The 45,364-nt window shown below is 70.5% G+C and carries 42 protein-coding genes and 4 tRNA genes (1 of these 46 running past the window's edge); 15 read left to right on the top strand and 31 right to left on the bottom strand.

Annotation, left to right across the window (positions count from 1 at the left end; genetic code table 11):
* Positions 1-139: 139 nt before the first annotated feature.
* The 11 genes from AC07FK_RS29255 to AC07FK_RS29205 all read right to left on the bottom strand — a co-directional run bounded on the left by AC07FK_RS29255 (position 140) and on the right by AC07FK_RS29205 (position 13,669).
* Positions 140-730 (bottom strand): phage tail tube protein, encoded by a 591-nt coding sequence (locus AC07FK_RS29255; protein WP_479107953.1) that lies wholly within the window; start codon positions 728-730, stop codon positions 140-142.
* A gap of 124 nt (positions 731-854) precedes the next feature.
* The gene (locus AC07FK_RS29250; RefSeq protein WP_479107961.1) at positions 855-1,190 is read right to left on the bottom strand and encodes a hypothetical protein; all 336 of its coding nucleotides are present in this window, start codon (positions 1,188-1,190) and stop codon (positions 855-857) included.
* Between the two features lie 278 nt (positions 1,191-1,468).
* Positions 1,469-5,368, bottom strand: a complete 3,900-nt coding sequence (locus AC07FK_RS29245; RefSeq protein ID WP_479020104.1) for a DNA-directed RNA polymerase subunit beta' — start codon at positions 5,366-5,368, stop codon at positions 1,469-1,471.
* A gap of 98 nt (positions 5,369-5,466) precedes the next feature.
* Positions 5,467-8,949: a DNA-directed RNA polymerase subunit beta gene (gene rpoB, locus AC07FK_RS29240; protein ID WP_479020101.1), complete on the bottom strand. Its 3,483-nt coding sequence runs from the start codon at positions 8,947-8,949 to the stop codon at positions 5,467-5,469.
* 510 nt (positions 8,950-9,459) lie between these two features.
* Positions 9,460-9,846 carry a 50S ribosomal protein L7/L12 gene (rplL, locus tag AC07FK_RS29235; protein ID WP_479107952.1) on the bottom strand — a complete coding sequence of 129 codons (387 nt, stop codon included), beginning with the start codon at positions 9,844-9,846 and terminating at the stop codon, positions 9,460-9,462.
* A 110-nt stretch (positions 9,847-9,956) separates the two neighbouring features.
* On the bottom strand, positions 9,957-10,487 hold the full coding sequence (rplJ, locus tag AC07FK_RS29230; protein WP_028812389.1) for a 50S ribosomal protein L10: 531 nt from the start codon (positions 10,485-10,487) through the stop codon (positions 9,957-9,959).
* A gap of 322 nt (positions 10,488-10,809) precedes the next feature.
* Complete coding sequence (rplA, locus tag AC07FK_RS29225) at positions 10,810-11,532, bottom strand: 50S ribosomal protein L1 (protein ID WP_453403402.1); 723 nt, start codon at positions 11,530-11,532, stop codon at positions 10,810-10,812.
* A 101-nt stretch (positions 11,533-11,633) separates the two neighbouring features.
* A complete protein-coding gene (rplK, locus tag AC07FK_RS29220) occupies positions 11,634-12,068 on the bottom strand; it encodes a 50S ribosomal protein L11 (RefSeq protein WP_028812391.1) in 435 nt (144 codons plus the stop codon).
* 161 nt (positions 12,069-12,229) lie between these two features.
* Complete coding sequence (gene nusG, locus AC07FK_RS29215) at positions 12,230-13,132, bottom strand: transcription termination/antitermination protein NusG (RefSeq protein WP_479107951.1); 903 nt, start codon at positions 13,130-13,132, stop codon at positions 12,230-12,232.
* 73 nt (positions 13,133-13,205) lie between these two features.
* Positions 13,206-13,490, bottom strand: coding sequence for a preprotein translocase subunit SecE (secE, locus tag AC07FK_RS29210; protein ID WP_453403404.1), 285 nt, complete (start codon positions 13,488-13,490; stop codon positions 13,206-13,208).
* A 106-nt stretch (positions 13,491-13,596) separates the two neighbouring features.
* A tRNA-Trp gene (locus AC07FK_RS29205) sits at positions 13,597-13,669 on the bottom strand.
* A 216-nt stretch (positions 13,670-13,885) separates the two neighbouring features.
* Between AC07FK_RS29205 and AC07FK_RS29200 the strand changes: the two genes are divergently transcribed.
* Positions 13,886-15,112 (top strand): pyridoxal phosphate-dependent aminotransferase, encoded by a 1,227-nt coding sequence (locus AC07FK_RS29200; protein WP_479107950.1) that lies wholly within the window; start codon positions 13,886-13,888, stop codon positions 15,110-15,112.
* Positions 15,113-15,230: 118 nt separating this feature from the next.
* Positions 15,231-16,250, top strand: coding sequence for an adenosine deaminase (locus tag AC07FK_RS29195; protein WP_479107949.1), 1,020 nt, complete (start codon positions 15,231-15,233; stop codon positions 16,248-16,250).
* Between the two features lie 335 nt (positions 16,251-16,585).
* Here the strand turns inward: AC07FK_RS29195 and AC07FK_RS29190 are convergent, their stop codons facing one another.
* The 6 genes from AC07FK_RS29190 to AC07FK_RS29165 all read right to left on the bottom strand — a co-directional run bounded on the left by AC07FK_RS29190 (position 16,586) and on the right by AC07FK_RS29165 (position 19,206).
* Complete coding sequence (locus AC07FK_RS29190) at positions 16,586-17,641, bottom strand: UDP-N-acetylmuramate dehydrogenase (protein ID WP_479107948.1); 1,056 nt, start codon at positions 17,639-17,641, stop codon at positions 16,586-16,588.
* 130 nt (positions 17,642-17,771) lie between these two features.
* Positions 17,772-18,200 (bottom strand): MaoC family dehydratase, encoded by a 429-nt coding sequence (locus AC07FK_RS29185; protein ID WP_479107947.1) that lies wholly within the window; start codon positions 18,198-18,200, stop codon positions 17,772-17,774.
* Positions 18,200-18,652 (bottom strand): FAS1-like dehydratase domain-containing protein, encoded by a 453-nt coding sequence (locus AC07FK_RS29180; protein WP_479107946.1) that lies wholly within the window; start codon positions 18,650-18,652, stop codon positions 18,200-18,202. Before AC07FK_RS29180 ends, AC07FK_RS29185 begins: the two co-directional genes overlap by 1 nt.
* A 107-nt stretch (positions 18,653-18,759) precedes the next feature.
* Complete coding sequence (gene rpmG, locus AC07FK_RS29175; RefSeq protein ID WP_003956487.1) at positions 18,760-18,924, bottom strand: 50S ribosomal protein L33; 165 nt, start codon at positions 18,922-18,924, stop codon at positions 18,760-18,762.
* 88 nt (positions 18,925-19,012) lie between these two features.
* Positions 19,013-19,085: transfer RNA gene (locus AC07FK_RS29170), tRNA-Met, on the bottom strand.
* Between the two features lie 48 nt (positions 19,086-19,133).
* Positions 19,134-19,206: transfer RNA gene (locus tag AC07FK_RS29165), tRNA-Thr, on the bottom strand.
* 211 nt (positions 19,207-19,417) lie between these two features.
* Here AC07FK_RS29165 and AC07FK_RS29160 point away from each other — a divergent pair.
* On the top strand, positions 19,418-20,677 hold the full coding sequence (locus AC07FK_RS29160) for an amidohydrolase family protein (protein WP_479107945.1): 1,260 nt from the start codon (positions 19,418-19,420) through the stop codon (positions 20,675-20,677).
* 111 nt (positions 20,678-20,788) lie between these two features.
* Positions 20,789-21,445 carry an SDR family oxidoreductase gene (locus tag AC07FK_RS29155; protein WP_479107944.1) on the top strand — a complete coding sequence of 219 codons (657 nt, stop codon included), beginning with the start codon at positions 20,789-20,791 and terminating at the stop codon, positions 21,443-21,445.
* 83 nt (positions 21,446-21,528) lie between these two features.
* On the opposite strand, the gene AC07FK_RS29150 is transcribed toward AC07FK_RS29155, so the two are convergent.
* Positions 21,529-21,610 (bottom strand) — tRNA-Tyr (locus tag AC07FK_RS29150).
* 223 nt (positions 21,611-21,833) lie between these two features.
* On the opposite strand from AC07FK_RS29150, the gene AC07FK_RS29145 reads away from it, so the two are divergent.
* The 4 genes from AC07FK_RS29145 to AC07FK_RS29130 all read left to right on the top strand — a co-directional run bounded on the left by AC07FK_RS29145 (position 21,834) and on the right by AC07FK_RS29130 (position 25,001).
* Complete coding sequence (locus AC07FK_RS29145) at positions 21,834-22,322, top strand: YajQ family cyclic di-GMP-binding protein (RefSeq protein ID WP_093799580.1); 489 nt, start codon at positions 21,834-21,836, stop codon at positions 22,320-22,322.
* A 190-nt stretch (positions 22,323-22,512) separates the two neighbouring features.
* A complete protein-coding gene (locus tag AC07FK_RS29140) occupies positions 22,513-23,070 on the top strand; it encodes a methylated-DNA--[protein]-cysteine S-methyltransferase (RefSeq protein ID WP_479107943.1) in 558 nt (185 codons plus the stop codon).
* Positions 23,067-23,729, top strand: coding sequence for an alpha-ketoglutarate-dependent dioxygenase AlkB family protein (locus AC07FK_RS29135; RefSeq protein WP_479107942.1), 663 nt, complete (start codon positions 23,067-23,069; stop codon positions 23,727-23,729). Before AC07FK_RS29140 ends, AC07FK_RS29135 begins: the two co-directional genes overlap by 4 nt.
* Before the next feature lie 30 nt (positions 23,730-23,759).
* The gene (locus AC07FK_RS29130) at positions 23,760-25,001 is read left to right on the top strand and encodes an APC family permease (protein ID WP_479107941.1); all 1,242 of its coding nucleotides are present in this window, start codon (positions 23,760-23,762) and stop codon (positions 24,999-25,001) included.
* Between the two features lie 332 nt (positions 25,002-25,333).
* Here AC07FK_RS29130 and AC07FK_RS29125 read toward each other — a convergent pair whose 3' ends face one another.
* From AC07FK_RS29125 to AC07FK_RS29070, 12 genes are all read right to left on the bottom strand, one after another.
* Positions 25,334-25,726: a YccF domain-containing protein gene (locus AC07FK_RS29125; RefSeq protein ID WP_479107940.1), complete on the bottom strand. Its 393-nt coding sequence runs from the start codon at positions 25,724-25,726 to the stop codon at positions 25,334-25,336.
* Complete coding sequence (gene htpX / locus AC07FK_RS29120) at positions 25,723-26,586, bottom strand: zinc metalloprotease HtpX (RefSeq protein WP_479107939.1); 864 nt, start codon at positions 26,584-26,586, stop codon at positions 25,723-25,725. Before htpX ends, AC07FK_RS29125 begins: the two co-directional genes overlap by 4 nt.
* Positions 26,587-26,731: 145 nt before the next feature.
* The gene (locus tag AC07FK_RS29115; protein WP_479107938.1) at positions 26,732-28,240 is read right to left on the bottom strand and encodes an NADH-quinone oxidoreductase subunit N; all 1,509 of its coding nucleotides are present in this window, start codon (positions 28,238-28,240) and stop codon (positions 26,732-26,734) included.
* On the bottom strand, positions 28,237-29,796 hold the full coding sequence (locus tag AC07FK_RS29110; protein WP_479107960.1) for an NADH-quinone oxidoreductase subunit M: 1,560 nt from the start codon (positions 29,794-29,796) through the stop codon (positions 28,237-28,239). The genes AC07FK_RS29115 and AC07FK_RS29110 overlap by 4 nt, the downstream gene beginning before the upstream one ends.
* A 27-nt stretch (positions 29,797-29,823) precedes the next feature.
* Entirely contained in the window at positions 29,824-31,818 is a 1,995-nt protein-coding gene (locus AC07FK_RS29105; protein WP_479107937.1) for an NADH-quinone oxidoreductase subunit 5 family protein, read from the bottom strand.
* Entirely contained in the window at positions 31,815-32,201 is a 387-nt protein-coding gene (nuoK, locus tag AC07FK_RS29100; RefSeq protein ID WP_479107936.1) for an NADH-quinone oxidoreductase subunit NuoK, read from the bottom strand. The genes AC07FK_RS29105 and nuoK overlap by 4 nt, the downstream gene beginning before the upstream one ends.
* Positions 32,201-32,761: an NADH-quinone oxidoreductase subunit J family protein gene (locus AC07FK_RS29095; RefSeq protein ID WP_479107935.1), complete on the bottom strand. Its 561-nt coding sequence runs from the start codon at positions 32,759-32,761 to the stop codon at positions 32,201-32,203. The genes nuoK and AC07FK_RS29095 overlap by 1 nt, the downstream gene beginning before the upstream one ends.
* Positions 32,758-33,426, bottom strand: coding sequence for a NuoI/complex I 23 kDa subunit family protein (locus AC07FK_RS29090; protein WP_479107934.1), 669 nt, complete (start codon positions 33,424-33,426; stop codon positions 32,758-32,760). The genes AC07FK_RS29095 and AC07FK_RS29090 overlap by 4 nt, the downstream gene beginning before the upstream one ends.
* A complete protein-coding gene (locus AC07FK_RS29085) occupies positions 33,426-34,394 on the bottom strand; it encodes a complex I subunit 1/NuoH family protein (protein WP_479107933.1) in 969 nt (322 codons plus the stop codon). The genes AC07FK_RS29090 and AC07FK_RS29085 overlap by 1 nt, the downstream gene beginning before the upstream one ends.
* Positions 34,391-35,674 carry an NADH-quinone oxidoreductase subunit C gene (locus AC07FK_RS29080; protein ID WP_479107932.1) on the bottom strand — a complete coding sequence of 428 codons (1,284 nt, stop codon included), beginning with the start codon at positions 35,672-35,674 and terminating at the stop codon, positions 34,391-34,393. Before AC07FK_RS29080 ends, AC07FK_RS29085 begins: the two co-directional genes overlap by 4 nt.
* Positions 35,671-36,258, bottom strand: coding sequence for an NADH-quinone oxidoreductase subunit B (locus AC07FK_RS29075; protein WP_479107931.1), 588 nt, complete (start codon positions 36,256-36,258; stop codon positions 35,671-35,673). Before AC07FK_RS29075 ends, AC07FK_RS29080 begins: the two co-directional genes overlap by 4 nt.
* Positions 36,249-36,641: an NADH-quinone oxidoreductase subunit A gene (locus AC07FK_RS29070; RefSeq protein WP_093799593.1), complete on the bottom strand. Its 393-nt coding sequence runs from the start codon at positions 36,639-36,641 to the stop codon at positions 36,249-36,251. Before AC07FK_RS29070 ends, AC07FK_RS29075 begins: the two co-directional genes overlap by 10 nt.
* Before the next feature lie 198 nt (positions 36,642-36,839).
* Between AC07FK_RS29070 and AC07FK_RS29065 the strand changes: the two genes are divergently transcribed.
* The 5 genes from AC07FK_RS29065 to AC07FK_RS29045 all read left to right on the top strand — a co-directional run bounded on the left by AC07FK_RS29065 (position 36,840) and on the right by AC07FK_RS29045 (position 43,663).
* Complete coding sequence (locus AC07FK_RS29065; RefSeq protein ID WP_479107930.1) at positions 36,840-38,105, top strand: sensor histidine kinase; 1,266 nt, start codon at positions 36,840-36,842, stop codon at positions 38,103-38,105.
* 93 nt (positions 38,106-38,198) lie between these two features.
* Positions 38,199-39,533, top strand: a complete 1,335-nt coding sequence (locus tag AC07FK_RS29060) for a sensor histidine kinase (RefSeq protein ID WP_479107929.1) — start codon at positions 38,199-38,201, stop codon at positions 39,531-39,533.
* 223 nt (positions 39,534-39,756) lie between these two features.
* A complete protein-coding gene (locus AC07FK_RS29055; RefSeq protein ID WP_479107959.1) occupies positions 39,757-40,416 on the top strand; it encodes a LuxR C-terminal-related transcriptional regulator in 660 nt (219 codons plus the stop codon).
* Between the two features lie 219 nt (positions 40,417-40,635).
* Positions 40,636-42,612 carry a 2-oxoacid:acceptor oxidoreductase subunit alpha gene (locus AC07FK_RS29050; protein ID WP_479107928.1) on the top strand — a complete coding sequence of 659 codons (1,977 nt, stop codon included), beginning with the start codon at positions 40,636-40,638 and terminating at the stop codon, positions 42,610-42,612.
* Positions 42,605-43,663: a 2-oxoacid:ferredoxin oxidoreductase subunit beta gene (locus AC07FK_RS29045; protein ID WP_479107927.1), complete on the top strand. Its 1,059-nt coding sequence runs from the start codon at positions 42,605-42,607 to the stop codon at positions 43,661-43,663. Before AC07FK_RS29050 ends, AC07FK_RS29045 begins: the two co-directional genes overlap by 8 nt.
* A 48-nt stretch (positions 43,664-43,711) precedes the next feature.
* Here AC07FK_RS29045 and AC07FK_RS29040 read toward each other — a convergent pair whose 3' ends face one another.
* Positions 43,712-44,140, bottom strand: coding sequence for a winged helix-turn-helix transcriptional regulator (locus AC07FK_RS29040; RefSeq protein WP_479107926.1), 429 nt, complete (start codon positions 44,138-44,140; stop codon positions 43,712-43,714).
* Positions 44,141-44,228: 88 nt separating this feature from the next.
* Here AC07FK_RS29040 and AC07FK_RS29035 point away from each other — a divergent pair, with 88 nt between their 5' ends.
* Both AC07FK_RS29035 and rarD read left to right on the top strand, forming a co-directional pair.
* Positions 44,229-45,092, top strand: a complete 864-nt coding sequence (locus AC07FK_RS29035) for an SDR family oxidoreductase (RefSeq protein WP_479107925.1) — start codon at positions 44,229-44,231, stop codon at positions 45,090-45,092.
* Between the two features lie 141 nt (positions 45,093-45,233).
* On the top strand, positions 45,234-45,364 hold the start of the coding sequence (gene rarD, locus AC07FK_RS29030) for an EamA family transporter RarD (RefSeq protein ID WP_479107924.1). It continues 982 nt past the right edge of the window; the window shows 131 of its 1,113 coding nt (coding positions 1-131); it begins with the start codon at positions 45,234-45,236; its stop codon lies off the right edge, out of view.

The following is a 45,364-nucleotide window of genomic DNA, read 5'->3' as shown; positions in this document are numbered from 1 at the left end:
TGTGGGTTGTGTGTTGGTGGCGTGGGATTTCCTCTTTGGTCTCTTTCTGGGGGGGGGGGGGGAAGGGGGGGGGGGGGGGGGGGGGGTGGGTGGTCCCCCCCCCCCCCCCCCCCCCCCCCCCCCCCCCGCGGTCAGGTTCTTAAACCGCGGCGAACGACTTGTCCTTCATGATCCACGTGGCCAGCGTCGAGCTGCCCTCCGAGGCCAGCGCCGTGAAGGTGACGCCCAGCTTCAGCGCCCCGGTGCGGGTCAGCGAGATCTCCTCGGTCTCGGTGACCTGACCGCGCGGGACGATGAAGCGGTACGTGACGTCCGCGCCGTCCTTGAACTCGATGCCGAGCTGGCGCTCGTCCTGCTTCGGCTCGGCGGCCAGCTTGTACTGGTACGTGTCGGTGACGCCGGTGGCGGTCACCGGGGTCACCGCGTCGCCGCCCATGAAGAACGACAGGGTGTCCTTGTTCAGCTGGAGCAGCTGGAACTTCACCGTCAGATCGCGGTCCGAGTAGATGAACCGGGCCGGGCTTACCGACTGCCAGGTGTCGACCGGGTCGATCTTGTCCTTCTTGTTGAACTTGATGCCGTCGGTGGTGGTGTAGCCCAGCTCCGTCCAGCCGCTCGCCCACTCGTCGCCGGTGTGGGCCGGCGCGGCCGGGCCGGTCGTCCCGGCCTTCGCGACCAGGATCCGGCCGGTGCCGGCGACGCGGATCTGGCTGCCGTTGTTGCCTGCCATGTCTGCTCCTCCATGAAGGGGTGGCGCGGCGGCGGATGCCGGCGCGCCGGTGTTCGGAAATGACGAAGGCCCCGCCGGTGGCGGGGCCTGGGGGACGTACGGGTCAAGCGCGGGGACGTACGGGTCAAGCGGGCCGGACGGAGATCCGGACGGTGGAGAGGTAACGGTTGCCGGCGGGCCGGTTGTAGTCGGGCAGCCAGCGCGGCCCGTCCGCCTCGGCGACGTCGGTGACCGCGGCCCCGCCGTAGGCGGTGCCGGACAGGGTGAGTACGGCGGCGCGCGCGGCCAGCGCCACGGTGTGCGCCGCCGTCTTGTCCGGCCCGTACACCTCCAGGTCGATCAGCGGCTGGTCGAGGTGGAGATCGTCCACCCACGCGCCGCCGACGCGGGAGACGAGGACGGCCTTCTGCGTGCCGTCGAAGCCGGCCGGGGGACGGTTGTCGACCACCGTCCCGGCCATTTCCGGCCGGTTCTTCAGGTGATCGACGACGAGCCGTTCCGCGTCCGGGAAGGCGAGGGGACTCACATGGACACTCCCTTCGGGGGCCTGTGCTGCGGAAAACACAAAGCGGCAGATCCGCCGCCCGGGTACCGGACGCAGCTCTGCCGCTGCCCCAACTGTGATCCATGGGCGCCGACTTCGCAACTCAGTACGGAAACCGCTTGTACGAGACCGCCCCCGGGAACGCCGAAGGGCGGCCACCCACGGGGTGACCGCCCTTCGTTCGAACCTACGCCTTACTGGTTGTACGGACCGTAGTCGTAGTCCTCCAGCGGGACGGCCTGGCCGGAGCCTGTGCCGAACGGCGAGTAGTCGATGTCGTCGTAGCCGACGGCCGAGTACATCGCGGCCTTGGCCTCCTCGGTGGGCTCCACCCGGATGTTGCGGTAACGGGACAGACCCGTACCGGCCGGGATGAGCTTACCGATGATGACGTTCTCCTTGAGGCCGATCAGGGAGTCGGACTTGGCGTTGATCGCCGCGTCCGTCAGAACCCGGGTCGTCTCCTGGAAGGACGCCGCCGACAGCCACGACTCGGTCGCCAGCGAGGCCTTGGTGATACCCATCAGCTGCGGACGGCCGGAGGCCGGGTGGCCGCCTTCCGTGACCACACGACGGTTCTCGCCCTCGAAGCGGCCGCGCTCGACGAGCTCGCCCGGAAGCAGCTCGGCGTCGCCCGACTCGATGATCGTCACGCGGCGGAGCATCTGCCGGATGATGATCTCGATGTGCTTGTCGTGGATCGACACACCCTGGCTGTTGTAGACCTTCTGGACTTCGCCGACCAGGTGGACCTGGACCGCGCGCTGACCGAGGATCCGCAGCACGTCGTGCGGGTTGGTGGCACCCACGGTGAGCTTCTGGCCCACCTCGACGTGGTCGCCCTCGCCCACGAGCAGACGGGCACGCTTCGAGATCGGGAACGCCGTCTCGTCGCTGCCGTCGTCCGGGGTGACGACGATCTTCTTGGTCTTCTCGGTCTCCTCGATACGGATGCGGCCGGCCGCCTCCGAGATCGGGGCGACACCCTTGGGCGTACGAGCCTCGAAGAGCTCGACGACACGGGGCAGACCCTGGGTGATGTCGTCACCGGCCACACCACCGGTGTGGAAGGTACGCATCGTCAGCTGCGTGCCCGGCTCACCGATGGACTGGGCGGCGATGATGCCGACCGCCTCACCGATGTCGACCAGCTTGCCGGTGGCCAGCGAGCGGCCGTAGCAGAAGGCACAGGTGCCGACCGCGGACTCGCAGGTCAGGACCGAGCGGGTCTTGACCTCCTCGACGCCGTGCATGACCAGCTGGTCGATGAGCACGTCACCGAGGTCGACGTTGGCCGGCGCGATGACCTTGCCGTCGATGACGACGTCCTCGGCGAGCATGCGTGCGTACACGCTCGTCTCGACGTCGTCCGTCTTGCGGAGGATGCCGTCGGCGCCCTTCTCCGCGATCTTCAGCTTGAGGCCGCGGTCGGTGCCGCAGTCCTCCTCGCGGATGATCACGTCCTGCGAGACGTCCACGAGACGACGGGTCAGGTAACCCGAGTCGGCGGTACGCAGGGCGGTGTCGGCCAGACCCTTACGGGCACCGTGGGTGGAGATGAAGTACTCCAGCACGGACAGACCCTCACGGAACGACGCCTTGATGGGACGCGGAATCGTCTCGTTCTTGGCGTTCGACACCAGACCACGCATACCGGCGATCTGACGCATCTGCATCATGTTTCCTCGGGCGCCCGAGTCAACCATCATGAAGATGGGGTTCGTCTTGGGGAAGTTCGCGTTCATCGCCTCGGCGACCTCGTTGGTCGCCTTGGTCCAGATCGCGATGAGTTCCTGAGTGCGCTCTTCCTTGGTGATGAGACCGCGCTCGTACTGCTTCTGGACCTTCTCGTCCTGCGCCTCGTAGCCCTTGACGATGGCCTTCTTGGCCTCGGGCACGACGACGTCGGAGATGGCCACGGTGACGCCCGAACGGGTCGCCCAGTGGAAGCCGGCCGCCTTCAGGTTGTCGAGCGTCGCCGCCACGATGACCTTGGGGTAGCGCTCCGCCAGGTCGTTGACGATCTCGGAGAGCTGCTTCTTGCCCACCGAGTAGTCGACGAACGGGTAGTCCTCGGGCAGCAGCTCGTTGAAGAGCGCGCGGCCCAGCGTGGTGCGCAGCCGGAAGCTGTCACCCTGCTGGAACTCCTGCTCGCCCTCCTCGGCGACCGGCGGCACCCAGCCACGCGGCGGGATGGTGCCCACCGGGAAGCGGATGTCGACCTTGGCCTGGAGCGACAGCTCACGGTTGTCGAACGCCATGGTCGCCTCGGCGGTCGAGCCGAAGCTGCGGCCCTCACCGATGACCTTGCGCTCTTCCTCGTCGGTCGTGAGGAAGAAGAGACCGAGAACCATGTCCTGGGTCGGCATGGTGACGGGACGACCGTCGGCCGGCTTCAGGATGTTGTTCGAGGACAGCATCAGGATGCGGGCCTCGGCCTGCGCCTCCGCGGAGAGCGGCAGGTGCACGGCCATCTGGTCACCGTCGAAGTCCGCGTTGAACGCGGTGCAGACGAGCGGGTGGATCTGGATGGCCTTGCCCTCGACCAGCTGCGGCTCGAAGGCCTGGATGCCGAGGCGGTGCAGCGTCGGCGCACGGTTCAGCAGAACCGGGTGCTCGGCGATGACCTCTTCGAGCACGTCGTACACGACCGTGCGACCGCGCTCGACCATGCGCTTCGCCGACTTGATGTTCTGCGCGTGGTTCAGGTCGACCAGGCGCTTCATCACGAACGGCTTGAAGAGCTCCAGCGCCATGGCCTTCGGCAGACCGCACTGGTGCAGCTTGAGCTGCGGACCGACGACGATCACGGAACGCGCGGAGTAGTCCACACGCTTGCCGAGAAGGTTCTGACGGAAGCGACCCTGCTTGCCCTTGAGCATGTCGGACAGCGACTTCAGCGGACGGTTGCCGGGGCCCGTGACCGGGCGACCACGACGGCCGTTGTCGAAGAGCGCGTCCACGGCCTCCTGAAGCATGCGCTTCTCGTTGTTCACGATGATCTCGGGGGCACCGAGGTCGAGGAGGCGCTTGAGGCGGTTGTTGCGGTTGATCACGCGGCGGTACAGGTCGTTCAGGTCGGAGGTCGCGAAGCGGCCACCGTCCAGCTGCACCATCGGACGCAGGTCCGGCGGGATGACCGGCACGCAGTCGAGCACCATGCCCTTGGGGCTGTTGCTGGTCTGCAGGAACGCCGAGACGACCTTGAGGCGCTTGAGCGCACGGGTCTTCTTCTGGCCCTTGCCGGTACGGATGATCTCGCGAAGCCTCTCGGCCTCCTCCTCGAGATCGAACGACTCCAGGCGCTTCTGCAGAGCAGCGGCGCCCATCGAGCCGTCGAAGTACGTACCGAAGCGGTCGCGCAGCTCGCGGTAGAGCAGCTCGTCGCCCTCGAGGTCCTGGACCTTGAGGTTCTTGAAGCGGCTCCACACCTCGTCGAGACGGTCGATCTCGCGCTGCGCACGGTCGCGCAGCTGCTTCATCTCGCGCTCGGCGCCTTCGCGCACCTTGCGGCGCACGTCGGCCTTGGCGCCCTCGGCCTCGAGCTCGGCCAGGTCGGTCTCGAGCTTCTTGGCGCGGGCCTCGAGGTCGGCGTCGCGGCGGTTCTCGACCTGCTGGCGCTCCACGGAGACGTGCGCCTCCAGCGACGGCAGGTCGCGCGTGCGGCGCTCCTCGTCCACGAACGTGATCATGTACGCGGCGAAGTAGATGACCTTCTCGAGGTCCTTCGGCGCGAGGTCCAGCAGGTAGCCCAGGCGCGACGGGACGCCCTTGAAGTACCAGATGTGGGTGACGGGTGCGGCCAGCTCAATGTGGCCCATCCGCTCACGACGCACCTTGGCGCGAGTGACCTCGACGCCGCAGCGCTCGCAGATGATGCCCTTGAAGCGGACACGCTTGTACTTACCGCAGTAGCACTCCCAGTCCCGGGTCGGGCCGAAGATCTTCTCGCAGAAGAGTCCGTCCTTCTCGGGCTTGAGCGTGCGGTAGTTGATGGTCTCCGGCTTCTTCACTTCGCCGTGCGACCAGGTCCGGATGTCGTCCGCGGTGGCGAGGCCGATCCGCAGCTCGTCGAAGAAGTTGACGTCGAGCACTTGTCGTCAATCCCTCTTTCGGGGTCGAGAGTCAATCATGGTCTGAACGGGTCCGGGGAGAGCCGGCCGCTGCGGTGAAGCAGCGGCCGGCCAACCCGTCAGACCTCTTCGACGCTGCTCGGCTCGCGCCGGGACAGGTCGATACCGAGCTCTTCCGCAGCGCGGAAGACGTCCTCGTCGGTGTCGCGCATCTCGATGGACATGCCGTCCGAGGACAGCACCTCCACGTTGAGGCACAGGGACTGCATCTCCTTGATGAGCACCTTGAAGGACTCGGGGATGCCGGGCTCAGGAATGTTCTCGCCCTTGACGATGGCCTCGTAGACCTTCACGCGGCCGGTGACGTCGTCGGACTTGATGGTCAGCAGTTCCTGGAGGGCGTATGCGGCGCCGTAAGCCTCGAGCGCCCACACCTCCATCTCACCGAATCGCTGGCCACCGAACTGGGCCTTACCACCCAGCGGCTGCTGGGTGATCATCGAGTACGGACCGGTCGAACGCGCGTGGAGCTTGTCGTCGACCAGGTGGTGGAGCTTGAGGATGTACATGTACCCGACCGAGATCGGGTCCGGGAACGGCTCACCCGAGCGGCCGTCGAACAGGTTGGCCTTGCCGGACGGCTGGACCATCCGGTTGCCGTCGCGGTTCGGGATCGTGGACTCGAAGAGACCGGAGATCTCGTCCTCGCGCGCACCGTCGAAGACCGGGGTGGCGACGTTGGTGCCAGGGGCGACCTCGTCGGCGCCGATGACCTTGAGCCGCTCCATCCACTCCTCGCTGCCCTCGACCTTCCAGCCCTGGCTGGCGAGCCAGCCGAGGTGGATCTCGAGGACCTGTCCCGGGTTCATTCGGGACGGGACACCCAGCGGGTTGAGGATGATGTCGACCGGGGTGCCGTCCTCAAGGAACGGCATGTCCTCGATCGGCAGGATCTTCGAGATGACGCCCTTGTTGCCGTGACGGCCGGCGAGCTTGTCACCATCGGTGATCTTGCGCTTCTGCGCGACGTAGACGCGCACCAACTGGTTCACGCCCGGCGGCAGCTCGTCGCCCTCTTCGCGGTCGAAGACGCGGACGCCGATGATCTTGCCGACCTCGCCGTGCGGCACCTTCAGCGAGGTGTCGCGCACCTCGCGCGCCTTCTCACCGAAGATCGCGCGGAGCAGGCGCTCCTCCGGCGTCAGCTCGGTCTCACCCTTGGGCGTGACCTTGCCGACGAGGATGTCACCGGCGACGACCTCGGCACCGATACGGATGATGCCGCGCTCGTCGAGGTCCGCGAGGACCTCCTCGGAGACGTTCGGGATGTCCCGGGTGATCTCCTCGGGGCCGAGCTTGGTGTCACGGGCGTCGACCTCGTGCTCCTCGATGTGGATCGAGGAGAGGACGTCGTCCTGCACCAGACGCTGGCTGAGGATGATCGCGTCTTCGTAGTTGTGGCCCTCCCACGGCATGAACGCCACGAGCAGGTTCTTGCCGAGCGCCATCTCACCCTGCTGGGTGGCCGGCCCGTCGGCGAGGACCTGGCCCTCGACGACCCGGGCGCCCTCGTCCACGACAACCTTCTGGTTGACCGAGGTGCCCTGGTTGGAGCGGGAGAACTTGGCGATCCGGTACGTGGTGTACGTACCGTCGTCGTTGGCGACGGTGACGTAGTCCGCGGAGACCTCCTGGACCACACCGTCCTTCTCCGCCTTGATGACGTCACCGGCGTCGACCGCGCAGCGGTACTCCATGCCGGTGCCGACGAGCGGCGCCTCGGACGTGATCAGCGGCACGGCCTGACGCATCATGTTCGCGCCCATGAGCGCGCGGTTGGCGTCGTCGTGCTCGAGGAACGGGATCATCGCGGTCGCGACCGACACCATCTGGCGCGGCGAGACGTCCATGTAGTCGACGTCGTCGCCCGGGATGTAGTCGATCTCGCCGCCACGACGGCGGACCAGCACGCGCGACTCGGTGAAGCGCATGTCCTCACCCAGCGTCGCGTTCGCCTGGGCGATCACGAAGCGGTCTTCCTCGTCGGCCGTCAGGTAGTCGACCTCGTCGGTGACCACACCTTCGGTGACGCGGCGGTACGGCGTCTCGACGAAGCCGAACGCGTTGACGCGGCCGTACGACGCGAGCGAACCGATCAGACCGATGTTCGGGCCTTCGGGAGTCTCAATGGGGCACATGCGGCCGTAGTGAGACGGGTGCACGTCACGGACCTCGAAGCCGGCCCGCTCACGGGAGAGACCACCCGGGCCAAGAGCCGACAGGCGGCGCTTGTGGGTGAGACCCGACAGCGGGTTGTTCTGGTCCATGAACTGCGACAGCTGGCTGGTGCCGAAGAACTCCTTGATGGAGGCGACGACCGGCCGGATGTTGATCAGGGTCTGCGGCGTGATCGCCTCGACGTCCTGAGTCGTCATCCGCTCGCGGACGACGCGCTCCATACGAGCCAGACCCGTGCGGACCTGGTTCTGGATGAGCTCGCCGACGTTGCGCAGACGACGGTTGCCGAAGTGGTCGATGTCGTCGGTCTCGACGACGATGCTCCGGCCCGACTCGCCGACCGTCTCGACCTCGCCGGCGTGCAGCCGGACCAGGTACTTGATGGTGGCGATGATGTCCTTGCTGGTGAGGACACCCGCGTTCAGCGGCTCGTCGGCGCCGAGCTTCTTGTTCACCTTGTAGCGGCCGACCTTCGCGAGGTCGTAGCGCTTCGGGTTGAAGTAGAGGTTCTCGAGCAGCGTCTGAGCGGCCTCACGCGTGGGCGGCTCGCCCGGGCGGAGCTTGCGGTAGATGTCGAGCAGCGCGTCGTCCTGGCCCTGGGTGTGGTCCTTCTCCAGGGTGGCGCGCATGGACTCGTACTCGCCGAACTCTTCGAGGATCTGCTCGGTGGTCCAACCGAGAGCCTTGAGGAGAACGGTCACGGACTGCTTGCGCTTGCGGTCGATGCGGACACCGACCATGTCGCGCTTGTCGATCTCCATCTCCAGCCAGGCACCCCGGGACGGGATGATCTTGGCCGAGAAGATGTCCTTGTCGGACGTCTTGTCGATGGAGGAGTCGAAGTAGACACCCGGCGAGCGGACCAGCTGCGACACCACGACACGCTCGGTGCCGTTGATGACGAAGGTGCCCTTGTTGGTCATGAGCGGGAAGTCGCCCATGAAGACCGTCTGGGACTTGATCTCGCCGGTCTCGTTGTTGGTGAACTCTGCGGTGACGAAAAGGGGAGCCGCGAACGTGAAGTCGCGCTCCTTGCACTCGTCGATCGAGTTCTTCGGCGGCTCGAACCGGTGGTCGCGGAACGTCAGCGACATCGACCCGGAGAAGTCCTCGATCGGCGAGATCTCCTCGAAGATCTCTTCCAGACCAGACTTGGTGGGGACGTCCTGTCCGCTCTCGAGAGCGGCCTCGACGCGACCCTTCCAAGCGGCATTGCCGAGCAGCCAGTCAAAGCTCTCGGTCTGCAGCGCAAGGAGGTTAGGAACCTCGAGGGGCTCCTTGATCTTTGCAAAGGAGATGCGCAGCGGGGCGGTGCTGGCGCCGTTGTTCGTATTGGAGGTCGAGGCGTTGCGCGAGGCGGCCAAGAGGGGGTCCTTCCGAGGGCTCGGACTCACTACGCGCGTACCGGTCCCAAGCTGGCACAGCGGCAGAATTCCCTGGTCGGGGAAGTCGGCCATCAGATGCTCGAGCGAGGGTATGCCCCTGGTGACGGGCAGGAGGCAGCTAACAGGCAGCGCAAAGGGTCAGTGTAGCCACTTGGCTCACTGATGTCCAGAGCGGGTTGTTTGACACCCTCGCTGTACTCAACTCCTGCGGAAAGCCATGCGCGCGATGCGCATATCAGTACTGCCCTCTACGTCGTCGATCCATGCCTCGGATCCGGATCGGTATGACGACGCGTCCTGAGAATTGCGCGCCTCGTGCGGTTCGTCAAGGCCCTCGGGCTCCCGGGCTCCCCCGGGCGTACGGCGAAGATCACGATACTCGCCCCGGCGCCAAGAGCAAGGAAGGCGTCCCGGGAACGCCTCAGGGCGACCACCCGAACGGGTGATCGCCCTGAGGACGTGAGCAGCTGAGTCAGAGACTCAACGAGGTCACTTGACCTCGACAGCCGCGCCGGCGGCCTTGAGGGACTCGGCGGCCTTCTCAGCGGCCTCCTTGGCGACCTTCTCGAGGACCGGCTTCGGAGCGCCGTCGACGAGGTCCTTGGCCTCCTTCAGACCCAGCGAGGTCAGCTCGCGCACGACCTTGATGACCTGGATCTTCTTGTCGCCGGCACCGGTGAGGATGACGTCGAACTCGTCCTGCTCCTCGACGGCCTCGGCGGCGCCACCGGCGGCACCGCCGGCGGGGGCGGCGGCAACCGCGGCAGCGGCGGTGACGTCGAACTTCTCCTCGAAGGCCTTCACGAACTCAGAGAGCTCGATGAGGGTCATCTCCTCGAACTGCGCGAGCAGGTCGTCCTGGGTGAGCTTCGCCATGATGGCGTCCTTCCACTAATTCGGCTGGTGCCGATGTACATGTGAGGCGGGCGTACTTCCGGCCCGCTGCGACCGGCGCCTAGGCGGCGTCGATCAGAAAGCGAGCCGAATTACTCGGCACCGCCCTGCTCGGCCTGCTTGGCACGAAGCGCCTCCGCGGTGCGGACGAACTTCGAGGGAAGCGCCTTGAACAGCGAGGCAGTCTGCGACTGCTTGCCCTTCATGGCGCCCGCCAGCTTGGCGAGCAGAACCTCGCGGGACTCGAGGTCCGCAAGCTTCTTGATCTCATCGGCGGACAGCGCCTTGCCATCAAGGACACCGCCCTTGATGATCAGGTTCGGGTTCTCCTTGGCGAAGTCACGAAGACCCTTCGCCGACTCCACCGGGTCACCGGTGATGAAGGCAACCGCCGTCGGGCCTGCGAACAGGTCGTCCAGCGTGTTGATCCCGGCCTCGTTGGCCGCGATCTTGGTCAGCGTGTTCTTCACCACGGCGTACTGGGCGTTCTCACCGAGCGAACGACGCAGCGTCTTGAGCTGCGTCACGGTGAGACCCCGGTACTCGGTCAGCACGGCGGCGTTCGAGCTGCGGAACTGGTCCGCGAGCTCGGCTACCGCGGCAGCCTTGTCGGGCCTTGCCATAGAGCGTCGGCCTCCTTCCGGGTGATGAGGACCGCTCAGAAGGGGCTGGGAAAAACGAAACGCCCCGGCGCAGGCGCACGGGGCTGGGCTCGACCGGAACGAATTCCGGGAGCTTTTCCACGACACCTGCGCAGGTCGTCCGCACCTAGCGGATCCTTCGGCCACCGCACCTTCTTGCGAAGACACAGCAACGACCAGCGGTCTTTGGCTTCCGGGGAAGACTACGCGAAGGGTTCAGCCAGAAGCAAATCGGGCCCCGCGCCTCCCGGAGGAGGCACGGGGCCCGAAAGAGCCGTGCAGTGAGCCGTCAGGCCCGTCCCGGTCAGACAGCTGCCGGGTCCTCCTCGACGAGGAGGTTACGGGTGCGGTTCTGGTCCAGCGGGATGCTGGGGCCCATCGTCGTGGTGAGGGCGGCCTTCTTGATGTAGCGGCCCTTCGCGGCGGACGGCTTGAGACGGAGGATCTCCTCCAGCGCCGCGGCGTAGTTCTCGACCAGCTTCGTGTCGTCGAAGGAGACCTTGCCGATGATGAAGTGCAGGTTCGAGTGCTTGTCGACGCGGAACTCGATCTTGCCGCCCTTGATGTCCGTGACAGCCTTCGCCACGTCCGGGGTGACCGTTCCGGTCTTCGGGTTCGGCATCAGACCACGGGGACCGAGCACGCGGCCGAGGCGGCCGACCTTGCCCATGAGGTCCGGGGTGGCGACGACGGCGTCGAAGTCCAGACGGCCCTTCGCGACCTCGTCGATGAGCTCGTCGGAGCCGACGATGTCGGCGCCGGCGGCCTCCGCGGCCGCAGCACGGTCACCGGTCGCGAAGACCAGGACCCGGGCGGTCTTGCCGGTGCCGTGCGGCAGGTTCACGGTGCCGCGGACCATCTGGTCGGCCTTGCGCGGGTCGACGCCCAGACGCATGGCGACCTCGACGGTGCCGTCGAACTTCGTGGTGGAGGTGTCCTTGGCGAGACGGACGGCCTCGAGCGGGGCGTACAGACGCTCCCGGTCGATCTTCGCGTCCGCGCTGCGGAAGTTCTTGCTGCGCTTCACTTCTGCTCCTGAGCAGTTGCACACGCGGCTCGCGCCGCGTGAGAGGTGGAGTCGTGGTGCGGACCAGCGCTTGGTCCTACCACTGAGGTGCTACGGGGGTTTCAGCCCTCGACGGTGATGCCCATGGAACGGGCGGTACCGGCGATGATCTTGTCCGCGGCCTCGAGGTCGTTGGCGTTCAGGTCGGGGAGCTTGACCGTCGAGATCTCACGCACCTGAGCGGCGGTGAGCTTCGCGACCTTGGTCTTGTGGGGCTCGCCCGATCCCTTGTCGACACCAGCGGCCTTGAGGATCAGCTTGGCGGCCGGCGGGGTCTTCGTCACGAAGGTGAAGGAGCGGTCCTCGTAGACCGTGATCTCCACCGGCACGACCATGCCACGCTGCGACTCGGTCGCGGCGTTGTAGGCCTTGCAGAACTCCATGATGTTGACGCCGTGCTGGCCCAGCGCGGGGCCGACCGGCGGAGCCGGGTTGGCCGCGCCGGCGTTGATCTGGAGCTTGATGAGCCCCGTGACCTTCTTCTTCTTGGGAGGCATTGCTCTCTCCGGGTCCTAGTGAGAGTTTCCTGCCATCCGATCACCGGACGGAGGCATACCGCACAACGATAACGGGTATAGCTGTGCGGCTAAAAACCGAGCAGGTCAGACCGGCTGCGAGAGCCTGTCTGACCTGGTCGGAAGCGGGGGTCCAGAGAAGATCAGTTCTTCTGGATCTGGTCGAAGCTGAGCTCGACCGGGGTCTCGCGACCGAAGATCTCGACGAGGCCCTTGACCTTCTTGGAGTCGGCGTTGATCTCGTTGATCGTCGCCTGGAGGGTCGCGAAGGGGCCGTCGGTGACGGTGACCGAGTCGCCCACCTCGAAGTCCAGAACCTGGACCTCCATCTTGCGGCTGGGTGCCGGCTTGCCCTCGGCCTCGGCGGCCTCGCGGGCGGCCTTCTCCTCGGCCTCCGGGGCGAGCATCTTGACGATCTCGTCCAGGGTCAGCGGGTACGGGTCGTAGGCGTTGCCGACGAAGCCGGTGACGCCGGGGGTGTTGCGGACAACGCCCCAGGACTCGTTGGTGAGGTCCATGCGGACCAGGACGTAGCCGGGAAGCTTGTTCTGGCGGACGTTCTTGCGCTCGCCGTTCTTGATCTGGACGATCTCTTCCTCGGGCACTTCCGCCTGGTAGATGAACTCCTCGACGTTCAGCGACACCGCGCGCTGCTCCAGGTTCGCCTTCACGCGCTTCTCGTACCCGGCGTACGTGTGGATGACGTACCACTCGCCCGGCAGGGTGCGGAGCTCCTCGCGGAGTGCGGCGATCGGGTCGACGGGCTCGGCGGGAGCCTCTTCGGCCTCTTCCTCGCCGGACTCGTCGCTCTCGACGGCCTCGGCCTCGGCGGCGTCGGCTGCTTCGCCGTCGGCCTCGGCGTCCTCGTCCAGGTCGGTCTCGTCGGCCTCGACGTGCACGGCGGACTCCTCCGCCGGCTCGCCCGCAGCGACGTCAGCAGCTTCCGCCTGGTCCTCGTCGGCCGCCTCGACGATGTCGAGCTGGTCCTCAGCGGACTCCGGGCTTTCGCTCGGCTCAACGGCGTCGTTCAGGTTCGGGTCAGACACGGTGGCTGCTTCTTCCTGGATACATATGGGTGGAACGGCGAAAGGGGCGCCGGGTGGGGCGCCCTACGCGGGATCAGCCGAAAACGTACTTGACGGCTCGGGCGAAGCCCATGTCGATCACGGTCACAATGCCGATCATGATGACGACGAAGACAATCACCACGGTGGTGTAGGTCGTCAGCTGGCTGCGGGTGGGCCAGACGACCTTGCGCAGCTCTGCGACGATCTGGCGGTAGAAGAGCGCGAGACGGCCCAGAGGGCCCTTCTTGCCGCGCTTGCCGCCCTTTCGGGACTTCTTGGACTCCGACGTCTCGTCCTGGGCATCAGGCATGTCGATGGAGCCCACGGCGTCCGTCACGCTACTCACCTGATTCCGGGTCGTGGCCGTGCCGCGCCCGGTGGAGCCGCACGGCAGTGCATAGAAGTACGTACATGCGCACACATCCTGGCGAAGACGTGTGTAGCAGGGCCGGAGGGACTTGAACCCCCAACCGCTGGTTTTGGAGACCAGTGCTCTACCAATTGAGCTACGACCCTTTGTGGTTCCCCCAACCTACCGCATCCGCCCGAGTGCACCGAGTGCGCACGGTGGAGTGGCTGCTGAGGGGCCAACGACGAGTGAGTGTACGTGGTCACAGGCCCGGCGTCGAACAGATACCGCCCCGAGCGCCTCCTGTCGGCCCGGTGTCGCCCCGGTGTCCGCCCTGCGGGACTGTGTGCCGAGCGGGATTGCGGTCTGGGACGATGGGCCGTATGAGCGCTGCAACTCCTCCCTCCGAGCGCCGGGTCTCCGCCCGAATCGGCGCTATCTCCGAGTCCGCCACCCTCGCCGTGGACGCCAAGGCCAAGGCCCTGAAGGCCGCCGGCCGCCCGGTCATCGGCTTCGGCGCGGGCGAGCCCGACTTCCCGACGCCCGATTACATCGTCGAGGCCGCGATCGAGGCCTGCCGCAACCCGAAGTACCACCGCTACACGCCGGCCGGCGGGCTCCCCGAGCTGAAGGCCGCGATCGCCACGAAGACGCTGCGTGACTCCGGTTACGAGGTGGACGCCTCGCAGGTGCTGGTCACCAACGGCGGCAAGCAGGCGATCTACGAGGCGTTCGCCACGATCCTGGACCCGGGCGACGAGGTCATCGTCCCGGCGCCGTACTGGACGACGTACCCCGAGTCGATCCGTCTCGCCGGCGGTGTCCCGGTCGACGTCGTGGCCGACGAGACCACCGGCTACCGGGTCTCCGTCGAGCAGCTGGAGGCGGCCCGTACGGAGAAGACGAAGGTCGTCCTCTTCGTCTCCCCGTCCAACCCGACCGGCGCCGTCTACACCGAGGCCGAGACCGAGGCGATCGGCCGCTGGGCCGCCGAGCACGGGCTGTGGGTGCTGACCGACGAGATCTACGAGCACCTGGTCTACGGCGACGCGTCCGCCGTCTCCCTCCCGGCGGTCCTGCCGGAGCTGCGCGACAAGTGCATCGTCGTCAACGGCGTGGCGAAGACGTACGCGATGACCGGCTGGCGGGTCGGGTGGATCATCGGCCCGAAGGACGTCATCAAGGCCGCGACCAACCTCCAGTCGCACGCCACGTCCAACGTGTCGAACGTCGCTCAGATCGCGGCGCTGGCCGCCGTCTCCGGCAACCTCGACGCGGTAGCCGTGATGCGGTCCGCCTTCGACCGCCGCCGCCAGACGATGGTGCGGATGCTCAACGAGATCGACGGCGTCTTCTGCCCGGAGCCGGAGGGCGCGTTCTACGCGTACCCGTCCGTGAAGGGGCTGCTCGGCAAGGAGATCCGCGGCAAGCGCCCGCAGAGCTCGGTGGAGCTGGCCGCGCTGATCCTGGACGAGGTCGAGGTGGCGGTCGTTCCGGGCGAGGCCTTCGGCACCCCGGGTTACCTGCGGCTTTCGTACGCGCTGGGTGACGAGGACCTCGCCGAGGGCGTGTCGCGCATCCAGAAGCTGCTGGCCGAGGCTCGCGACTGAGTTCCCGCTCGATGGAACGGGCCCCCGGCTGCCGCCGGGGGCCCGTTTCTGCGTTCGGGCGTTACCCGTTCGGGCAAAGACGCTTCCGGGCGGCCCGCGCGTGCGGCAGGATCTTGGGATGTTGAGTGCGCGCGATGTCCGACTGCTGCCGAAGGCCCACCTGCATCTGCATTTCACCGGGTCGATGCGGCCCGGCACGCTGCTGGAGCTGGCCGACAAGTACGGCGTACACCTGCCGGAGGCGCTGACCAGCGGGGAGCCGCCGAAGCTGCGGGCGACGGACGAGCGCGGCTGGTTCCGCTTCCAGCGGCTGTACGACGCCGCACGGTCGTGCCTGCGGGAGCCCGAGGACATTCAGCGGCTGGTGCGCGAGGCGGCCGAGGAGGACGTGCGGGACGGCTCCGGGTGGCTGGAGATCCAGGTCGATCCGACGTCGTACGCGCCGATGCTGGGTGGCCTGATTCCGGCCCTGGAGATCATCCTCGACGCGGTGGACGGCGCGTCGCGGGAGACCGGTCTCGGGATGCGGGTGCTGGTCGCGGCGAACCGGATGAAGCACCCGCTGGACGCCCGGACGCTGGCGCGCCTCGCGGTGCGGTACGCGGACCGGGGGATCGTCGGCTTCGGGCTCTCCAACGACGAGCGCCGGGGCATGGCCAGGGACTTCGACCGCGCCTTCGCCATCGCGCGGGAGGGCGGACTGCTCGCCGCGCCGCACGGCGGGGAGCTGACCGGGCCCGCGTCCGTACGGGACTGCCTGGACGATCTGAGCGCGTCGCGGATCGGGCACGGCGTGCGGGCGGCCGAGGATCCGCGGCTGCTGCGGAAACTGGCCGAAAAGGGTGTGACCTGCGAGGTGTGCCCGGCCTCGAACGTGGCGCTGGGCGTGTACGAGAAGCCGGAGGACGTGCCGCTGCGGACGCTGTACGACGCGGGCGTGCCGATGGCGCTCGGCGCGGACGACCCCTTGCTGTTCGGGTCCCGGCTGGCTGCGCAGTACGAACTGGCTCGGCGGCATCACGGGTTCACCGACGCCGAGCTGGCGGAGTTGGCGCGGCAGTCGGTGCGGGGGTCGGCCGCGCCGTCGGACGTGCAGGCGAAGCTGCTGGCGGGGATCGACCACTGGCTGGAGGGCTGAGCGGGAGCCGCTGAGCGGGGACGCGTGGCCTCTTGCCGGGTGGGGTGGCGCGGGGCTGCGGCTGCGGGCGCGGGGGCCCTGGCTGGCCCGGGTGGCCCGCGGCTTCGGGGGCGGTGCCGCGCCGGGGCGTCTCCTCGGGTTCCGCACGTGCGGGCACTGCGGTTGTTCGAGGTGGTTGCGTTCGACACCCTGCGGGGAGCGCCCCGGCACGTCCCCTCACGGCGTCGGGAGGGCGGCCGGGGCAGGCGTCGGCCTCGGCCCTGTCACATCCGTTCACGGGGCCGGGGCGGGCGGTGGCGTCGGCCGGTTGCGTCCTGTCCCGGTGCCGGGGGTGGTCAGAGGGTTACGCCTACTGTCACCGGTTCGTTCACCAGGGTGATGCCGAAGGCGTCACGGACTCCGGCGACCACCTCGCGCGCCAGCGCCAGCAAGTCTTCCGTCGTGGCCTCGCCCCGGTTGGTGAGGGCCAGCGTGTGCTTGGTGGAGATGCGGGCCGGGCCCGTCCCGTACCCCTTGGTGAAGCCGGCCCTGTCGATGAGCCAGGCCGCCGAGGTCTTCGTCTTGCCGTCGCCGGCCGGGAACGCCGGGGGCGTCACCGCGGCGCCGAGCCGCTCGCGGGCGCGGGCGAGGAAGGCGGCGTACTGCTCGTCGGTCAGGATCGGGTTGGTGAAGAAGGAGCCCGCCGACCACGTGTCGTGGTCCTCCGGGTCAAGGACCATGCCCTTGCCCGCGCGCAGCTTCAGGACCGTCTCTCGGGCGACGGCGGCCGGCACCCGGTCGCCGGCCTCCACGCCGAGGGTCCGCGCGGTCTCCGGGTACTTGATGGGCGCCGACATGCCGTCCGCGTCCTCCAGGGCGAAGCGGACGCGCAGGACGACGAAGCGGTCCGGGTGCTGCTTGAAGCGGCTGTGGCGGTACGCGAAGTCGCACTCGGCGGCGGGGACGGTGACCGTCTCGCCCGCCCGGCGGTCGTAGGCGACGACCTCGGTGATGACGCTGGACACCTCCTGGCCGTACGCCCCGACGTTCTGGATGGGCGTCGCGCCGGCCGAGCCGGGGATCCCGGCGAGGCACTCGATGCCCGCGAGGCCCGCCTCGACCGTGCGGGCCACGGCGTCGGTCCAGACCTCCCCGGCGGCCAGCTCCAGCGACGTGCCGTCGAGGCGGAAGCCGGTGGTCGCGATGCGCAGGGCGGTGCCGTCGAAGCCCTTGTCGCCGATGACCAGGTTGCTCCCGCCGCCGATGACGAGCAGCGGCGTGCCGGTCGCGTCGGCATCGCGGACGGCGGCGATCACCTCGTCGTCGGTGGTGGCCGTGACGAGGCGGGTCGCGGGGCCACCGAGCCGGAAGGTGGTCAGGGGGGCGAGGGGGGCGTCGTGGAGTTCCTGCACGGGGACAAGCGTACGGGGCGCCTCGGACACCCCCGGGCACCCCGCGTCGGCGGCCGCCCGGGGGCCCCGCGTGTCAGGCGCCGGTAAGGGGCACGCGCTTGCGGGGTGCCCCTTACCGCGAGCCGTGACGTCAGGCGAGCTGGACCACGGCGCGGGACATGCCCAGCACCTTCTGTCCGGCGCTCGTCGCCGTCAGGTCCACCCGGACCCGGTTGTCGTCCAGCAGTGCGGCGACCTTGGCCGCGACCTCGATCACCGCGCCCTTGCCGTCGTTCGGCACGACGACGGGCTTCGTGAAGCGCACGCCGTACTCGACGACGGCGGCCGGGTCGCCGACCCAGTCGGTGACCACACGGATCGCCTCGGCCATGGTGAACATGCCGTGCGCGATCACGTCCGGCAGCCCGACCTCGATCGCGAACTTCTCGTTCCAGTGGATCGGATTGAAGTCGCCCGAGGCGCCCGCGTACCGCACGAGCGTGTCGCGCGTCACGGGGAAGGTCTGCGCCGGCAGTTCGGTGCCGACCTCGACGTCCGCGTAAGAGATCTTCGCCGCCATCACGCCTCCTGGGCCGCGCGCGCGACGAGCTTCGTCCACGCCGTCACGACATGCTCGCCGGACTCGTCGTGGACGTCACCGCGGATGTCCAGGATGTCGTTGCCGGCCATCGACTTGACCGCCTCTATGGTCGAGGTGACCGACAGCCGGTCCCCCGCGCGCACCGGGCGCTTGTACGCGAACTTCTGGTCGCCGTGCACCACGCGGCTGTAGTCGAGACCCAGCCCGGGGTCCTGGACGACCTGCCCCGCCGCCGCGAAGGTGATGGCGAAGACGAAGGTGGGCGGTGCGATCACATCGGAGTGACCGAGTGCCTTGGCTGCTTCCGGATCGGTGTACGCGGGATTGGCGTCGCCCACCGCCTCGGCGAACTCGCGGATCTTCTCCCGGCCGACCTCGTACGGTGCGGTGGGCGGATAGGCCCGCCCCACGAAGGACTGGTCGAGCGCCATGGACTCGTACCTCCTGATGCCTGATGTCTGATGCCGGACGAATGACTGATATCAAACGACGCGAGGCCGCCCCCGAAGTGGGGACGGCCTCGCGTACGAGCCTGTGTTTAGCGGGTTTCGCGGTGCGCGGTGTGCGAGTTGCAGCGCGGGCAGTGCTTCTTCATCTCAAGACGGTCCGGGTTGTTACGCCGGTTCTTCTTGGTGATGTAGTTCCGCTCCTTGCACTCCACGCAGGCCAGCGTGATCTTCGGGCGGACGTCGGTGGCAGCCACGTGAGTGCTCCTTGGACGGACGGTTGACGGATGAACGCATAAAAGAGTAGCCGATCGAAGGACCGACCCCACAATCGGCTACCGTGTGTAGCGGTGACCGGACTTGAACCGGTGACACAGCGATTATGAGCCGCTTGCTCTACCGACTGAGCTACACCGCTTTGATGGCCGGATCACCCCGCCCGAAGGCGGGGATCCCCGATCACCAGAGCCCCAATACGGAATCGAACCGTAGACCTTCTCCTTACCATGGAGACGCTCTACCGACTGAGCTATTGGGGCGAGCGATGAAGACATTACACGCTCGCGTGCCGATCGCCCAAATCCGTTTCCCTTACCCCGCGCGTGCCCACCGCAGCGGTCTCGTACGCCACTCGTGCCCCACACCGGTACGACTATTTCGCTCCTCCTCGAAGGCTGGTTTGCGGCCCCCTAGGCTCGACTCACGCTGCGTGATCTTGATCTTGCACGCCAGAGCCCCACCAGGAGCCCGATGTCCGACAGCCAGCCGCAGCCGCCCCGTTCGTCCGGCGGCACACCTGGGAACAGTGACGGCTTGCCCGGCACCGACAGCAGCACGCTCCTGCTGTGCGCGGCCCGTCTCACCGACGGCCGCACCGTGGACGTACGGCTCAGCGGCGGCCGCATCGAGGCCGTCGGAACGGCGGGCAGCCTGCCCGCGGTGGGCGCGCGCGTGGACCTCGGCGGCCATCTCCTGCTCCCGGCCCCGGCAGAGCCGCACGCCCACAGCGACACCGCTCTCACCGCCGACGCCGGCGGGCCCGTGTCGTACAGCGCCGAGGACGTCCAGCGCCGCACCACCGAGGCGGTTCTGCTGCAGCTCGGGCACGGGGCGACGGCGGTGCGCTCGCACGTGCGGATCGGGGACGTGCAGGGGATCCGGTCCATGGAGGCGGTGCTCCAGGCCCGGCGTTCGCTGCGGGGGCTCGCCGACCTGACCGCCGTGGCCGTGCCGCGGCTGCTGACCGGGCTGGCGGGCGCGGACGGCCTCGCCATGCTGCGGGACGCCGTGAAGATGGGCGCCGGCGTGGTGGGCGGCTGTCCGGATCTCGACCCCGACCCCGCCGGGTACACGGAGGCGGTCCTGGAGATCGCCGCCGAGCACGGCTGCCCCGTGGACCTCCATACGGAGGGTGACGATCCGGCGCGGCTCGCGCGGCTCGCCGCGATGGCCGGCGGACTGCGTCCCGGGGTCACCATCGGACCGTGCGCGGGGCTGTCCCGGCTTCCCCTGGAGGCCGCGACGCGCGCGGCCGGACAACTGGCCGCCGCCGGGGTGACGGTGGTGTGCCTGCCGCAGGGCGACTGCTCCGGGGTGGAGCGGCGTGGTGGCGGCCCGGCCCCCGTACGGCTGCTGCGGGCCGCCGGGGTGCGGGTCGCGGCGGGCAGCGGCGCACTGCGGGACGTGGCCAATCCGGTCGGGCGGGGCGATCCGCTGGAGGCCGCCTACCTGCTGGCCTCGCAGGGCGGGATGCGGGCCGCCGACGCGTACGGGGCGGTGAGCGCGGCGGCGCGGGAGGCGATGGGGCTGCCCGAGGTGCGGGTGGAGGCCGGGTTCCCGGCCGAGCTGGTCGCCGTGCGCGGGGACCGGATCTCGGGCGTGCTGTCCCTGGCGTACAGCCGCGTCGTCATCCACCGCGGGCGTGTCGTGGCCCGTACCAGCGCGGTCCGTGAGTACTGCGACTCGGCGGCCGCCGTCGCGCTCGATCTGCCGCGGCAGGGCCGGGGCTGAGGCAGCGTCAGGCCGTGCGGCGTTCCGCCGGGCGTCCGTGCGGCGGTGGCGGCGGGCGCCCCTGCGGCCCGGTCCTGAGCACCTGCGCGCCGCGGCGCGTACGGTCGGAGCATGCGCATTGTCATCGCAGGTGGACATGGACAGATCGCGATGCGGCTGGAGCGGTTGCTCGCCGCGCGCGGGTACGAGGTCGCGGGTGTCGTCCGCGATGTGAAGCAGAGCGAGGATTTGCGGGCGGTGGGCGCCGAACCGGTCGTGCTGGACCTGGAGTCGGCCACCGTCGAGCAGGTCGCCGACGTACTGCGGGGCGCCGACGCCGTCGTCTTCGCGGCGGGCGCGGGGCCCGGCAGCGGTGTGGAACGCAAGGACACGGTGGACCGTGGAGCGGCCGTGCTCTTCGCCGACGCGGCGGAGCGGGCGGGCGTACGCCGCTACCTCGTCGTGTCGTCGATGGGCGCCGACGAGAACCGGGCGGGCGACGAGGTGTTCGACGCGTACCTGCGCGCCAAGGGGGCGGCCGACGCGGACGTACGGGCGCGGGCCGGCCTGGACTGGACGGTGCTGCGGCCGGGCGGCCTGACGAACGACGCCGGCACGGGGCTCGTCTCGCTCGGGGTCTCGACGGGCCGGGGGCCGGTGCCGCGCGACGACGTGGCGGCCGTCCTGGCCGAGCTGCTGGAGACGCCGTCGACCGCGGGACTGACGCTGGAGCTGATCAGCGGGTCGGTCCCGGTCACGGTCGCCGTGAAGGACGTCGCCGGGAACTGAAACGCCCCGCCCCGAGGGGCGCGGGAACGAGAGAACCCCCTCCGGTCTGCTTCTCAGCAGTCCGGAGGGGGTTTCCCTACCTGTGGCGGCGCCAGGATTCGAACCTGGGAAGGCTAAGCCGGCGGATTTACAGTCCGCTCCCATTGGCCACTCGGGCACACCGCCATGGGATGTCGCTCCGGTTCTTCCGCCTGGGCGGTTGTTCCGTGGCAACGACGTAAACGATACCTGATCCCCAGGGGTGCTCCGCCACCGGATTGATCAGCCCTCCGGGCGGGTGCGGGTGGCTAGGCTTTACGGCAGCGGCCCGGGACGCCCGGCCGCGCGCCCGCCCCGTGCGGCACTCCATACCGGTACCCCGTCCCCCGAGCACAAGGAGCCACAGGACATGGCCGACTCCAGTTTCGACATCGTCTCGAAGGTCGAGCGGCAGGAGGTCGACAACGCCCTCAACCAGGCCGCGAAGGAGATCTCGCAGCGCTACGACTTCAAGAACGTCGGCGCCTCGATCGATTGGTCCGGCGAGAAGATCCTGATGCAGGCCAGCTCCGAGGAGCGGGTCAAGGCGATCCTCGACGTCTTCGAGACCAAGCTGGTCAAGCGCGGGATCTCGCTCAAGGTGCTGGACGCCGGCGAGCCGCAGCTGTCCGGCAAGGAGTACAAGATCTTCGCGTCCATCGAGGAGGGCATCTCCCAGGACAACGCCAAGAAGGTGGCGAAGATCATCCGCGACGAGGGTCCCAAGGGCGTCAAGGCTCAGGTCCAGGGTGACGAGCTGCGGGTCAGCTCGAAGAGCCGCGACGACCTCCAGGCCGTGCAGGCGCTGCTCAAGGGCAAGGACTTCGACTTCGCGCTGCAGTTCGTGAACTACCGCTGACCGGTCGCCGCGGCGGTGGTGCGCGTCACGACGGGGGTGGAGGCGGCTCGGCCGGCTCCACCCCCGTCGTGATGTCCGGATCCCGCCAGCGGGGGCGGGCGCGGGGGCGCAGACTCGTGGTGACGGGACGCGCCGCGCAGGGGCTCGAAAGACCCGGGGAACCGCGACGGAACGGGAAGGGAAGGAAGCCATGACGCTGTACGCGACCGTGGACAGCCCGCTCGGTGAGCTGCTGCTGGTCGGCGAGGAGTCCGCGACGGCCGCCGGCGGTACGGCGCTGGCCTCGCTGTCCGTGCCCGGGCAGAAGGGCGGGGTCGCCCTCGGCGACGTACCGGACGGGTGGCGCCGGGCCCCGGGGGCCTTCAAGGAGATCGCGCGGCAGGTACGGGCGTACTTCGGCGGGGAGCTGACGCGGTTCGAGGTGGAGTACGCGGCCGGCGCCGGTACGGAGTTCCAGCGGCGCGTGTGGGACGCGCTGGAGACCGTTCCGTACGGCACCACGACGTCGTACGGGAGGCTCGCCGAGCGGATCGGGGTCTCGCGGGCCGGGGTGCGGGCGCTGGGGACGGCGATCGGGCGCAATCCGCTGCTCGTGGTGCGGCCGTGCCACCGGGTGATCGGGGCGGACGGCTCGCTGACGGGGTACGCGGGCGGGCTGGAGCGCAAGCGGGTGCTGCTGGAGCTCGAGGCAGCGGCCACGGCTTCCGGGGCGCGCGCGGCGGCCGGAGGCGGCGGGGCGCCGGCGTGAGCGGCCTGTTCCCCCGGGAGCGGGCCCGGATCGCGCCGGGGGCGGTCCATGTGCCCGGCTGGCTGTCGCCGGACGAGCAGCGGGAGCTGGTCGCGGCGTGCCGGGAGTGGGCGCGGGGTCCGGTGCCGATCCGTCATACGGGGCTGCCCAACGGCGGGGTGATGTCCGTGCGGACGGTGTGCGTGGGGTGGCACTGGCAGCCGTACCGCTACACGCGCACGGCGGACGACGTGAACGGGGCGCGGGTCGCGGAGTTCCCCGAGTGGCTGGCGCGGCTGGGGCGGCGGGCGGTGGAGGACGCGTACGGGGACGACGATCCGTGGCGTCCGGCGGCGTACGCCCCGGACACCGCCCTGGTCAACTTCTACGACGGCGACGCGAAGATGGGCATGCACCAGGACAAGGACGAGCGGTCCGGGGCTCCTGTGGTGTCGCTGAGCATCGGTGACACGTGCGTCTTCCGGTTCGGCAACACGGAGGGGCGCGGACGGCCGTACAGCGACGTCGAGCTCGTTTCGGGCGACCTGTTCGTCTTCGGGGGACCTTCGCGGTTCGCGTACCACGGGGTGCCGAAGGTGCGGGCGGGGACGGGGGATCCGGCGTGCGGGATGCCGGGCGGGCGGCTCAACGTCACGTTGCGGGAGACCGGGCTCGGGTAGGGGCGCGCGGGGCTCAGTAGGGTGCGGCGCATGACTCGGGAACTGCGCCGCACGCTGGGCGTCTTCGACGCGGTGGTGATCGGGCTCGGAGCGATGGTCGGGGCCGGAATCTTCGTGGCGCTCGCACCGGCCGCGCGGGCGGCCGGTTCCGGGACGCTGCTGCTGGCGGGGCTCGCTGTGGCCGCCGTGGTGGCGTACTGCAACGCGATGGCCTCCGCGCGGCTCGCGGCGCTCTATCCGGCGTCCGGTGGTACGTACGTGTACGGGCGGGAGCGGCTCGGGCCCTTCTGGGGGTACCTGGCCGGCTGGGGCTTCGTGGTGGGCAAGACCGCCTCGTGCGCCGCGATGGCCCTGACCGTCGGGGCGTACGTCTGGCCGGGGCAGGCGCACGCGGTCGCCGTCGGTGCGGTGGTCCTGCTGACGGCCGTGAACTACGCGGGAGTGCAGAAGTCCGCCTGGCTGACGCGGGCGATCGTGGGGGTGGTGCTGGCGGTGCTGGCCGCCGTGGCGGTGGTGTGCCTCGGGGCGAGCGGCCCGTCGGTCGGGGCCGGGTCCGGCGGGTCGCCCGGCGGGGTGCTCCAGGCGGCGGGGCTGCTCTTCTTCGCGTTCGCCGGGTACGCGCGGATCGCGACGCTGGGCGAGGAGGTGCGCGATCCGGAGCGTACGATCCCGCGCGCCGTTCCCCTGGCCCTGGGGATCGCGCTGGTGGTGTACGCGTGCGTCGCGGTGGCGGTGCTCTCGGTGCTGGGCGCCGGGGAACTCGCCGCCTCCGCCGCCCCGCTGGCGGACGCGGTGCGGGCGGCGGGGGCCGGCGGGCTGGCGCCCGTCGTGCGGGTCGGAGCCGCTGTGGCCGCGCTCGGGTCGTTGCTCGCGCTGATCCTCGGGGTGTCCCGTACGACGCTGGCGATGGCGCGGGACGGGCACCTGCCGGGGGCGCTGGCCGCCGTGCATCCGCGGTTCCGGGTGCCGCACCGGGCCGAGTTGGCCGTGGGGGCGGTGGTCGCCGTGGTGGCCGCGGTGGGTGATGTGCGGGGGGCGATCGGCTTCTCGTCGTTCGGCGTACTGGCCTACTACGCGGTGGCGAACGCGTCCGCCTGGACGCTCGGGGGGCGGGGGCGGGTTCTGGCCGCCGTGGGGCTTGCGGGGTGCGTGGGGCTGGCGTTCGCGCTGCCGGTGACTTCGGTGGTGGCGGGGGCGGGGGTGCTGGCGCTGGGGGCTGCGGCGTACTGGGTTCGACGGCGGTTCGGGGCGGGGGCTCCGCGGGGGCGGTGACGGGCGGGGGCCGCGTGCGGTGGCGCGGGCTGCGGGGGTCGGCGCCGCTCCGGGGCGTCTCCTCGCGTGCCGAACCTTCGGGTCGGGCTGCGGTTCGTACGGGCCCGTTGCGTTCGACACCCTGCGGGGAGCGCCTCGGAGCGCCCCCTCCCGGCACCGGGGAGGAGTGGCCCGGGAGTTGGCGGAGCCGTGCCCGCGTGGGGTGTCGGCCGCGCGGGAGGGCCGGCGCCGCTCCGGGCACCGGGGAGGAGTGGCCCGGGAGTTGTGCGGGGCGAAGCCGTTCCGTTTCCGGGGCGTGTTCTGTGGGACTGGTGCAGTGGTGGGGGTGGGGCTCAGCGGGTGGCGAAGGGTTCGTCCGTGCGCACGATTTCGCGGCCCAGGGGGAGCAGGGAGACGGGGATCAGCTTGAAGTTGGCGATGCCGAAGGGGATCCCGATGATCGTGACGCACAGCGCGATGCCCGTGACGATGTGGCTCAGCGCCAGCCACCAGCCCGCGAGGACCAGCCACAGGACGTTGCCGATGACGGAGGGGGATCCCGCGTCGTGGCGTTCCGTCGTGGTGTAGCCGAAGGGCCAGAGGGCGTAGACGCCGATGCGGAACGCCGCCAGGCCGAAGGGGATGCCGATGATGGTGACGCAGAGGAGTACGCCGGCCAGGAGGTAGCCGAGGAAGAGCCAGAAGCCGCTCAGAACCAGCCATATGACGTTCAGGATTGTCTTCATGGGCGGTGACCTGCCATCTGCTCGAGTCGGGCGATGCGTTCCGCCATGGGCGGGTGGGTGGAGAACAGCTTCGCGGCACCCTGTCCGGGACGGAACGGGTTCGCGATCATCATGTGGCTCGCGGTCTCGATGCGCGGCTCGGCGGGCAGCGGCAGTTGTTTCGTGCCCGCGTCGAGTTTGCGCAGGGCGCTCGCCAGGGCGAGCGGGTCGCCGGTGAGCTGGGCTCCGGAGGCGTCCGCCTGGTACTCGCGCGAACGGCTCACCGCGAGCTGGATGACCGCGGCCGCCAGGGGCCCCAGGATCATGATCAGCAGCATGCCCAGGAGGCCGGGGCCGTCGTCGTCGTCGGAGCGGCCTACGGGGATCAGCCAGGCGAAGTTCACCAGGAACATGATCACCGAGGCCAGCGCGCCGGCGACCGAGGAGATCAGGATGTCCCGGTTGTAGACGTGGCTCAGTTCATGGCCGATGACGCCTCTGAGTTCACGTTCGTCGAGGAGCCGCAGGATGCCCTCGGTGCAGCAGACGGCGGCGTTGCGCGGGTTGCGGCCGGTCGCGAAGGCGTTGGGGGCCTGGGTGGGCGAGATGTACAGCCGGGGCATCGGCTGGCGGGCCTGGGTGGAGAGGTCGCGGACCATCCGGTACAGCTGTGGCGCCTCGAACTCGCTCACGGGCCGGGCGCGCATGGCCCGCAGGGCGAGCTTGTCGCTGTTCCAGTACGCGTAGGCGTTGGTGCCGAGTGCGACGAGAACCGCGACGATCAGGCCGGTCCGGCCGAAGAAGCTGCCGATGACGATGATGAGTGCTGACAGTCCCCCGAGGAGTACGGCGGTCCTCAGCCCGTTGTGCCGGCGGTGCACGGTGCGCCCTCCAAATGGTGCGGCGGGGGAACCCCTTGCTGTGGGGGTGCTTCCACATCCAGTGGACCCTCCCTTCCTGGTCAACGCCAGGCGAGGAGGGCTAGTTCCCTGGTGCCACCGGGGCCGTCCGTTGGGCCGTCCGTGCTTACTGGAAGAGGCTGCCCGTCGCGAAGCGCAGGACGAGCTGCGGTACGCCGGACAGGGCGACGCCCAGGACGGCGGTGAGGGCGATCGCGGCGGTGACCGGCGCGGGGACCGCGTGCTTCGGCTGTTCGCCCTCGGGAGCGCGGAAGAGGACCGCTGTCCACTGGAGGTAGTAGTAGAGGGCGATCACGACGTTCACCGCCATGACGACGGCGAGCCAGCCGAGTCCCGCGTCGACCGCGGCGGAGAAGACGGTGACCTTCGCGAAGAGGCCGATGATGCCGGGCGGCAGGCCCGCCAGGCACAGGAGGAAGAAGCCGAGCGCGAGGGCGGCGAGGGGGCGGGTCGCGTAGAGGCCGCGGTAGTCGGCGATCCGGTTGAGCGGGTGCGTACGGGCCACCAGGGCGGCGACGGCGAAGGCGCCGAGGTTCACGACGGCGTACATCAGGGCGTACGCGACGGTGGAGCCGATCTGGTCGTCGCTGGAGTACGCCGCGGCCGCGATCGGGACCAGGATGTAGCCGGCCTGGCCGACGGAGGACCAGGCGAGCAGCCGGACCGCGCTGTACGCGCGCGTGGCCGACTGGCGCAGGGCGGCGACGTTGCCGACCGTCATGGTGAGCGCCGCCAGCACGGCGAGGGCGGGGCCCCACACGTCGGCGTACGAGGGGAAGGCGATGACGGTGACCAGGACGAGGCCGGTGAAGCCGACCGCCTTGCCGATGACGGAGAGGTAGGCGGCCACCGGGAGGGGAGCGCCCACGTACGTGTCGGGAACCCAGAAGTGGAAGGGGACCGCCGCCGTCTTGAAGGCGAAGCCGACGAGGGTCAGGGCGACGCCCGCCATGGCGAGGGTGTCGAGCTGCGCCGGCACGTCGTCCAGGCGTACGGCGATCTCGGTGAGGTGCAGGGTGCCGGTCGTCGCGTACACGAAGCTGACGCCGAGCAGCATCACGGCGGTCGCCGTGACGGAGGAGAGGAAGAACTTCAGGGCCGCCTCGGAGGAGAGGCGGTCACCGCGCTTCATCCCGACCAGGGCGAAGGCCGGCAGCGACGCCACTTCGAGGGCGACGACGAGGGTGGCGAGGTCGCGGGAGGCGGGCAGCAGGGCCGCGCCGGCCGCGGACGACATCAGCAGGAACCAGAACTCGCCCGCGGGGAGCCTGTCCTTCGCCGTCTCGGTGATCGACAGGAGCGCGGTGAGCAGCGCGCCGCCGAGGACCAGGAGCTGGATGACCACGGTGAACTGGTCGGCCGTGTAGCTGCAGACGTCCGCGTCGGACGTCAGGCAGAAGGTGGAGCGGTCGCCCTCGCGGAGAGGCAGGAGGGAGACCAGCGCGACGGCCAGGCCGGCGAGGGAGAGCCGGCCCAGGAGCGCCTTCTTGTTCTCGGGTACGAAGAGGTCCGCGACCAGGACGATCAGGCCCACGACCGCGGTGATCGTCGGCGGGGCGATCGCCGTCCAGTCGACGGACTGGACGAGGCTGGCGCTTTCGGCGGCCACGGTCACGAGTTGCCTCCTGCGAGGAGCTTCTGCACGGCCGGGTCGGTGAGGCCGAGGAGGACCGCGGGCCAGAGTCCGGCGAGGACGGTGAGGGCGACGAGCGGGGTCCAGGCGGCGAATTCGTAGCCCTGGACGTCGGCGATCGCCGCCGGCTCGTCGGCGTGCTGCCGCGGGACGCCCATGCAGACACGGCGTACGACGACGAGCAGGTACGCGGCGGTGAGCAGGGTGCCCACGCCGGCGATCGCCATGAAGGTGAGGAACGCGGGGCGGCTGAGACCCTCTGCGGGGTCGAAGGCGCCGAACATCGTCAGCATCTCGCCCCAGAAGCCGGCGAGGCCCGGGAGGCCGAGGGAGGCGACCGCGCCGAAGGCGAGGAGGCCGCCGAGGCGGGGGGCGCGGCCGTAGAGGGCCGCTCCGGTGGCGCCGGCGAGGGTGTCGAGGTCGGCGGTGCCGTAGCGGTCCTTGAGGGCGCCGACCAGGAAGAAGAGCAGGCCGGTGATCAGACCGTGGGCGATGTTGGCGAAGAGCGCGCCGTTGACCCCGGTGGGGGTCATGGACGCGATGCCGAGGAGGACGAAGCCCATGTGGCCGACGGAGGAGTACGCGATGAGGCGCTTGAGGTCGCCCTTGGCGCCCTTGCGGGCCAGGGCGAGGCAGGCGAGGGACCCGTAGATGATGCCGACGACCGCGAGGGCGGCCAGATAGGGCGCGAAGACGAGCATGCCGTCGGGCGCCACGGGGAGGGCGATGCGGACGAAGCCGTACGTGCCCATCTTCAGCAGGACGCCGGCGAGGAGGACGGAGCCGACGGTGGGGGCGGCGGTGTGGGCGTCCGGGAGCCAGCTGTGCAGGGGCCACATCGGGGTCTTGACCGCGAGGCCGACGCCGATCGCCAGAACGGCGGTGACCTGCACCGGCGTGGTCAGTCCACGGCCGTTGTCAGTGGCGAGTGCCACCATGTCGAACGTGCCCGCCTTCAGTCCCACGAGGAGGAGACCGAGCAGCATGACGACGGAACCGAGCAGCGTGTAGAGGATGAACTTCCAGGCGGCGGCCTTCCTCTGGTCGCCGCCCCAGCGGGCGATCAGGAAGTACATCGGGATGAGGACCATCTCGAACGCCAGGAAGAACAGCAGGAGGTCGAGGACGGCGAAGGTCGCGAGGGTGCCGGACTCGAGGACCAGCAGGAGGGCGACGAAGGCCTTCGGGGAGGGGCCCGCGGGCATCTTGAAGTAGCTGTAGAGCGCGCAGAGGAAGGTCAGCAGCGCGGTCAGCACGAGGAGGGGGAGCGAGATGCCGTCGATGCCGAGGTGGATCCTGACGTCGAGCGCCGGGATCCAGCTGATGTCGGTCGTGGCCTGCATCTTCGACGGGTGGTCGTGGTCGAAGCCGAACGTGAGCACGAGGGCGGCGAGGAGGATCGCGCCGGTCACGGTCACGCCGTGGCGGAGCACGGCCTGGTCGGGGCTCTTGCCCTTCAGCCCGGGCGGGGCCGGGAGGAGGGCCGCCACCGCGCCCAGGAGCGGGCCGGCGACGACGAACGCCAGGAGGAACTGCATGACGGACGGGCTGATATCGATCACGGCTCACGCTCCGACGGCGGCGACGATGACGGCGGCGATCGCCAGGACGACGGATCCGGCGAGCAGGGCGCTGAGGTAGGTCTGCACGTTGCCGGTCTGGGCTCGGCGGACGCCCGCGCCGAGGAGGCGCGGGACGAGGCCCGCCCCGCGTACGTACGTGTCGACGACCTCGCGGTCCAGGAAGCGGACCAGCTCGGCCGCTGCCAGGACGGGCCGTACGAACACGGCGTGGTAGACGGCGTCGAGGTGGAAGCCGGCCGCGGCCGGCCGGTGCAGGGGGCCCAGCAGGAGCCGGCCCGGGTCGGCGGGGTCGGGGGCCGACGCGATGTCGCCGTAGGCGGGGGTGTGGGTGGCGATGGCTTCCGCCTCGGAGGCGGCCGGGCTCTCCTCGGGGTGGGCGGCCACGGCGCCGATCGGGGGGCGGGCGGCCATGGCCGTGGTGTGGCGCCAGGCGCCGTACGTGACCAGTCCGCCGACGAGGGCCACGCCGGTGCCGAGGACCGCCGTGGTGACGGTCGGGGTGAGAGCGTGGCCGTCGAACCAGTCGTCGAGGTAGGTGACGGCCAGGCCGAAGGCGAGCGACGGGACGGCGAGGACCCACAGGACGCCGTTCATGACGAGGGGCTGCCTGCCGTGATCGGGCGCGGCGGGGCCGCGGCCGCGGAAGGCCAGCAGCCACAGGCGGGTGGCGTACGCCGCCGTGAGGAGGGCGGTGAGCAGGCCCGCGACGAGCACGGTCAAGCCCGCGCCGGAGGGGACGCCGGTGGTGTCGCCGAGGGCGGCGTGCTCGGCGGCGACGAGGACGGCTTCCTTGGAGAAGAAGCCGGCGAACGGCGGGATCGCGGCGAGGGCGAACAGGGCGATCGTCATCGTCCAGTAGGCGTCGGGGATGCGCTTGGGCAGGCCGCTCATGCGGGACATGGCGGCCAGCGAGTTGGTGCCGGCGGCGTGGATGATCACGCCGGCGCCGAGGAAGAGGAGCGCCTTGAAGGCGCCGTGGGAGATGAGGTGGAAGACGGCGGCGCCCCGGTCGCCGACGGCCAGGGCGCCGGTCATGTAGCCGAGCTGGCCGATCGTCGAGTACGCGAGGACGCGCTTGATGTCGTCCTGGGCGAGGGCCGCGAGGGCCGAGCCGACCATCGTGACGGCGGCCAGCACGGCGAGGACGGTCAGGGCGGCGGCGGAGGCCGCGAAGACGGGGAGGAGGCGGGCCACGAAGTACACACCGGCGGCGACCATCGTCGCGGCGTGGATCAGCGCGGAGACGGGCGTGGGGCCCGCCATCGCGTCGGGCAGCCAGGTGTGCAGCGGGAACTGGGCCGACTTGCCCGCCACACCGGCGAGGAGCAGCAGCGCGATGAGCGTCGGGTGGTCGAGCCCGCCGCTGCCCACGGCGCCGAGGATGCCGGTGATCCGGAACGTACCGGCGTCCGCGGCGAGCGCGAACAGGCCGAACAGGAAGGGGACGTCGCCGAGCTTGGTGACCAGGAACGCCTTGAGGGAGGCGGCGCGGGCTTCGGGCGTCTCCCAGTAGTGGCCGACCAGGAAGTACGAGCAGATGCCCATGATCTCCCAGCCGACCAGCAGCACCATCAGGTCGCCGGAGTAGACGACGAGCAGCATCGCGGAGGTGAAGAGGGAGACGAGGGCGGCGTAGGACGGGTAGCGCGGGTCGTCGCGCAGGTAGCCCGTCGAGTAGAGCTGCACGCAGGTCGCGACGACCCCGACCAGGACGGCGACGAGGGCCGCGAAGCCGTCGAGGTGCAGGGCGAGGTCGATGGGGACCGAGCCGGTGGGCGTCAGCTGCGTCGAGGCGTCGATCGCCTTGCCGCCGCCCTGGCGTACGGCGACGATCACGGCCAGCACGGCGGCGGCGAGGGCCGGCAGTACGGCGAGGGGCCGGACGAATCCGGGCGCGGTGCGGCCGAGCAGGAGCCCGGCCACGGCGCCGAGGAAGGGAAGGAGGGGAACGAGGACGGCGAGGGTCGTGGTCGTCACGCGGCGGCCTCAGCCTTCTGTGCGGCCTCTTGCGCGGCCTTCTGTGCCATGGCGGAGGCTTCGGCGTCGGCCGCCGGGCCTTCGGCGGTGTCGCGCAGCCGGTCGATGTCCGAGGTGCCGCGGTTGCGGTAGACCATCAGGACGATCGACAGGCCGATGCCGATCTCCGCCGCGGCGATGGCGATGGTGAAGAGGGTCAGTGCCTGGCCGGCGTGGAGGGTGTCGCGGAGCCAGACGTCGAAGGCGACCAGGTTGAGGTTGACGGCGTTGAGCATCAGCTCGACGGACATCAGGACCAGGATCGCGTTGCGGCGTGCGAGCACTCCGTACAGCCCGGTGCAGAACAGGAGGGCGGCGAGCACGGCGGGGTAGGCGAGGTGCATCAGCGCTGCTCCTTGTCGCTGTCGCTCTTGCGGGAGAGGACGATCGCGCCCACGAGGGCGGCCAGCAGCAGGACCGAGAGCGCCTCGAAGGGCAGCACCCAGTGCTGGAAGAGGAACTCGCCGGTCACCCTGGTCGAGCCCTGGGCCGGTCCGTCCAGGTCGATCCACTGGGTGCGGAACGCGTCCACGACCACCCAGACGAGTGCGGCGGCCGCGGCGACGGCCACGGTGAGCGCGGCCCAGCGGTTGCCCGAGTCGGCGTCCGGGGAGCGGCCGATGGGCGCCTTGGTGAGCATCAGTCCGAAGAGGAGGAGGACGACGACGGAACCGACGTAGATGAGGACCTGCACCCAGGCGATGAACTCGGCTGTCAGCAGGAGGTACTCGACGGCCAGGCCGCCGAGCGCGACGACCAGCCAGAGGGCGGCGTGCACCAGCTGCCTGGTGGTGACGGTGACGACGGCAGCGCCGAGTGTGGCGATGCCGACGAGGAGGAAGGCGATCTCGACGCCGGTCGGGGAAAGGAATCCCTGCTCGGCGGCCGCTGCGAGGTGGCTCATCCGGCGTGCCCCTCGTCTTCCCGCTGGGTGGACTGCTCCTGGGTGGCTTGCTCCTGAGCGCCCTGCTCCGGCTCGGCCTGTTCCTGTGCGCCCTGCTCCTGCGCGGCCTGTTCCTGCTCCGCCTGTTCGCGCGCTGCCTGCTGGGCGGCGGCGAGCTTCTCGGCGGCCTTGCGGGCCGCCGCGATCTCCTTGGGCTCCTCGGCGCCCGGGTCCAGGGCGGGCGGCTCGGGCACGGTCCACATCCACTCGCGGAGCTTGTCCCGCTCGTGGGTGAGCTCGTGGATGTCGGTCTCGGCGTACTCGAACTCCGGGGACCAGAAGAGCGCGTCGAACGGGCACACCTCGATGCAGATCCCGCAGTACATGCAGAGCGAGAAGTCGATCGCGAAGCGGTCGAGGACGTTGCGGCTGCGCTCGCGGCCGCCCTCGACGGCGGCCGGGACCGTCTCCTTGTGCGAGTCGATGTAGATGCACCAGTCGGGGCACTCGCGGGCGCAGAGCATGCAGACCGTGCAGTTCTCCTCGAACAGGCCGATCACGCCGCGCGTGCGGGGCGGGAGTTCGGGCTGGACGTCCGGGTACTGCGCGGTGACGGTCTTCTTCGTCATCGTGCGCAGCGTGACGGCCAGGCCCTTGGCGAGGCCGGAGCCGGGGATCGGGGGCATTACTGGATCGCCACCTTCACGATGCCGGTCAGCGCGATCTGCGCGAGAGCGAGGGGGATGAGTACGGTCCAGGCCAGCTTCTGAAGCTGGTCCTCGCGCAGCCGCGGGTAGGTCACGCGCAGCCAGATGACGCCGAACGCGAGGACGGCGGTCTTCAGGAGTGTCCAGACCCAGCCGAGGCCGTCCGCGCCCCAGGGGCCGTGCCAGCCGCCGAGGAACAGGACGGTGGTCAGGCCGCACAGGACGACGATTCCGGCGTACTCGGCCAGCAGGAACAGCGCGAAGCGCAGACCCGTGTACTCCGTGTACGCGCCGAAGATGATCTCCGAGTCGGCGACCGGCATGTCGAAGGGCGGCCGCTGGAGTTCGGCCAGGCCGGCGACGAAGAACACGATCGCGCCGACGATCTGCCACGGCAGCCACCACCACTCGAAGGCGTTCAGGATGCCGGGCAGCGAGACGGTGCCGGCCGCCATCGCCACCGAGGCGGCGGCGAGCAGCATCGGCAGTTCGTACGCGAGGAGCTGTGCGGCGGTGCGCAGGCCGCCGAGCAGGGAGAACTTGTTGGCCGATGCCCAGCCCGCCATGAGCGAGCCGAGTACGCCCACGCCCATGACGGCGAGCACGAAGAAGATGCCCGCGTCGACGACCTGGCCGACCGCGCCCTCGCTCGGGCCGATCGGGATCGCGACGAGCACCAGGAGGTACGGGAGGAGGGCGACGGCGGGCGCGAGCTGGAAGATGCGGCGGTCGGCGTTGGCCGGGACGATGTCTTCCTTCTGCGCGAACTTGACGCCGTCGGCGACGAGTTGGGCCCAGCCGTGGAAGCCGCCCGCGTACATGGGGCCGAGGCGGCCCTGCATGTGGGCCATCACCTTGTGCTCGGTCTGCCCCACGACGAGGGGCAGGACCATGAACACGGCGAAGACGACGACCAGTCGGAGGGCGACATCGAGTACGTCGTTCACGCGTCGTCGCTCCCTCGGTCGCGGGTGGTGTCGTTCGTGGTGTCGTTGCTGGTGTCGTTCGTGCTGTCGTCGGCGGAGCCGGGGGCGTCGTCACCGGGCGCCTCGCGGGGCACCTTCGCGGCGCCCGCGTCGCCGCGCAGCGTTTCGGCCGCCGCGTCGGCGGCCGAAGCCGCGTCGGCGTCGGTGACCTCGGACGCGCCGGTCCTGGTCGCGGCCGCTTTCTCCGGCCGCTCCGCGTCCGCTTCTGCTTCTGCTTCTGCTTCCTCGAACGCGGGGCGCGCGTGGTGCCAGGGCGCGTCCGCGCTGCGCGCGGGGGCCGCCGGGGCGGGCCGGGCCTCGGAGGCGTCGCCCCCGGTCTCCGAAGCGGCCAAGCCGGCCGCAGCCGCCTCCGCCGCCTGGCTCGCCGAACCCTCCGACACACTGCGGGTGCGGCGCGGAGCCGTCGACGGCGCGGCTTCCGGAGCAGCCGCGGCCGCCTCCGCCGCCTGGCTCGCCGAACCCTCGGACACGCTGCGGGTGCGGCGCGGGGGCCGGGCGGCGGCGGCTTCCGGGGACGGCGTCGCGGCCTCGGCCGCCTGGGTCGCCGAACCCTCCGCGACGCTGCGCGCGCGGCGCGGCGGGCGGTCGGCGGCTCCCGCCGCTCCGGCCGCGCGCGGGGTGCGGGCGGGGCGGGCCGGGGCCGGCGGGAGCTGGCCCTTCTGGGGGCCCCAGTCGTTCGGGTCCGGTACGCCCGGCGGCAGCATCTGGCGGCGCTTGGGCCCGCCGTGGTCCGACTCCCCCGGCTCCTTCGCGCCCGGCCACGCCTTGGCGACGCGCGCCGCGAGGACGAAGTCCTTGCGCAGCGGGTGGCCTTCGAAGCCCTCGGGCAGCAGCAGCGGCACCAGGTGCGGGTGGCCGGTGAACTCGACGCCGAACATCTCATGGGTCTCGCGCTCGTGCCACTGGGCGCCCGCGTAGACCTCGACGGCGGACGGTACGGCGGGGGCCGCGTGCGGGACGGTCGTACGGAGCAGCAGGCGGCGGACCGTGCGGCCTTCGAGGGCGACGACGTGGGCGCAGACGCGGAAGCCCGTGCCCGGCTCGTCGACCGCGCTCAGCCAGTCGAAGTACGTGCAGCCCAGCTCGTCCCGCGCGATCTCCAGCGCCGCGATCCACGAGCCGGTCGGCACGTCGACGGTGAGCAGGTCGTAGCCGCGCTCGGCGGTCGCCTCCTCGCCGAAGATCTCGGCGGCGGCGTCGGGCAGGCGGTCGTACGCGGTGGTGTCGGTCGTCCCGCTCACTTCGCGGCCTCCCCCGGAGTCGGCGGCGGTGCGACGAGCCCGCTCTGGAGTGCGGCGGCGGAGGGGCGTCCGTGGCCGTAGCGCTCGCTCAGCGACTCGCGGGCGATCTTCTCCTGGAGCTTGAGGATGCCCTGGAGCAGCGCCTCGGGCCGCGGCGGGCAGCCGGGCACGTACACGTCGACGGGGATGATCTGGTCGACGCCCTTGGTGACGGAGTACGAGTCCCAGTAGGGCCCGCCGCAGTTGGAGCAGGCGCCGAAGGAGATGACGTACTTCGGCTCGGGCATCTGCTCGTACAGCCGCTTGACGGCCGGGGCCATCTTGTCCGTGACCGTGCCGGAGACGACCATCAGGTCGGCCTGGCGCGGCCCCGGCGCGAACGGGATCACGCCGAGCCGGATGAAGTCGTGGCGCGCCATCGACGCGGCGATGAACTCGATCGCGCAGCAGGCGAGACCGAAGTTGAAGACCCACAAGCTGTAGCGGCGGCCCCAGTTCAGGACCACCTTCATGGGCTCGGGTGCGAGGCGTGCGAGAGCTCCCAGCCGCTTGGGCTCGGGGAGGTCGACGGGGGTCACGTCCATTCGAGGACGCCCTTCTTCCATGCGTACAGCAGTCCCACGGCCAGGAAGCCGAGGAAGATGAACATCTCGACCAGCGTCGTCGCGCCGTACTCGGGCGCGGCGAAGACCGTCGCCCACGGGAACAAGAAGATGGAGTCGACGGCGAAGATCACGTACAGGAAGGCGTAGACGTAGTAACGGACCTGCGTGTGCGCCCAGCCCTCTCCGACCGGGTCCACGCCGCACTCGTACGTCAGCAGCTTCTCCGGCGTCGGCACGACCGGCCGCAGCAGTCGCCCGGCCCCGAAGGCCACGGCGACGAAGAGGACGCCGACGACTGCGAGCAGTCCGACGACCGAGTAACTCTGGAAGTACCCGTCCGCGAGAACCGTCGGTTCCGGCACGTCCGCCCCTCTCGCTCTCTGGCCGCGTCGGGCTGCGTGGGTTGCGTCAGCCTCGTTCGACGATCTGTACGCACGGGAGTCTAGGCCCTGGTAAAGCCCGGGTAAGCAGCCGTCTCACGGAGGGGTGGGGTTATCCCTACTTCCGCGCACCCAGTGACCCCATGGCGTGCGTGTCCGGCGCCCGGCAGGCTGTGCCCCATGACCGCCAGCGCCAGCGACCACCTCCCAGATTACGACCGGCCGGACCGGCTCCCGCTCCCGCCTGTCCGCTTCCCGTACGGCTCCGGCACCTGGAAGGAGATCGCGCATCTCCTCCTCAACCTGCCGATGGCACTCCTCGGCTTCGTGTTGACCGCCGTGGTGCTCCTGCTCGGCTGCGGGCTCTCGGTCACGGTGATCGGCCTGCCGCTGCTGGCGGTGGGGCTCCTGGCCGCGCGCCGGTTCGGCGCGGTCGAGCGGGCGCGGGCCCGGGCGCTGCTCGGGGAGTACGTCGACGAGCCGAGCCCGGCGGCGGCGGAGCGCCCGCCGGGCGGTGTCTTCGCGCGGCTGTGGGCGCGCGTGAAGGATCCGGTGGGCTGGCGGGCGGCGCTGTACGCGTTCGTGCGGCTGCCCTGGGGCGTGCTGACGTTCGCGGTGACGCTGGCCGGGCTCGTCGTGCTGTGGCCGGTGCTGCCGTATCTCGCCCGTGCGATGACGAACGCCGACCGGGCGATGGTGCGGGGGCTGCTCTGCCCCTCCGACGAACTGGAGCGGCGGATCGCCGAACTGGAGTCGGACCGCGGCGTGGTCGTGGACACGGCTGCGGCCGACCTGCGGCGCATCGAGCGGGACCTGCACGACGGGGCGCAGGCCAGGCTCGTGGCGCTCGCCATGGGGCTCGGCATGGCGAAGGAGAAGCTGACCGGCGACCTCAAGGATCCGGTCGCGGCGGCGGCGATGGTCGACGAGGCGCACGGCGAGGTGAAGCTGGCGCTCCAGGAACTGCGGGACCTGGCGCGCGGCATCCACCCGGCCGTGCTCACCGACCGCGGTCTGGACGCGGCGCTCTCGTCGATCGCGTCGCGCTGCACGGCTCCGGTGCGGGTCACCGTCGATCTGGCGGCGCGTCCTGCGGAGGCGATCGAGGGCATCGCGTACTTCACGGTCTCCGAACTCCTGCAGAACGTCAGCAAGCACAGCGGGGCGCGGTCCGCGACGGTTGACGTGTGGCGCGGCGGGGACCGGCTGCTGATCCAGGTGCGGGACGACGGGCGCGGCGGTGCGCGGCTGGACGGCGGCACGGGCATGGCCGGTCTGGCCGACCGGCTCGGCGCGGTGGACGGGCTGCTGGCCCTGGACTCCCCGGCGGGCGGGCCGACCACGGTGACGGCCGAACTGCCCTGGCGCGACCGCGACGCCGCGGGCCGGGCGGGTGCGGCCGGGCGCGGCGCGGGGGTGGGGAAAACCCCCGGGCGGAAACGGTGACCGGCCTCATGGTCCCGGAACGCCCGTCCCGCCATTCTTGATACGTACACAGCAACGCTCACCAAACTCCCAGAGCAGAAACGGACGGCAGCGATGGCCACGGAGTACGCACCGCAGACCCGGGACCCGTGGGAGCCCGCAGGCCGGCCCCCGAGGGAGCACGTCCTTCCCGCGGCGCTGCGCGCCCCGATCGAGGCCCGGACGTGGCGCGAGTTCGGCTACCTGATACTCAGCCTGCCGATCAGCGTGCTGCTCTTCGTCTTCGCGGTCACCATGACGTCGCTGGGCGCGGGCCTGCTGATCACCTTCTGCGGCGTTCCGGTCCTGGCGGCGGGCCTGGCCGGCTGCCGCGGGTTCGGCGCGCTGGAGCGGGCGCGTGCCAGGGCGCTGCTCAAGCTGGACGTCGCCGACCCGGCGCCGCTGCGGATCAGGGCGGGCGGCGGGCCGATGGCCTGGATGGGCGCGATGCTCAAGAGCGGGACGTCCTGGCGTCATCTGCTGTACGCCGTGCTGCACATGCCGTGGGCGGTGTTCGCCTTCTCCGTGGCGCTGACGCTGTGGTCGTACGGCTGGGGAGCGCTCACGTATCCGCTGTGGAAGTGGGCGATCCCGGGGCCCGGCCTCCAGCTGTACGGCGACAGCACGCGCAGCGTCCACCTCGACAACCCCGTCGAACTGGCCATCACCAGCACGTTCGGCCTGGTACTCCTCCTCGTCACCCCCTGGATCATGCGCGGTCTCGTGATGGTCGACCGGCTGCTGGTGGCCGGGCTGCTCGGCCCGTCCCGGCTGGCCACCCGCGTCTCCGAGCTGGAGTCGGACCGGGGCGTCGTGGTCGACACCGCCGCGGCCGACCTGCGGCGCATCGAGCGCGATCTGCACGACGGCGCGCAGGCCAGGCTCGTCGCCCTCGCGATGGACCTGGGGCTGGCCAAGGAGAAGCTGACGGAGGATCCGGAGGCCGCGGCGCGCATGGTGGACGAGGCGCACGGCGAGGTGAAGATCGCGCTCCAGGAGCTGCGGGACCTGGCCCGCGGCATCCACCCGGCCGTCCTGACCGACCGCGGTCTGGACGCGGCGCTGTCGGCGGTGGCCTCCCGGTGCACGGTGCCGGTGCGGGTCGAGGTGGACCTCCGGGCCCGGCCGGCCGCTGCCATCGAGGGCATCGCGTACTTCACGGTCTCCGAGCTCCTGCAGAACGTCAGCAAGCACGCTCAGGCGTCCCGGGCCACGGTCGAGGTGTGGCAGACGGGGGACCGGCTGATGCTCCAGGTGAGCGACGACGGCCGGGGCGGGGCGGACACGACGGCCGGCTCCGGGCTCGCGGGGCTCGCGGAGCGGCTGGACGCGGTCGACGGGATCCTGGTCGTCGACTCGCCGGCGGGCGGCCCGACCACCATCACGGCCGAGCTGCCCTGGCGGGGCTGATCCGGGGGCGCGGCGCTCGCCCCGCTCCCCCGCTCTCCCCCCTGCGCGTCGTCCCGTCCTCCCCTGACTCGCACGCCGGCACGGCCCGACCACCGGACTTCTTCCGAGTCGTACGCCACTATTCCTCACGCCCGGCCGCGCGCCGGTGCGGATGCTGGGATGCTGAGGGCGTCGTTTCGGGGAGAAGTCGAAAGCTGGGGGCGCAAGGGCCGTGGTGGACAGAGTGCGGGTCGTCATCGCCGAGGATTCCGTGTTGCTTCGGGAGGGCCTGACCCGGCTTCTGACCGATCTCGGACACGACGTCCTCGCGGGCGTCGGGGACGCGGAAGCACTGATCAAGACAGTGGGCGACCTGGCGTCGCAGGGCGAGCTGCCGGACGTCGTGGTGGCGGACGTGCGGATGCCGCCGACCCACACCGACGAGGGCGTGCGGGCGGCGGTGCGGCTGCGCAAGGACTACCCGGACATCGGGGTCCTGGTGCTCTCGCAGTACGTCGAGGAGCAGTACGCGACGGAGCTGCTCGCGGGTTCGAGCCGGGGCGTGGGCTATCTGCTCAAGGACCGGGTGGCCGAGGTGCGCGAGTTCGTGGACGCGGTCGTCCGGGTGGCGCGGGGCGGAACGGCGCTCGACCCGGAGGTCGTGGCGCAGTTGCTGGGCCGCAGCCGCAAGCAGGACGTCCTCGCCGGGCTGACGCCCCGCGAGCGGGAGGTGCTGGGTCTGATGGCCGAGGGCCGGACGAACTCGGCGGTCGCCAAACAACTCGTGGTGAGCGACGGCGCGGTCGAGAAGCACGTGAGCAACATCTTCCTTAAGCTCGGACTCTCCCCGAGCGTAGGCGACCACCGACGGGTGCTGGCGGTGTTGACCTACCTGAGGAACTGAGCACCCGGGTCCCCGACCCGATGGATGACTACGGAGCGTCGTCGACCAGTACGCCGGGGGGCAAGTGAACCATGGCAAAGCAGGGCAATAGCGCGTCTCAACACGGGGTCCAGCACGTGAAAGACCCAGGGAAGGGCACCCTTACCGACGTAGGGTGGGCCCTGGGGCCGCCGGTGGCCGGCGGGCCCCGAGCAGCCGCCTCGAGGGAGGTCCAGTTCAGTGACCAGCCAGGTCAGTAGCCCGGCCGAGAAGGCCGACGGATCCGACGGCGCCGACGGTGCCGACGCAGCGAACGACACCGTCGTCGGGGAACAGCGCGGCACCCCGGACCGGGGAGTCTCCGAGAAGGAGGTCCGCCGTCTGGACCGGGTAATCATCCGTTTCGCGGGTGACTCCGGTGACGGAATGCAGCTCACGGGTGACCGCTTCACCTCGGAGACGGCGGCCTTCGGCAACGATCTGTCGACGCTGCCGAACTTCCCGGCCGAGATCCGGGCGCCCGCCGGCACCCTGCCGGGCGTCTCCAGCTTCCAGCTGCACTTCGCGGACCACGACATCCTGACGCCGGGCGACGCGCCCAACGTCCTGGTGGCCATGAACCCGGCCGCGCTGAAGGCGAACATCGCGGACGTGCCGCGCGGCGCCGACATCATCGTCAACACCGACGAGTTCACCAAGCGCCCCATGGCGAAGGTCGGCTACGCGACCTCGCCGCTGGAGGACGGCTCCCTGGAGGCGTACAACGTCCATCCGGTGCCGCTGACCACGATGACGATCGAGGCGCTCAAGGACTTCGGCCTGTCCCGGAAGGAGGCCGAGCGCTCGAAGAACATGTTCGCGCTCGGGCTGCTGTCCTGGATGTACCACCGGCCGACCGAGGGCACCGAGACGTTCCTGCGCGCGAAGTTCGCGAAGAAGCCGCAGATCGCCGAGGCCAACGTCGCGGCGTTCCGGGCCGGCTGGAACTTCGGCGAGACCACCGAGGACTTCGCCGTCTCGTACGAGGTCAACCCGGCGACCCGGGCCTTTCCGCCGGGCACGTACCGCAACATCTCCGGGAACCTGGCCCTGTCGTACGGGCTGATCGCCGCCGGCCAGCAGGCGGACCTGCCGCTCTACCTGGGCTCGTACCCGATCACCCCCGCCTCCGACATCCTGCACGAGCTCAGCAAGCACAAGAACTTCGGCGTGCGGACGTTCCAGGCGGAGGACGAGATCGCGGCCATCGGCGCGGCGCTCGGCGCGGCGTTCGGCGGGCAGCTCGCGGTGACCACCACCTCGGGCCCCGGCGTGGCGCTGAAGTCGGAGACCATCGGCCTCGCGGTGTCGCTGGAGCTGCCGCTGCTCGTGGTCGCCATCCAGCGCGGCGGCCCCTCGACCGGGCTGCCGACCAAGACCGAGCAGGCCGACCTGCTCCAGGCGATGTACGGGCGCAACGGCGAGGCCCCGGTGCCGGTCGTGGCGCCGAGGACCCCGGCCGACTGCTTCGACGCGGCCCTGGACGCGGCGCGGATCGCGCTGACGTACCGGACGCCGGTGTTCCTGCTGTCGGACGGCTACCTGGCCAACGGCAGCGAGCCGTGGCGGATCCCGGAGATCGACGAGCTTCCGGACCTGCGCGTGCAGTTCGCGACCGGCCCGAACCACGAGCTCGCCGACGGCACCGAGGTCTTCTGGCCGTACAAGCGCGACCCGCGGACGCTGGCGCGGCCGTGGGCGGTCCCCGGCACCCCGGGTCTTGAGCACCGCATCGGCGGCATCGAGAAGCAGGACGGCACGGGCAACATCTCGTACGACCCGGCCAACCACGACTTCATGGTCCGCACCCGCCAGGCCAAGGTCGACGGCATCGAGGTCCCCGACCTGGAGGTCGACGACCCGGACCGGGCCAGGACGCTGGTGCTCGGCTGGGGCTCGACGTACGGGCCGATCACGGCCGCCGTGCGCCGGCTGCGCGCGGCGGGGACGCCGATCGCCCAGGCCCACCTGCGCCACCTCAACCCGTTCCCCCGGAATCTGGGCGAGATCCTGGCGCGTTACGACAAGGTGGTCGTGCCCGAGATGAACCTCGGACAGCTGGCCACCCTGCTCCGGGCGAAGTACCTGGTCGACGCCCACTCGTACAACCAGGTCAACGGAATGCCGTTCAAGGCCGAGCAGCTCGCCACGGCCCTCAAGGAGGCCAACGATGCCTAAGGCGAACGAGACGCTTTCGCTGGTCCCCAGGGCCGAGGCCAAGCAGTCGATGAAGGACTTCAAGTCCGACCAGGAAGTGCGCTGGTGCCCCGGCTGCGGTGACTACGCGGTCCTCGCCGCCGTGCAGGGCTTCATGCCCGAGCTCGGTCTGGCGAAGGAGAACATCGTCTTCGTCTCCGGGATCGGCTGCTCTTCCCGCTTCCCGTACTACATGAACACGTACGGGATGCACTCGATCCACGGCCGCGCGCCCGCCATCGCGACCGGTCTCGCGTCCTCGCGGCGCGACCTGAGCGTGTGGGTGGTGACCGGTGACGGCGACGCGCTGTCCATCGGCGGCAACCACCTCATCCACGCGTTGCGGCGCAACGTCAACCTGAAGATCCTGCTGTTCAACAACCGGATCTACGGGCTGACCAAGGGGCAGTACAGCCCCACCTCCGAGGTCGGGAAGATCACCAAGTCGACGCCGATGGGCTCGCTCGACGCGCCCTTCAACCCGGTGTCGCTGGCGATCGGCGCGGAGGCGAGTTTCGTCGCCCGTACGGTCGACTCCGACCGCAAGCACCTCACCGAGGTCCTGCGGCAGGCCGCCGACCACCCGGGCACGGCGCTGGTGGAGATCTACCAGAACTGCAACATCTTCAACGACGGCGCGTTCGACGCGCTCAAGGACAAGGAGCAGGCCCAGGAGGCCGTGATCCGGCTGGAGCACGGGCAGCCGATCCGCTTCGGGGCCGACGGCTCGAAGGGCGTCGTACGGGACGCGGCCACCGGCGACCTCAAGGTGGTGGCGGTGACCGCCGAGAACGCGTCGCAGATCCTGGTCCACGACGCGCACGCCGCCTCGCCCACGACGGCGTTCGCCCTCTCGCGCCTGGCCGACCCGGACACGCTGCACCACACCCCGATCGGGGTGCTGCGCAGTGTCGAGCGCCCGGTGTACGACACGCTGATGGCCGATCAGCTCGACGCCGCCGTCGAGCAGCACGGCAAGGGCGATCTGCGGGCGCTGCTCGCGGGCAACGACACCTGGACCGTCGTCGGCTGACGGCCCGTGACGGCTGCGCCGTCCACCACGGCCCGGGCTCCTGGAACGTCAGGAGGCCCGGGCCTCGTCGTACGCGTCCCGGGCGCGCCGCACGGCGTCGACCCGCCGCTCCGTCCACCGGGCGAGCGCCCACACCTGATCGGCCGCCTCCTCGCCCATCGCCGTGAGCGAGTAGTCGACGCGGGGCGGAATGACGGGGTGGGCGTGGCGGTGGACGAGACCGTCCCGCTCCAGGGTCTGGAGGGTCTGGGCGAGCATCTTCTCGCTGACGCCGCCGATGGCCCGGCGCAGTTCGCTGAACCGGTGGGTGCGGTCGCGCAGGGCGGCGAGGACGAGCACGCCCCAGCGGCTGGTGACGTGTTCGAGGATCAGCCGCGAGGGGCACAGCGCGTTGTTGACGTCGGCGGCCGCCGCCTGTGCGCGGGCCTGCTCCGGGGCGGGGAGGCGGGTCTGCGCTTTTCCTGGACTTACGCTCATGCCAGTACCTTACTTCAAAGTGGGTACTTTCCAAAGGTTAGCGCTATCCGTAGGTTGGCGGTTCCCCCTACCGAACGGAGCACCCCCCATGAGCCTCGCCGTCACCGGATCCACCGGCCGCCTCGGCCGCCTCGTCGTGGACGCCCTGCTGGCCGACGGCGTCCCCGCCCCCTCGATCGCGGCCGTCGTGCGCGACAAGGCGAAGGCGGCGGACCTGGCGGAGCTCGGCGTCGAACTGCGCGTCGCCGACTACGACCGCCCCGAGACCCTGGCCGACGCGTTCGAGGCGGGCGACCGCGTCCTGCTGGTGTCCGGCAGCGAGGTCGGCCGGCGCGTGCCCCAGCACGCCGCCGTGATCAGCGCGGCGAAGGCGGCGGGCGTCGCGCAGCTCGCGTACACCGGCGTCCTGGGCGGGCCCGACGCCGACTTCGACCTGGCCGCCGAGCACCGGGCCACCGAGCGGATCCTCCTCGACTCGGGCCTGCCGTACACACTGCTGCGCAACGGCTGGTACACCGAGAACTACACGGAGAACCTGGCCCCGGTCCTCGCGCACGGAGCCGTCGTCGCCAGCGCGGGCGAGGGCAGGGTCGCCTCCGCCGCCCGCGCCGACTACGCGGCCGCTGCCGCCGCCGTCCTCACCCAGGACGGCCACCTCGGCAAGGCGTACGAGCTGAGCGGCGACACCGCGTGGTCCTTCGCCCAGTACGCGGCGGAGGTCGCCCGGCAGTCCGGCCGGGACATCACGTACTCCGATGTGCCCGCCGAGGCCCACCTGGCCGTTCTCACCGGCGCGGGTGTGCCGGAGCCGATCGCCGCGATCCTCGTCGACGCCGACGCGGCGATCGGGCGCGGCCGGCTGGCCGCCACGAGCGGGGACCTGGCCCGCCTGACCGGCCGCCCGACCACCCCGCTCGCGGAAACGGTGGCGGAGGCGCTGCGCGGCCTGTGACCCGCGCGTCATGACCGTATCGCGGTACGGACATGACAGCCTGCTCCGTGCGGCGCTACCTTCTTCGGGGCAGGCGGCCCTGTTCCACGACTGGCGCGGAGGCGGGGCCGGCGCAGGCACAGCGTGGAAGGACGGCGGCCGATGGCGGCGAAGAGCGGCGGAGAGCAGCGGGCGGGACTCCTCTACGGCTTCGGCGCGTACGGGATGTGGGGGCTGGTCCCCCTCTTCTGGCCGCTCCTCAAGCCCGCGGGGGCGATGGAGATCCTGGCCCA

Source organism: Streptomyces sp. NPDC046122, from assembly GCF_056429965.1.
This window is presented reverse-complemented; position numbering and strand designations above follow the sequence as displayed.

Bases quoted from the DNA above. Each gene is read 5' to 3' on its own strand.
- rplJ (WP_028812389.1), bottom strand. From the start codon at position 10,487: ATGGCAAGGCCCGACAAGGCTGCCGCGGTAGCCGAGCTCGCGGACCAG.
- AC07FK_RS29110 (WP_479107960.1), bottom strand. From the start codon at position 29,796: ATGCAGTTCCTCCTGGCGTTCGTCGTCGCCGGCCCGCTCCTGGGCGCG.
- AC07FK_RS29200 (WP_479107950.1), top strand. From the start codon at position 13,886: ATGAGCGCTGCAACTCCTCCCTCCGAGCGCCGGGTCTCCGCCCGAATC.
- AC07FK_RS29140 (WP_479107943.1), top strand. From the start codon at position 22,513: ATGACGCTGTACGCGACCGTGGACAGCCCGCTCGGTGAGCTGCTGCTG.
- rplK (WP_028812391.1), bottom strand. From the start codon at position 12,068: ATGCCTCCCAAGAAGAAGAAGGTCACGGGGCTCATCAAGCTCCAGATC.
- AC07FK_RS29180 (WP_479107946.1), bottom strand. From the start codon at position 18,652: ATGGCGCTCGACCAGTCCTTCGTGGGGCGGGCCTATCCGCCCACCGCA.
- AC07FK_RS29130 (WP_479107941.1), top strand. From the start codon at position 23,760: ATGACTCGGGAACTGCGCCGCACGCTGGGCGTCTTCGACGCGGTGGTG.
- AC07FK_RS29255 (WP_479107953.1), bottom strand. From the start codon at position 730: ATGGCAGGCAACAACGGCAGCCAGATCCGCGTCGCCGGCACCGGCCGG.
- AC07FK_RS29160 (WP_479107945.1), top strand. From the start codon at position 19,418: ATGTCCGACAGCCAGCCGCAGCCGCCCCGTTCGTCCGGCGGCACACCT.
- AC07FK_RS29035 (WP_479107925.1), top strand. From the start codon at position 44,229: ATGAGCCTCGCCGTCACCGGATCCACCGGCCGCCTCGGCCGCCTCGTC.
- AC07FK_RS29195 (WP_479107949.1), top strand. From the start codon at position 15,231: ATGTTGAGTGCGCGCGATGTCCGACTGCTGCCGAAGGCCCACCTGCAT.
- AC07FK_RS29125 (WP_479107940.1), bottom strand. From the start codon at position 25,726: ATGAAGACAATCCTGAACGTCATATGGCTGGTTCTGAGCGGCTTCTGG.
- AC07FK_RS29045 (WP_479107927.1), top strand. From the start codon at position 42,605: ATGCCTAAGGCGAACGAGACGCTTTCGCTGGTCCCCAGGGCCGAGGCC.
- AC07FK_RS29075 (WP_479107931.1), bottom strand. From the start codon at position 36,258: ATGGACGTGACCCCCGTCGACCTCCCCGAGCCCAAGCGGCTGGGAGCT.
- AC07FK_RS29090 (WP_479107934.1), bottom strand. From the start codon at position 33,426: ATGCCCCCGATCCCCGGCTCCGGCCTCGCCAAGGGCCTGGCCGTCACG.
- nuoK (WP_479107936.1), bottom strand. From the start codon at position 32,201: ATGCACCTCGCCTACCCCGCCGTGCTCGCCGCCCTCCTGTTCTGCACC.
- AC07FK_RS29040 (WP_479107926.1), bottom strand. From the start codon at position 44,140: ATGAGCGTAAGTCCAGGAAAAGCGCAGACCCGCCTCCCCGCCCCGGAG.
- AC07FK_RS29145 (WP_093799580.1), top strand. From the start codon at position 21,834: ATGGCCGACTCCAGTTTCGACATCGTCTCGAAGGTCGAGCGGCAGGAG.
- AC07FK_RS29065 (WP_479107930.1), top strand. From the start codon at position 36,840: ATGACCGCCAGCGCCAGCGACCACCTCCCAGATTACGACCGGCCGGAC.
- AC07FK_RS29155 (WP_479107944.1), top strand. From the start codon at position 20,789: ATGCGCATTGTCATCGCAGGTGGACATGGACAGATCGCGATGCGGCTG.
- AC07FK_RS29095 (WP_479107935.1), bottom strand. From the start codon at position 32,761: ATGAGCCACCTCGCAGCGGCCGCCGAGCAGGGATTCCTTTCCCCGACC.
- AC07FK_RS29185 (WP_479107947.1), bottom strand. From the start codon at position 18,200: ATGGCGGCGAAGATCTCTTACGCGGACGTCGAGGTCGGCACCGAACTG.
- AC07FK_RS29250 (WP_479107961.1), bottom strand. From the start codon at position 1,190: ATGGCCGGGACGGTGGTCGACAACCGTCCCCCGGCCGGCTTCGACGGC.
- AC07FK_RS29060 (WP_479107929.1), top strand. From the start codon at position 38,199: ATGGCCACGGAGTACGCACCGCAGACCCGGGACCCGTGGGAGCCCGCA.
- rplL (WP_479107952.1), bottom strand. From the start codon at position 9,846: ATGGCGAAGCTCACCCAGGACGACCTGCTCGCGCAGTTCGAGGAGATG.